This is a genomic window from Ruegeria sp. O4 (genome assembly GCF_056535125.1).
The window spans coordinates 1-57,671 of record NZ_JBQERO010000008.1 but is presented as its reverse complement, the minus strand read 5'-3'; the positions used below and the strand labels follow the sequence as shown (position 1 = coordinate 57,671).

Annotated in this window: 52 protein-coding genes (1 of these 52 running past the window's edge); 20 read left to right on the top strand and 32 right to left on the bottom strand. The window is 56.3% G+C overall.

What is annotated here, in order from left to right:
* A protein-coding gene (locus tag ACR0J7_RS11210; protein ID WP_480914320.1) for an ABC transporter ATP-binding protein crosses the window boundary here: on the bottom strand, positions 1–659 show its 5' portion. The gene continues 400 nt to the left of window position 1, outside the view; the window shows 659 of its 1,059 coding nt (coding positions 1–659); the start codon lies at positions 657–659; its stop codon lies off the left edge, out of view.
* Positions 656–1,462, bottom strand: coding sequence for an IclR family transcriptional regulator (locus ACR0J7_RS11205; protein WP_480914318.1), 807 nt, complete (start codon positions 1,460–1,462; stop codon positions 656–658). Before ACR0J7_RS11205 ends, ACR0J7_RS11210 begins: the two co-directional genes overlap by 4 nt.
* A gap of 140 nt (positions 1,463–1,602) precedes the next feature.
* Here ACR0J7_RS11205 and ACR0J7_RS11200 point away from each other — a divergent pair, with 140 nt between their 5' ends.
* From ACR0J7_RS11200 to ACR0J7_RS11155, 10 genes are all read left to right on the top strand, one after another.
* Entirely contained in the window at positions 1,603–2,862 is a 1,260-nt protein-coding gene (locus tag ACR0J7_RS11200; RefSeq protein ID WP_480914316.1) for an ABC transporter substrate-binding protein, read from the top strand.
* Positions 2,863–2,953: 91 nt separating this feature from the next.
* Positions 2,954–3,880, top strand: a complete 927-nt coding sequence (locus ACR0J7_RS11195) for a carbohydrate ABC transporter permease (protein WP_480914314.1) — start codon at positions 2,954–2,956, stop codon at positions 3,878–3,880.
* 1 nt (position 3,881) lies between these two features.
* Complete coding sequence (locus ACR0J7_RS11190) at positions 3,882–4,730, top strand: carbohydrate ABC transporter permease (protein WP_480494216.1); 849 nt, start codon at positions 3,882–3,884, stop codon at positions 4,728–4,730.
* The gene (melA, locus tag ACR0J7_RS11185) at positions 4,727–6,067 is read left to right on the top strand and encodes an alpha-galactosidase (RefSeq protein WP_480914312.1); all 1,341 of its coding nucleotides are present in this window, start codon (positions 4,727–4,729) and stop codon (positions 6,065–6,067) included. Before ACR0J7_RS11190 ends, melA begins: the two co-directional genes overlap by 4 nt.
* A gap of 58 nt (positions 6,068–6,125) precedes the next feature.
* Positions 6,126–7,832, top strand: coding sequence for an IlvD/Edd family dehydratase (locus ACR0J7_RS11180; RefSeq protein ID WP_480773645.1), 1,707 nt, complete (start codon positions 6,126–6,128; stop codon positions 7,830–7,832).
* Positions 7,832–8,596 (top strand): SDR family NAD(P)-dependent oxidoreductase, encoded by a 765-nt coding sequence (locus ACR0J7_RS11175; RefSeq protein ID WP_267364972.1) that lies wholly within the window; start codon positions 7,832–7,834, stop codon positions 8,594–8,596. Before ACR0J7_RS11180 ends, ACR0J7_RS11175 begins: the two co-directional genes overlap by 1 nt.
* A gap of 4 nt (positions 8,597–8,600) precedes the next feature.
* Positions 8,601–9,494 (top strand): 2-dehydro-3-deoxygalactonokinase, encoded by an 894-nt coding sequence (locus tag ACR0J7_RS11170; RefSeq protein ID WP_480773644.1) that lies wholly within the window; start codon positions 8,601–8,603, stop codon positions 9,492–9,494.
* A complete protein-coding gene (locus ACR0J7_RS11165) occupies positions 9,491–10,096 on the top strand; it encodes a 2-dehydro-3-deoxy-6-phosphogalactonate aldolase (protein ID WP_480914310.1) in 606 nt (201 codons plus the stop codon). The genes ACR0J7_RS11170 and ACR0J7_RS11165 overlap by 4 nt, the downstream gene beginning before the upstream one ends.
* Complete coding sequence (locus ACR0J7_RS11160; RefSeq protein ID WP_480914308.1) at positions 10,093–10,953, top strand: SMP-30/gluconolactonase/LRE family protein; 861 nt, start codon at positions 10,093–10,095, stop codon at positions 10,951–10,953. The genes ACR0J7_RS11165 and ACR0J7_RS11160 overlap by 4 nt, the downstream gene beginning before the upstream one ends.
* Positions 10,950–12,866, top strand: a complete 1,917-nt coding sequence (locus ACR0J7_RS11155; protein WP_480914306.1) for a beta-galactosidase — start codon at positions 10,950–10,952, stop codon at positions 12,864–12,866. Before ACR0J7_RS11160 ends, ACR0J7_RS11155 begins: the two co-directional genes overlap by 4 nt.
* Before the next feature lie 43 nt (positions 12,867–12,909).
* Here ACR0J7_RS11155 and ACR0J7_RS11150 read toward each other — a convergent pair whose 3' ends face one another.
* The 9 genes from ACR0J7_RS11150 to ACR0J7_RS11110 form a co-directional block, all read right to left on the bottom strand.
* On the bottom strand, positions 12,910–14,178 hold the full coding sequence (locus ACR0J7_RS11150) for an ABC transporter permease (protein WP_480588610.1): 1,269 nt from the start codon (positions 14,176–14,178) through the stop codon (positions 12,910–12,912).
* Entirely contained in the window at positions 14,175–15,095 is a 921-nt protein-coding gene (locus ACR0J7_RS11145) for an ABC transporter permease (RefSeq protein WP_209597330.1), read from the bottom strand. Before ACR0J7_RS11145 ends, ACR0J7_RS11150 begins: the two co-directional genes overlap by 4 nt.
* 12 nt (positions 15,096–15,107) lie before the next feature.
* On the bottom strand, positions 15,108–16,220 hold the full coding sequence (locus tag ACR0J7_RS11140) for an ABC transporter ATP-binding protein (protein ID WP_480487392.1): 1,113 nt from the start codon (positions 16,218–16,220) through the stop codon (positions 15,108–15,110).
* Between the two features lie 116 nt (positions 16,221–16,336).
* On the bottom strand, positions 16,337–17,461 hold the full coding sequence (locus tag ACR0J7_RS11135; protein ID WP_209507630.1) for an extracellular solute-binding protein: 1,125 nt from the start codon (positions 17,459–17,461) through the stop codon (positions 16,337–16,339).
* Between the two features lie 122 nt (positions 17,462–17,583).
* Positions 17,584–19,569 (bottom strand): beta-galactosidase, encoded by a 1,986-nt coding sequence (locus ACR0J7_RS11130; protein ID WP_480914303.1) that lies wholly within the window; start codon positions 19,567–19,569, stop codon positions 17,584–17,586.
* Positions 19,566–21,212, bottom strand: coding sequence for an amino acid ABC transporter permease (locus ACR0J7_RS11125; RefSeq protein WP_480914301.1), 1,647 nt, complete (start codon positions 21,210–21,212; stop codon positions 19,566–19,568). Before ACR0J7_RS11125 ends, ACR0J7_RS11130 begins: the two co-directional genes overlap by 4 nt.
* 66 nt (positions 21,213–21,278) lie before the next feature.
* Positions 21,279–22,028, bottom strand: a complete 750-nt coding sequence (locus ACR0J7_RS11120) for a basic amino acid ABC transporter substrate-binding protein (RefSeq protein WP_480588615.1) — start codon at positions 22,026–22,028, stop codon at positions 21,279–21,281.
* A gap of 22 nt (positions 22,029–22,050) precedes the next feature.
* Complete coding sequence (locus ACR0J7_RS11115; RefSeq protein WP_480914299.1) at positions 22,051–23,097, bottom strand: LacI family DNA-binding transcriptional regulator; 1,047 nt, start codon at positions 23,095–23,097, stop codon at positions 22,051–22,053.
* Entirely contained in the window at positions 23,097–23,846 is a 750-nt protein-coding gene (locus tag ACR0J7_RS11110; protein ID WP_480507016.1) for a sugar phosphate isomerase/epimerase family protein, read from the bottom strand. Before ACR0J7_RS11110 ends, ACR0J7_RS11115 begins: the two co-directional genes overlap by 1 nt.
* Positions 23,847–24,102: 256 nt before the next feature.
* On the opposite strand from ACR0J7_RS11110, the gene ACR0J7_RS11105 reads away from it, so the two are divergent.
* From ACR0J7_RS11105 to ACR0J7_RS11095, 3 genes are all read left to right on the top strand, one after another.
* Complete coding sequence (locus ACR0J7_RS11105) at positions 24,103–24,195, top strand: hypothetical protein (RefSeq protein WP_480899914.1); 93 nt, start codon at positions 24,103–24,105, stop codon at positions 24,193–24,195.
* A 91-nt stretch (positions 24,196–24,286) separates the two neighbouring features.
* Positions 24,287–25,336, top strand: coding sequence for a glucokinase (locus ACR0J7_RS11100; RefSeq protein WP_480899913.1), 1,050 nt, complete (start codon positions 24,287–24,289; stop codon positions 25,334–25,336).
* A 39-nt stretch (positions 25,337–25,375) separates the two neighbouring features.
* Positions 25,376–26,302 carry a carbohydrate kinase family protein gene (locus ACR0J7_RS11095; protein WP_480914296.1) on the top strand — a complete coding sequence of 309 codons (927 nt, stop codon included), beginning with the start codon at positions 25,376–25,378 and terminating at the stop codon, positions 26,300–26,302.
* Between the two features lie 123 nt (positions 26,303–26,425).
* On the opposite strand, the gene ACR0J7_RS11090 is transcribed toward ACR0J7_RS11095, so the two are convergent.
* The 13 genes from ACR0J7_RS11090 to hutI all read right to left on the bottom strand — a co-directional run bounded on the left by ACR0J7_RS11090 (position 26,426) and on the right by hutI (position 40,745).
* Positions 26,426–27,181, bottom strand: a complete 756-nt coding sequence (locus tag ACR0J7_RS11090; RefSeq protein ID WP_480914294.1) for a methyltransferase domain-containing protein — start codon at positions 27,179–27,181, stop codon at positions 26,426–26,428.
* Positions 27,178–27,798: a pimeloyl-ACP methyl esterase BioG family protein gene (locus tag ACR0J7_RS11085; RefSeq protein WP_480914292.1), complete on the bottom strand. Its 621-nt coding sequence runs from the start codon at positions 27,796–27,798 to the stop codon at positions 27,178–27,180. The genes ACR0J7_RS11090 and ACR0J7_RS11085 overlap by 4 nt, the downstream gene beginning before the upstream one ends.
* Positions 27,795–29,081: an adenosylmethionine--8-amino-7-oxononanoate transaminase gene (gene bioA, locus ACR0J7_RS11080; protein WP_480914290.1), complete on the bottom strand. Its 1,287-nt coding sequence runs from the start codon at positions 29,079–29,081 to the stop codon at positions 27,795–27,797. The genes ACR0J7_RS11085 and bioA overlap by 4 nt, the downstream gene beginning before the upstream one ends.
* Positions 29,078–29,698, bottom strand: coding sequence for a dethiobiotin synthase (gene bioD / locus ACR0J7_RS11075; protein ID WP_480899908.1), 621 nt, complete (start codon positions 29,696–29,698; stop codon positions 29,078–29,080). The genes bioA and bioD overlap by 4 nt, the downstream gene beginning before the upstream one ends.
* A complete protein-coding gene (locus ACR0J7_RS11070; RefSeq protein ID WP_480899906.1) occupies positions 29,695–30,828 on the bottom strand; it encodes an 8-amino-7-oxononanoate synthase in 1,134 nt (377 codons plus the stop codon). Before ACR0J7_RS11070 ends, bioD begins: the two co-directional genes overlap by 4 nt.
* Positions 30,825–31,805, bottom strand: a complete 981-nt coding sequence (bioB, locus tag ACR0J7_RS11065; RefSeq protein ID WP_480899904.1) for a biotin synthase BioB — start codon at positions 31,803–31,805, stop codon at positions 30,825–30,827. Before bioB ends, ACR0J7_RS11070 begins: the two co-directional genes overlap by 4 nt.
* 114 nt (positions 31,806–31,919) lie before the next feature.
* The gene (gene nadC, locus ACR0J7_RS11060) at positions 31,920–32,768 is read right to left on the bottom strand and encodes a carboxylating nicotinate-nucleotide diphosphorylase (protein ID WP_480870433.1); all 849 of its coding nucleotides are present in this window, start codon (positions 32,766–32,768) and stop codon (positions 31,920–31,922) included.
* Positions 32,765–34,333, bottom strand: coding sequence for an L-aspartate oxidase (locus ACR0J7_RS11055; RefSeq protein WP_480899902.1), 1,569 nt, complete (start codon positions 34,331–34,333; stop codon positions 32,765–32,767). Before ACR0J7_RS11055 ends, nadC begins: the two co-directional genes overlap by 4 nt.
* A gap of 6 nt (positions 34,334–34,339) precedes the next feature.
* The gene (nadA, locus tag ACR0J7_RS11050; RefSeq protein WP_267366643.1) at positions 34,340–35,389 is read right to left on the bottom strand and encodes a quinolinate synthase NadA; all 1,050 of its coding nucleotides are present in this window, start codon (positions 35,387–35,389) and stop codon (positions 34,340–34,342) included.
* 142 nt (positions 35,390–35,531) lie between these two features.
* Positions 35,532–37,214 (bottom strand): urocanate hydratase, encoded by a 1,683-nt coding sequence (gene hutU, locus ACR0J7_RS11045; protein WP_480899900.1) that lies wholly within the window; start codon positions 37,212–37,214, stop codon positions 35,532–35,534.
* Positions 37,211–38,005, bottom strand: coding sequence for an N-formylglutamate deformylase (gene hutG, locus ACR0J7_RS11040; RefSeq protein WP_480899898.1), 795 nt, complete (start codon positions 38,003–38,005; stop codon positions 37,211–37,213). Before hutG ends, hutU begins: the two co-directional genes overlap by 4 nt.
* Positions 38,002–39,540: a histidine ammonia-lyase gene (hutH, locus tag ACR0J7_RS11035; RefSeq protein WP_480914286.1), complete on the bottom strand. Its 1,539-nt coding sequence runs from the start codon at positions 39,538–39,540 to the stop codon at positions 38,002–38,004. Before hutH ends, hutG begins: the two co-directional genes overlap by 4 nt.
* Positions 39,537–40,745: an imidazolonepropionase gene (gene hutI, locus ACR0J7_RS11030; RefSeq protein ID WP_480914284.1), complete on the bottom strand. Its 1,209-nt coding sequence runs from the start codon at positions 40,743–40,745 to the stop codon at positions 39,537–39,539. Before hutI ends, hutH begins: the two co-directional genes overlap by 4 nt.
* A gap of 82 nt (positions 40,746–40,827) precedes the next feature.
* Here hutI and ACR0J7_RS11025 point away from each other — a divergent pair, with 82 nt between their 5' ends.
* On the top strand, positions 40,828–42,192 hold the full coding sequence (locus ACR0J7_RS11025) for a formimidoylglutamate deiminase (RefSeq protein ID WP_480914282.1): 1,365 nt from the start codon (positions 40,828–40,830) through the stop codon (positions 42,190–42,192).
* On the opposite strand, the gene ACR0J7_RS11020 is transcribed toward ACR0J7_RS11025, so the two are convergent.
* Positions 42,189–42,737 carry a HutD/Ves family protein gene (locus ACR0J7_RS11020; protein WP_480899893.1) on the bottom strand — a complete coding sequence of 183 codons (549 nt, stop codon included), beginning with the start codon at positions 42,735–42,737 and terminating at the stop codon, positions 42,189–42,191. The two genes, ACR0J7_RS11025 and ACR0J7_RS11020, sit on opposite strands and share 4 nt — an antisense overlap.
* Positions 42,738–42,804: 67 nt before the next feature.
* On the opposite strand from ACR0J7_RS11020, the gene ACR0J7_RS11015 reads away from it, so the two are divergent.
* A complete protein-coding gene (locus tag ACR0J7_RS11015; protein ID WP_480914280.1) occupies positions 42,805–43,506 on the top strand; it encodes a GntR family transcriptional regulator in 702 nt (233 codons plus the stop codon).
* 73 nt (positions 43,507–43,579) lie between these two features.
* Here the strand turns inward: ACR0J7_RS11015 and ACR0J7_RS11010 are convergent, their stop codons facing one another.
* From ACR0J7_RS11010 to ACR0J7_RS10995, 4 genes are read right to left on the bottom strand one after another with little or no spacing between them, the layout of a single operon-like run.
* Positions 43,580–43,906, bottom strand: coding sequence for a cytochrome o ubiquinol oxidase subunit IV (locus ACR0J7_RS11010; RefSeq protein WP_480483630.1), 327 nt, complete (start codon positions 43,904–43,906; stop codon positions 43,580–43,582).
* Positions 43,899–44,531, bottom strand: coding sequence for a cytochrome c oxidase subunit 3 (locus ACR0J7_RS11005; RefSeq protein WP_480914278.1), 633 nt, complete (start codon positions 44,529–44,531; stop codon positions 43,899–43,901). The genes ACR0J7_RS11010 and ACR0J7_RS11005 overlap by 8 nt, the downstream gene beginning before the upstream one ends.
* Positions 44,528–46,618, bottom strand: coding sequence for a cbb3-type cytochrome c oxidase subunit I (locus tag ACR0J7_RS11000; RefSeq protein WP_480914275.1), 2,091 nt, complete (start codon positions 46,616–46,618; stop codon positions 44,528–44,530). Before ACR0J7_RS11000 ends, ACR0J7_RS11005 begins: the two co-directional genes overlap by 4 nt.
* On the bottom strand, positions 46,615–47,574 hold the full coding sequence (locus ACR0J7_RS10995; RefSeq protein ID WP_480507035.1) for a cytochrome ubiquinol oxidase subunit II: 960 nt from the start codon (positions 47,572–47,574) through the stop codon (positions 46,615–46,617). The genes ACR0J7_RS11000 and ACR0J7_RS10995 overlap by 4 nt, the downstream gene beginning before the upstream one ends.
* 186 nt (positions 47,575–47,760) lie before the next feature.
* Here ACR0J7_RS10995 and ACR0J7_RS10990 point away from each other — a divergent pair, with 186 nt between their 5' ends.
* From ACR0J7_RS10990 to ACR0J7_RS10970, 5 genes are all read left to right on the top strand, one after another.
* A complete protein-coding gene (locus tag ACR0J7_RS10990; RefSeq protein ID WP_480914272.1) occupies positions 47,761–48,996 on the top strand; it encodes a lytic murein transglycosylase in 1,236 nt (411 codons plus the stop codon).
* 644 nt (positions 48,997–49,640) lie between these two features.
* A complete protein-coding gene (locus ACR0J7_RS10985) occupies positions 49,641–50,534 on the top strand; it encodes a UTP--glucose-1-phosphate uridylyltransferase (protein WP_480773620.1) in 894 nt (297 codons plus the stop codon).
* Positions 50,535–50,607: 73 nt separating this feature from the next.
* The gene (locus tag ACR0J7_RS10980; RefSeq protein WP_480870405.1) at positions 50,608–52,047 is read left to right on the top strand and encodes a mannose-1-phosphate guanylyltransferase/mannose-6-phosphate isomerase; all 1,440 of its coding nucleotides are present in this window, start codon (positions 50,608–50,610) and stop codon (positions 52,045–52,047) included.
* Between the two features lie 174 nt (positions 52,048–52,221).
* Positions 52,222–53,286 (top strand): DUF2793 domain-containing protein, encoded by a 1,065-nt coding sequence (locus ACR0J7_RS10975; RefSeq protein WP_480870534.1) that lies wholly within the window; start codon positions 52,222–52,224, stop codon positions 53,284–53,286.
* A 381-nt stretch (positions 53,287–53,667) separates the two neighbouring features.
* Entirely contained in the window at positions 53,668–54,972 is a 1,305-nt protein-coding gene (locus ACR0J7_RS10970) for a UDP-glucose dehydrogenase family protein (protein WP_480507040.1), read from the top strand.
* Between the two features lie 30 nt (positions 54,973–55,002).
* Here the strand turns inward: ACR0J7_RS10970 and ACR0J7_RS10965 are convergent, their stop codons facing one another.
* The 3 genes from ACR0J7_RS10965 to ACR0J7_RS10955 are packed head-to-tail and all read right to left on the bottom strand — an operon-like array spanning position 55,003 to position 57,384.
* Positions 55,003–56,079: a helix-turn-helix domain-containing protein gene (locus tag ACR0J7_RS10965; RefSeq protein ID WP_480914270.1), complete on the bottom strand. Its 1,077-nt coding sequence runs from the start codon at positions 56,077–56,079 to the stop codon at positions 55,003–55,005.
* 46 nt (positions 56,080–56,125) lie between these two features.
* The gene (locus ACR0J7_RS10960; protein ID WP_480914267.1) at positions 56,126–56,863 is read right to left on the bottom strand and encodes an anti-sigma factor; all 738 of its coding nucleotides are present in this window, start codon (positions 56,861–56,863) and stop codon (positions 56,126–56,128) included.
* Positions 56,860–57,384 carry an RNA polymerase sigma factor gene (locus ACR0J7_RS10955; RefSeq protein WP_480914264.1) on the bottom strand — a complete coding sequence of 175 codons (525 nt, stop codon included), beginning with the start codon at positions 57,382–57,384 and terminating at the stop codon, positions 56,860–56,862. The genes ACR0J7_RS10960 and ACR0J7_RS10955 overlap by 4 nt, the downstream gene beginning before the upstream one ends.
* Between the last annotated feature and the right edge of the window lie 287 nt (positions 57,385–57,671).

The following is a 57,671-nucleotide window of genomic DNA, read 5'->3' as shown; positions in this document are numbered from 1 at the left end:
TCCATCGGAGCCCCAACTTGTTCAATGCGACCATCCCGCAGCACGACGATCTTGTCGGCCATGGTCATGGCTTCGACCTGATCATGGGTCACGTAAATCATTGTCGCGCCGATTTCCTGATGAAGGCGCGCGATCTCAACACGCATTTCCACGCGCAACTCGGCGTCCAGATTGGACAAGGGTTCGTCAAACAGGAAAACGTCGGGGCCGCGAACGATGGCACGGCCAATCGCAACCCGCTGCCGTTGACCACCCGACAGAGCCTTGGGTTTGCGTTTGAGATACTGGTCAAGCTTCAGAATGTTCGAGGCTTCCTGCACTTTTCTGGTGATCTCGGCCTTTGGGACACCGTTCATGCGAAGCCCAAAGCCCATATTCTCCGCCACGGTCATATGCGGATAAAGCGCATAGGTCTGGAACACCATCGCCACACCACGTTTGGCCGGATCCATATGGGTTACGTCCCGCGCCCCAATGTGAATCTCGCCTTCCGACGTTTCTTCCAAACCCGCGATCATCCGAAGCAATGTGGATTTGCCACATCCCGAAGGGCCAACGAAAACACAGAACTCACCATCTTCGATCTGCAAGTCGATGCCGTGAATGACTTGCGTCTGGCCGTACCGCTTGATTGCCTGATTCAGGGTTACACCTGTCATGTCGCTTGCTTCCTGTCATTGCCGAGGTCTGGTCGCGTTTCAGGGAAACGCCATGCCTGTGCCTCGGTGCTGATTTGTTCAGCCACCCGCCGCACACGAGGCACCCATGCCTCGAGTTGTTCAAAATCCATTCGTTGAGTCGAGCCGGTTACCGAGATTGCGCCTAGGACCCGACCGCTTGTTGTCAGAATGGGGCAGGCAACGCAGATAATTCCGGGTTCATGTTCTTCGTCATCAACGGCAAAACCCTTGCTGCGAATTCGATCAAGATCGGTGCGCAGATCATTGTCCGACGTCAGGGTCTTGTCGGTAAAGCGGTGAAAACTCTGCTGCGAAATTGCCCGGTTAAGGTCACTTTCATTCAGAAATGCAAGCATCGCCTTGCCGACGCCCGTGCAGTAGGCCGGGCCCACCTTACCCGCCTGAGAATACATCTCGATCGGTTGCGCTGCGTTGCGTTTATCAACGTATAGAACCTGACCTGCATCGAGCTGCGCCAAATGCACGGTCTCGCCGGTTTCCTGGCTTAGAATATCGAGAAACGGACGTGCGATAGGGGCCAGTGAGCTTTGGGTCCAAGCTGCATGCGCAAGCCTTACCAAACGCATACCCGGAGCGTAGGTTTGGCGCTCGGGGTCGTAACATAGCATTCCCTGATTGGTTAATGATTGCAAAAACCGATACAGTGTTGCTTTCGGGAAATCGCTGTCGTCCAGCAATTCCGAAAATCGCACAGGGCGCTGAAATGCGGCGACCTGATCCAGCACGTCACATGCTTTGCCAATAGTTCCGTCACCTGACACGAGCGTCCGTTCTCCTCCGCTTGCCCATCGCAGTTCGCACGAGGGTCTTGACAAGACTAACCGAGTCGATGTGTAGTTTTCAATATATAAAACTAGGTTTCATTATTTGAAACTTGCGTGGAGACAACAGGGAGGAAACCATGTATTCCACTTTCAAGCGCACAACCGCTGCGCTGGCACTTGGCGTTGCTATGGCGGCACCGGCGGCTGCTGACCTGACCGGAGAGCTTCGGATATTCCTGGACACGTCTAACCCGGCCCCGCGCGCAACGATGGAAGCGATGATCGAACGGTTTGCAGCGCAGCACCCCGGCCTAGAGATCGAAACCACGGTTATCGACCGCGAAGCGTATAAGACCCAGATCCGCAACTTTCTGACGGCTGACACACCTGACGTGGCCACTTGGTACGCCGCCAACCGTATGAAGCCGTATGTCGAGGCTGGCCTGTTTGAAGACGTATCAGACCTGTGGGCCGAGCCCGAAATTGCCGAGAACCTGGCATCAACCAAAGGCGCGATGACCATCGATGGCAAACAATGGGGCGTCCCCTACACTTACTACCAGTGGGGCGTTTACTATCGTAAAGATATCTTTGACGAATTAGGCCTCAGCGAACCGACCACTTGGGAAGAAGAGCTGGCAAATTGCCAGAAGATCGTCGATTCAGGCCGTGCTTGCTATACCATTGGCACCAAATTTCTTTGGACCGCTGGCGGTTGGTTTGACTACCTGAACATGCGCACCAACGGGTTCGACTTCCACAATCAACTGGCCAACGGCGAAATCAGCTGGGAAGATGACCGGGTCAAGCAGACCTTTGCAAACTGGAAGCAGTTGATCGACATGGGGGCTTTCATTGACAACCATCAGACCTACAGCTGGCAGGAGGCTTTGCCGTTCATGGTCAATGGAGAAGCCGCAGCGTATCTGATGGGAAATTTTGCAGTCGCACCTTTGCGTGAAGCAGGGCTGACAGATGATCAGCTGGATTTCTACCAATTCGTGTCAATCAACCCTGATGTCGAATTGGCTGAAGACGCGCCGACCGATACGTTCCACATCCCGGCGAACGCCTCGAACAAAGAAGCCGCACGAGAGTTCCTGCGCTTTGTTGTCTCGTCGGATGAACAGACCGAGATCAACAACGGATCGAACCTCGGTCAGTTGCCGGTGAACGCGCAATCCTCAGTAGACGATGACAAATTCCTGCAGCAGGGCTTTTCGATGCTCTCGACCAACAGCCCCGGCGGAGTGGCTCAGTTCTGGGACCGCGACGCACCGGCTGAAATGGCCAAAGTGTCAATGGAAGGTTTCCAGGAATTCATGGTTAAACCAGACAATGCTGACCGTATTCTGGCCAAGCTGGAACGCGCGCGAGAGCGTATCTACGACAACTAATCAGGCTTGGGCCGGGCTCGGGCCCGGCCTACCTCGCCACAGAATGTAAGGTGGTTTCAACCCGCCTTACCCAAACAAACCCAGGACACCCATGACCACTGCCGCTAACGCCCCTGATCAGGAGAACTGGTTCCACAGAAACCAACAACGCATTGCCCCGTGGCTATTCATTGCTCCGGGCCTGCTGTTCTTCATGGTCTATGTGATCATTCCGGTCTTCCAGTCCTTCAACCTGTCACTGTACGAGTGGGATGGGTTGGGTGCCGCCGAATATGTCGGCATGCGTAACTATGAAGATTTGTATTGGGAATGGGTTGACCGGGACGCATTCTATATCTCGCTCAAGAACAACCTGATCTGGCTGATCCTGTATCTTCTGGCCATTCCGGCGGGCCTTTTCATCGCTTTGTTTCTGAACCAGACGGTCTGGGGTATCCGCCTTTACAAATCGCTGTTTTTCTTTCCATTTGTCATCTCTCAGGTTGTTGTTGGCCTTGTATTCACGTGGTTTTATGACCCGACATTTGGTCTTCTGAATGAGTTTCTCGGCTTATTTGGAATAGGCCCCTTGAATGTGTTGGGCGACGAACGTTTGGTCACCTACGGCATCATCGTCGCGGGCCTTTGGCCGCAAACCGCCTATTGCATGATCCTCTACCTCACCGGTCTGAATGCCGTCGACCCCGAACAGATCGAAGCCGGACGCCTGGACGGTGCCAAAGGCTTGAGAATGCTGTGGCACATCATTCTGCCACAGTTGCGCCCGGCCACTTTCATAGCATTCGTCGTGACAATCATCGGGGCGCTCCGCAGTTTCGACCTGATTTCGATCATGACACAGGGCGGGCCATTCGGATCATCCCGAGTGCTGGCCTATTACATGTTCGAGGTCGCACTGTCTGAGTACGGTTTCCGCATGGGGTATGGCGCGGCTATCGCTGTGGTACTGTTCCTGATCATGCTCGGCTTCATCGCTTATTTCCTCTGGTCGATGTATCGCGAAGAACGGGGGCACTGAGATGTTTCCCAAACCCATCGAAAAACAATCTCGCGCCGCGCAGATCACCTATCAGGCGATGCTGCCACTTGCCTTGTTGCTGTGGCTGGGCCCCCTACTCGCGGTGGCTCTGTTTTCGGTCAAACCAGCGGCGGATTTCACCAACGCCAACTATTGGGGCCTGCCTTCCAGTTTCGAGGGCGCCGTCAACTACGGGCTGGTATTCTTCAACTCTGACATGCCGCGATATTTGCTGAACTCTTTCATGATCACCATTCCTACGGTAATCGGTGCCGTTGCTCTCAGTTCCATGACCGGCTTTGCACTAGGCATCTACAAATTCAAATCGAACCTATGGATTTTCTTTATGTTCGTAGCCGGCAATTTCGTGCCATTCCAGATCCTGATGGTGCCTGTGCGCGACCTGACACTGGATTTAGGCCTCTACAACACAAAAACCGGCCTCGTCTTGTTCCACATCGCCTTCCAGACCGGCTTTTGCACATTGTTCATGCGCAACTTTATCCGGGCCCTGCCCTTTGAATTAATCGAGGCCGCGCGAGTCGAGGGTATCAGCGAATGGCGCATCTTCTGGTACGTGGTGCTGCCGTTGATGAAACCCGCAATAGCCGCACTCAGCGTGCTGATCTTTACCTTCATCTGGAACGATTACTTTTGGGCGGTCGTCCTGACACAGGGCGCGGAAAGCCAACCTGTCACGGCAGGCATCACCAGTTTCAACGCCCAGTTCCGCGCCGCCTACCAATTAATGAGCGCGGGCTCGATCGTAGCAGCGCTGCCGCCGGTTGCCATGTTCTTCCTGATGCAAAAGCACTTTATCGCGGGCCTGACCCTCGGAGCTGTAAAATGACAAAGATAACTTTTATCGGAGCAGGTTCCACGATCTTTATGCAGAACATCGTGGGGGATGTTCTGTTAACGCCTGCTCTGGCGGACAGTCATTTTGCGCTGATGGATATCGACCCCGTACGCTTGACGGAAAGCGAATCTGTAGCCCGCGCCATGGTCCGTTCGGTCCGGTCAAACGCGACAGTATCCACACATGCGGATCGACGCGCGGCACTTGATGGTGCCGATTTCGTTATCACTGCCTTTCAGATTGGCGGGTACCAGCCTTGTACCGTCACTGATTTTGAGATCCCCAAACAATACGGGCTGCGCCAGACCATCGCCGATACGCTGGGCGTGGGTGGCATCATGCGGGGGCTGCGCACTGTGCCGGTCTTGTGGGACGTAGCGCATGACATGATGCAGCTATGCCCTGATGCGACACTACTACAATACGTCAATCCGATGGCCATCAACACCTGGGCACTGGCCGAGAGATACCCGTCATTGAAGCAGGTCGGCCTGTGCCACTCGGTTCAGAACACGGTGGCGGAACTGGCACATGATTTGGACCTGTCAAAAGACGACATTCGCTACAAGGTCGCGGGCGTCAATCACGTCGCCTTCTTCCTGCGGCTTGAGCATCAGGGCCATGATTTATACCCCGCCCTTCGGCAAGGTTATGTCAGCGGCAGGATCCCCAAGGCACCGCTGCTGATGCCGCGCTGCCCCAACAAGGTGCGCTACGAAGTGATGGATCACCTTGGCTTTTTCTGCACCGAAAGTTCTGAGCATTTGGCAGAATACGTGCCATGGTTCATCAAAGACGGGCGGGCGGACCTGATCGAGAAATTCTCAATCCCACTCGATGAATACCCGACCCGCTGTGTGGAACAGATGAGCAACTGGAAAGAGCAGGCCAAAACCCTGACTGACGGGCGCGACATAGCCGTCACTCGCAGCCATGAGTTTGCGGCAGACATAATGAACGCAATCATCTCTGACACCGCCTACGTGGCCTATGGCAATCTGCCAAACACCGGCCAGATACCTCAGCTGCCTATGGGGGCCGCTGTCGAAACACCGTGTCTGGTTGATGCAAATGGCATTCAGCCTTCTGTCATCACAGACGTCCCACCGCAGCTGATCGCCCTTATGCGTACCCAGATCAACGTTCAGGAACTCACAGTCAGGGCATTGGTCGACCAGAACCCCGAGCATATCTATCATGCAGCCATGATGGACCCGCACACCGCCGCCGAACTGGACCTGCGCCAAATTCGAAATCTGGTGAACGACCTTCTGTCTGCCCATGCCGACTGGCTGCCAGATTGGTGCCACCCATCTCGCGCCGCTTGAATTTCACCTTTTTACAAATACTCAAATCCACCCAGACCTAAAAAAGCATCACAGAACAATGTCAAAACGCCGCTCACAGCATTGGTACGGGAAACTCGACAAGGATGGGTTCATCCATCGATCCTGGATGAAAAATCAGGGTTTTCCTGATCACGCCTTCGATGGGCGGCCAATCATCGGAATCTGCAACACATGGTCGGAGCTGACCCCTTGCAATTCCGGCCTGCGCGATCTGGCCGAAGGAGTAAAGCGCGGTGTGTGGGAGGCCGGGGGCTTTCCCGTCGAATTCCCGGTCATGTCGCTGGGCGAGACCCAGATGAAACCCACAGCCATGCTGTTTCGCAATCTGCTGGCCATGGATGTCGAAGAGTCGATCCGCGCATATGGCATTGACGGTGTGGTTCTGCTGGGCGGGTGCGACAAGACCACGCCGGGCCAATTGATGGGCGCAGCCTCGGTCGATCTGCCGTCGATCGTTGTCAGCTCCGGCCCTATGCTGAATGGAAAATATCGCGGTCAGGATATTGGCTCAGGAACCGATGTGTGGAAGTTCTCCGAGGCCGTGCGTGCCGGAGAGATGACCCTTCAGGATTTTATGAACGCGGAATCCGGGATGTCCCGCAGTGCCGGGGTTTGCATGACCATGGGGACAGCCAGCACCATGGCGTCTCTGGTCGAAGCGATGGGCATGAGCTTGCCCACCAATGCCGCCCTGCCCGCCGTTGACGCCCGCCGCATGGCCCTCGCCCATTTGACCGGCAAGCGGATTGTCGAAATGGTCGACGAAGACCTGAAACCATCGGACATTTTGACCAGGGAAGCCTTCGAGAATGCAATCCTCGCCAATGCGGCCGTTGGGGGATCGACCAATGCCGTTGTGCATCTACTGGCGCTCGCAGGTCGCGTAGGCGTTGACCTGACGCTCAAGGACTTTGAAATCGGATCAGAGATTCCCCTTCTGGTGAACTGCATGCCCTCGGGCACATACCTGATGGAAGATTTCTGTTACGCTGGCGGTGTTCCGGCTGTGTTGAGCGAACTCAAACCTTTCCTGCGACCGGCCAGAACGGTTCTGAACAAGGACATCTCGGCCCATTTCGAAGGCGCCGAATGTTTCAACCGCGATGTCATCCGCCCTTTCAACGATCCGGTGAAGCCCGCTGCTGGCCTTCGTGTTTTGCGCGGCAATCTTGCGCCCAACGGAGCCATCGTCAAACCTTCTGCCGCAACAGATGCCCTTCTTGAAACCGAGGGTGAGGCGTTCGTTTTCGAAAACATCGAAGACCTGAAAGCCAATATCGACCGGGATGATCTGCCGGTCACACCCAAAAGCATTCTGGTGCTCAAGGGATGTGGACCCAAGGGTTATCCCGGGATGCCCGAGGTAGGAAACATGCCGATTCCGGCCAGATTGGTGAAGGAAGGCGTTCGCGACATGATCCGTATCTCGGATGCCCGCATGTCCGGCACCGCCTATGGCACCGTCATCCTGCATGTCAGCCCTGAGGCACAGGCGGGTGGCACGCTGGCGTTGGTGAAAACCGGCGACCGCATCCGCGTATCTGCCAGCGCCGGCAAGCTTGAACTGTTGGTGGACGAAAAAGAATTGGACGCGCGCCGAGCCCAATGGAACCCAGACAAGCCGCATTATTCCCGCGGGTATGCCAAACTTTACGTCGATCACGTGCTGCAGGCCGATCAAGGGGCCGATCTGGATTTCCTCGTCGGCAAAGACACCCGCCTTGTGACCAGAGAGAGCCACTGATGACCCAAGCAGCGACATTTCATGACTTGAACGGGTCATCCGTCTATATCACCGGCGGAGGCTCGGGCGTGGGCGCAGCATTGACGGATGGGTTTCTGGCTCAGGGGGCCAATGTAGCTTTTATCGGCAGATCGGACGCCAGCGGTTTTGTCGAAGAGATGCGCGACAAACACGGCCGCGCACCTCTGTTCATGCAGGGTGACATGACCGACACCCAGCTTCTTCACACGACAATGGCCAAAGCCGCCAAAGCCCACGGCCCCCTGAACGTTTTGGTTAACAACGCGGCCAATGACCAACGCCATACACTTGAGGAAACCACGACCGAGTTCTGGGACTGGATGATCGAGGTAAACCTGAAAGCCTATTATTTCGCCTGTCAGGAAGCGGCCCGGCAAATGAAAGAAGGCGGCGTTATCATCAACTTCAGTTCGATCAGCTACATGATGGGCAATGCAGGCTATCCGATCTATACGACGTCAAATGCGGGCATTACAGGGATGACTCGGTCTTTGGCCCGCGAACTGGGACCAAAGAACATACGTGTGAATGCGCTGGCTCCCGGTTGGGTCTTGACGCAAAAACAACTGGATATGTGGGCGACGCCCGAAGATTTGGCCGCGCATTTGGATCGACAATGCCTGAAAGAACATTTGACGCCCGAAGACATGGTTGCACCGACATTGTTTCTTGCATCCAACGCCAGCCGGGCGATGACCGGTCAGTGTATGGCGGTTGATGGCGGCGTCGTGGTTTCAGGGTGACACAATGAATACTGACTGGATCGCCGTTGATTGGGGCACATCTCACCTGCGGGTCTGGGCCATGCAGGGGGCAACGGTTCTGGACTGCGCGCAGTCCGACAAAGGTATGGCACGTATCGGAACAGGCAGTTTCCAGACCGCCCTGTTGGACCTTGTTGAAAACTGGCTGAAGGATGGCCCCATCGATGTGATCGCCTGCGGTATGGTCGGTGCACGCCAAGGCTGGGTCGAAGCACCTTATTCTACCGTTCCGTCGCAGCCCTTGCCGCAAGTACCGGTCCGTGTTCCCAGCACAGACCCGCGCATCCGGGCCTTCGTCATACCCGGATTAAAGCAATTGACCCCGCCGGATGTGATGCGGGGCGAAGAAACACAAATCGCGGGATTTTTGGGAACTCGCCAGAACTGGGATGGTGTCCTCTGCCTTCCAGGAACCCATACGAAATGGGTTCAGGTCAGCGCAGGTGAAATCGTGAGCTTTCGGACGCTCATGACCGGAGAGCTTTTTGATTTGTTAAGTGCGCAATCTGTTCTGCGGCATTCTATAGGTGGAGGATGGGATGAAGATGCCTTTGCAGATGCTGTGGCGGATACATTGTCCAAACCCGAACAGTTGGCTGCGCGCCTGTTCGGCTTGCGGGCTGCAGACCTGCTGCACGATCAGGACAAAGACATCGCGCGCGCACGGCTGTCCGGACTGCTTATCGGTGCTGAATTGGCCGCCACTCGTCCATATTGGCTGGGCCAACAACTGGCTATCATCGGCGCAGAAGCCGTATCGCGGGTCTATGCGGCAGCGCTGAGACAACAGGGCGCTTTTGTTGAGACTGCAAACGCCACCGAAACAACCCTGGCCGGGCTGGCGCTGGCGCGCAACATGACAAGGCAAATCGCATGAGCCGCCCCATCATCGCCATTCTGCGTGGTCTGCAACCACAGGAAGCCGAGGCGGTTGGCAGAGTTATCATCGATGCAGGGATCGACCGGATCGAAGTTCCACTCAATTCGCCTGATCCGCTCGACAGCATTTCCATTCTGGCCGAAGCTTTCGAAGATCGCGCCCTGATTGGCGCTGGTACTGTATTGACGATTGATCAGGTGGACGCAGTTCGGAATGCCGGCGGCAAGCTGATCGTGTCACCCAATTATGATGCTGATGTGATCAAACAGTCTGTGGCGTTGGGGATGCAAAGCTGGCCGGGCGTTTACACGCCGACCGAAGCGTTTGCCGCTCTCAAAGCAGGGGCCACAGGATTAAAGCTGTTTCCTGGTGTCATGGCTGGCCCTTTAGGGCTCACAGCACTCCGACCCGTATTACCCAAGGAAACACGCGTCTTTGCCGTCGGCGGTGCCGGGCCTGAAAATTTCGACCAATGGATCAAAGCCGGAGCGGATGGATTCGGGATTGGATCAGCGCTGTACAAACCTGGCATGGATACAGTCGAAGTCGCAGAACGCGCGGGGCAAATCGTGGCAGCCTTTGACAAGGCGGCAGGATGAGTACGGTCTTTGACGACCGCCCATGCGCGTTGGGCGAAGGTCCGCTATGGCACCCCGCTCGGCAACAGCTTTTCTGGTTCGACATTCTCAACAAACGCATGATGACGCGCGAAGGCGAACATCAGATAAGCTGGGATTTCGATGAACATGTGTCTGCCGCAGGCTGGGTGGATCGTGACACATTGCTTTTGGCGTCAGAAACGGGTCTTTGGCAGTTTGACTTGAAGTCCGGGCATCGAGCGCTGGTCACGCCGCTTGAGGCAGACAACCTAATCACCCGCTCGAATGACGGTCGCGCTGATCCTTGGGGCGGTTTCTGGATCGGCACGATGGGCAAACAGGCTGAATCCGGGGCCGGATCAATCTATCGGTTCTGGAAAGGTACACTCAGATGTCTCGTGCCGGGTGTGACGATTTCTAATGCAATCTGTTTTGCACCGGATCGATCCGTGGCCTATTTCTGTGACACGACGGTCAGGCAGGTCAGGCGCTGGAGCTTGAATGCAGAAAGCGGATGGCCCGAAGGGGAAAGCACGGTATTTCTGGACCTACGCAAAGAAGGCCTGAACCCGGATGGTGCGGTGGTTGATGCCGACGGCAACATCTGGGTCGCGCAATGGGGGATTGGACGTGTCGCGGCCTACACGCCCGAAGGTCAATTCCTGAAGGCCATTTCCTTCGACGCGTCACATACGTCCTGCCCGGCCTTTGGTGGCGACGGCTTGGGCACGCTGTTCTGCACCTCGGCACGGCAGGGGTTGAGCAACGCAGATATTGAATCCCAACCCACCAACGGCATGACCTTTGCAATGCCAAACGCGGGGCGAGGGCAGGCAGAACACAGGATCATATTATGAAGCCGGAACTTGGTGTGTGTTACTACCCTGAACACTGGCCCGAGGCGATGTGGGCGGAAGATGCCGCGCGCATGGTGGACACTGGCATCTCGTGGGTGCGCATAGGAGAGTTCGCCTGGAGCCGGCTGGAGCCCCACCCCGGAACCCTGCAATTCGAATGGCTGGACCTTGCGGTTGAAACACTTGGCGAGGCGGGATTGAAAGTCGTGCTTGGCACACCAACAGCAACGCCACCGCGTTGGATGCTGGACAAACATCCGGACATGCTGGCTGTGGATGCACATGGAAACACACGCAAATTCGGGTCACGGCGACATTATTGCTTTAGCCACCAGGGTTATGTCGATGAATGTGTCCGTATCGCAAGGGTCCTGGGGAAGCGCTATGGTCACAACCCGTATGTGGCGGCATGGCAGATCGATAATGAGTATGGGTGCCACGACACAACCGTCAGCTATAGTACCCCGGCTCTGAACGCATTCAGGCGCTGGCTGGCTGTTCAATACAGTTCCATAGAACAGCTGAACAAGGCCTGGGGAAACGTGTTCTGGTCGATGGAGTACAGTAGCTTCGATGAGGTTGATTTACCCAATCAAACTGTAACCGAGCCTAACCCCGCTCATGTACTGGCATTCCGTCGGTTCAGTTCAGATCAGGTTGTGGCATTCAACAAAGCTCAGGTCGATGTATTGCGACCTTTGACCGGTGCGCCGCTGTTGCATAACTACATGGGCCGTATTCTGGATTTCGACCATTTCGAGGTTGGTGCGGATCTGGATATTGCGACTTGGGACAGTTATCCGATCGGATTTCTATCGGACCGATTGGAAGATGACGAAGCCCACAAAACCGCCTTTCTTCAGCAAGGCGATCCGGACATGCAGGCGTTTCACCATGATCTTTACCGGGCAGTGGGCCGTGGCCGATGGTGGGTGATGGAACAACAACCCGGTCCGGTGAATTGGGCGCCCTATAACCCGGCACCCCTGCCCGGAATGGTACGGTTGTGGTCGCTTGAGGCTGTCGCCCACGGTGCTGAGGTTGTGAGCTACTTTCGATGGCGCCAAACCCCCTTTGCACAGGAACAGATGCACGCGGGTTTGCTGACACCGGACAATCGCCCTGCCCCTGCCTTGCACGAGGCCCGTCAGACAGCGGATGAGCTATATACATTGGGCGAGGTGCATCAGGCACCATCCAAGGTTGCCATACTGTTTGATTACCCCTCGGACTGGGCCTGGACATCGCTACCGCAAGGAGCAGGCTTTGATTATTTCCGGTTGGTCTTCTCAGCTTATCGTGCATTGCGCCGTGCGGGGTTGTCGATTGATTTCGTTTCGTCCAATGACCTGTCCGCGCATTATGCACTGATCCTTGCCCCCGGACTGGCAACGATTGACCCGGATTTGGAGCGTAGGTTAACGGACAACTCGGATCTGGCCATCCTAGGCCCGCGCAGCGGCGCAATTACCCGTGATTTCCAGATCCCCGCCGCTGGTCGACCTAGCCTGAAAGGGTTGGACTGCAACGTGGATTTGGTCGAAACACTGCCCCCCGCTGTCAACCGGACGGTCCGAGGCGGCGGCGCGGCACAGCATTGGATTGATCGCCTTTCAGGGTCAGCCGAAGAAATTCTGAGGTTTGAAGACGGAGCGCCTGCGCTTATGGCAGGGGACGGGCTTTGGTATCTTGCAGGCTTCCCAAACGAAACATTATGGGATCGAGTCGTCGGCTTGGCTGCGGAAGAAACGGGATTGAGCCTGAAGCCAATGCCGCGAGGACTGCGACTACGTGAGACAGCCGACCACATGTTCCTGATCAACTATAACGCTGAACCGGTGGTCTGGAACGGGTCTACCATCGGCGGTTGTGATGTGAAAATCCTGAAGCGCAATCTGCCCGGACAGAATTGAATCCTGTCCGGGCAGATGCGTTGGTTGCCGCTTGGCACAGCGATTAGTCGCTTTTCAGGCTGTTGGGGTCAAACACCCCTCCGAAACCGCTGTTGTTGGATGGCTCACTCTCGGATTCGGAAGCACCTTCGTTGCTTTCATTCTCGCTGCCATCCAGCGAGTTCGGAGCGAAGACATTACCAAAACCGCTGTTATTCGACGGCTTTGGCGCGGTTTGGGCATCACCCTGCCCGGCTTTTTCCGCCTCCTGCTGTTTGCGGCGTTCCTCACGCTGCTTGCGCAGCTCCTGAATGCGTTGTTCCGCTTCCAGCTGCTTTTGCTCGCGAACATCGGCAATGCATTGCGCCGGACTGTAGGTCGCCGCTGTGCCAATAACGGTGATCGTTACAACCGCAAATGCGACCAACAACACGGCGGCCATGTTACCGGCAAAGAAACTTGGCAGCTTGATCTTGCCAGCCAGTTCCTCGACCGTTGCGTTCTTACGCGCCGCTGCCACCAGTTCCTGACGTTTAAGCTTGGCTTCGTTCAACAGAGCGAAGAAAACCGTCAGCGCAACGATAATGAATGCCAGCGCCGAGATCGCGGGTGTGATGCCGTAGCGGACCTTCTGAGCCAGCTCAATCGTCAGCGTCGGGTATTCACCAAAGGTGAAAGTGGTGGTGTTGTAGTTCTCGAACGAGGCCAAGAATGCCAGCACCGCTGCCGAGGCGATTGCAGGGCGCATGAAGGGCAGCAGGATCTTGCGGAAAGCCTGTGCATGGCTGGCCCCAAGGTCCAGTGCCGCCTCGGTCAAGGCAACATCGTACCGTTGCAACCGCGCCACTAGCACCAGCATGCAGTAACTGGCGATGAAGGTGGATTGGCCGATCACCGTCAGGAAGATGCCGTTTGACAGAAAGCTGTCTGCACCCAGCCCCAGCATCCGGTTGATCCGGTCCCAGAAGACCAGCGTCGAGATACCAAGTACCACACCGGGGATCAGGATCGGTGCGATGATGACAGTATAGTAGGTCGCGCGAAGCTTCGGCCAGATCTGGGTCAGCATCAGCGCGCCTGCCAAACCCATCGCCACGGACAGGATCACTGTGCCAATTCCGATGATCAGCGAGTTCTTGATACCGTTTAGGATGCGCTGATCCTGAAACAGTTCGCCAAACCACTGGAATGTCAGACATTCCCATGGGCTCATACGGGGGAAGCCGGACGAGTTGAACGCGGTGATCGACATGATCACAAGCGGGCCCAGCAGATACAGGAAGAAGATCGCCAGATAGACCCAGATGCTTATACGGAGGAAGGAATTGTTCATTTCCCGATATCCCCCATGTTCACTTTGAAAAGGCGCATCATGGCCAGCACGAACAGAATACAAGTGACCAGCAGAACGATTGCGTAGGCGGCGCCCTGTGGCCAGTCGTTGTTGTCATTGAACTGCTGATAGATCAGTTGGGTGAACCACAAACTGGACGGCCCGCCCAGAATTTGCGGCGCAGCCAACGCACCGGCGGACAACATGAAGACCATGGTACAGCCCGAGCTGATCCCCGGCTTGGCATAAGGAATGACCACACGCCAATGTATCCGCCACCAAGGCGCCCCAAGGTCGCGTGCTGCTTCGATCTGGTTTTTGTCCAGACTTTCAATCACGTTATACATCGGGAAAATCATCAGCAGAATGTACGCGTATCCCAGACCCGCATAGAGCGCGATGTCATTGCGAATGAAGTCGAACGGCGTATCCCAGATGCCCAACCCCGTGAACAACGTGTTCAACACACCTGTTTCCCCAAAGATGATGCGTAGCGCAAAGGCGCGCAGGATTTCGTTGATCCAGTAAGGGATGATCAGCATGATCGCAAAGATACGAATATGGCTACCTTCGGCCTGACCCAGGTAATAGGCAATCGGATAGCAGATGATCAGGTTGAAAACCGTCACAAAAACCGCAGCCACAAGAGTTCGGAAAAACACCCTCAGATCAACGGTGTTGTAGTCCTGACTGCCGCCTTCGGGGCCATAAATCAGATATTTGTAGTTCTCTAGCGTATATACGTCTTTGGGTCCGCCGATCTCTGGCGGCGGCAGGTTCGGACGGAACGAGAAGTCCAACATCGACAGCTGCGGAAGGATGATCAGGCCGATGGTCCAGAACAGAACCAGACCCAGGATCGCCACTCCCATGCCGGTGCCGTTGCGATTGAAGAAGTCTTTCAGAAACTGGGGCATGAGTTTTTCCCCTTATTCTGCAGCCAGTTCACCCGCAGGAACGATGACGGCATTATGCGTCTTGTATTCCAACGTGATGTTCTGTCCGGTGTGGTCCTCGAAGGATTGTCCATGGTTCGGGATCGACACCTTGATCTCTTTTCCACCTTCACCTTCGGTAAAGATGTTGAAGACGTTGCCTTCGAATTCTTCGTGGTTGACCCGCGCGGTAACAAAATGGTCACCCGAAGCCCCCTCGGGCGCAATGGCGAAGGCTTCGGGACGAATGAACATCATCGCACTATCGCCTTCTTTCATCTTGCCTTGGTTGGCGGTCGATATCCGTGCAACCAGGTCGCCCGAGCGGTTGGTCGAGATCAGCGCCTCGTTGCCCATGACCTGTTTGATCTTGCCACGGAAAACGTTGTTTTCGCCGACAAATGAGGCCGCGAAAGCCGTGTTGGGATCGTTGTAGATGGTTTTACCGTCGGCAATCTGGTCAATCACACCTGCACGCATGACGGCGATATTGTCTGACATGGTCAGTGCCTCGCCCTGGTCGTGTGTGATGTAGATAAAGGTAATGCCCACCCGCTGCTGTATCTCACGCAGTTCCGTTCGCATGTGCTGGCGCAGTTTGAGGTCAAGTGCCGACAAAGGTTCATCAAGAAGCAGAACATCCGGCTCGGCGCAAAGGGCGCGAGCGATGGCCACTCGCTGACGCTGACCCCCAGACAATTCGCTGGGAAGTTTGTCGCCTTGCCCCGGCAGCGCGATCATGTCCAAAAGCTCATCAGCGCGCTTGCGCCGTTCGGCGCTGCTGGCACCTTTGATTTCCATCGAGAACGTGATGTTCTCCCAGACCTTCATCAAGGGAAACAACGCCAGGTTCTGAAAGATCAGAGCAGTGGGGCGTTTGTTAGGTCCGATGCCCCGCATGTTCTTGCCGCCGATCAGGACATTGCCTTCGCTAGGCTCGAGAAAGCCGGAAACAGCCCTTAAGATCGTTGTTTTTCCGCAACCCGAGGGCCCGAGGAACGAAAAGAAATCGCCCCCGTTTATATTGACGTTTGCATCGCGCACGGCGACGAAGTCACCGAAGCGGATCCACAGGTTTTCCAGATCGACTCCGACCCCTGCACTCATTTTTGGTATCTCCCTGAGGTGCGTGCTGTCACCACACCACATAGCTTTCCGTTACGCCGGAGCGGCGCACAGATTGTTGCCCCCCGCAGAACGCGAGGGGCATGGTTTCAGATCGCTTATGCGCTCTTGAACTTGTTGACGAACTCGGTCCGCGTTTCAGCATACCACGGTGCTTCGGCCGGCCACGGGTTGAGGTTGGCCAGCGAGTCGCCCGGATAGGCCTCGGCAAAGTTCTTCTTGTAGGTGTCGCCAGAATACTGGTCAGCCCCCAGAACAGGAGAGTTGTACCCGTGGCTGTCGATGGCAACACCGGCAGGTTTGGCCTGATAGGCGAAGTCGATGAAGGCATAGATCTGGTCGATATTCGCCGCACCAGATGGAATCGACATCCCGTCAACCCATGCCATCGCCCCTTCGATAGGCGCCTGATAGTGCACCGGTTCACCAGCCGATTTCAGTGCCAGTGGCGGACCGTCCCAGGTCTGACCGACAACAACACCTTCGTTCAGAAGGCCGTTCTTCTGCGTGTCGGCGTCGTTCCAGATCAGCTTGATGCGATCCTTACGTGCAATGCACCAGTCGGTGATCTGTCCCCAGACCTTGCGCATGGTTTCTTCATCGCCATATGCGGCCCAGACCGAACCCGGCTCCATCTCGCCGGAACGCTCCATGTAAAGACCAGCGCCAAGCATCATAGAATGCGCGCGGCCCATGGTCTTGCCTGCGTTTTCTTCCGACCAGACGTCGCCATAGGATGGTGCATCCCCAGCCGGCAGCCACAAGTCGGTGCGGTATGCAATGCCTTCGGTGCCCCAGATATGCGGCAACCAGTGAACCCCGGCGCCGCCAAAGTTCCAAGCATCCGTACCGATTTTGGCCATGGCAGGGTTCACCAGGTCGACCGGAACCTTGTTCATGTCAAAGGGCTGCAACAACTCCAGCGGCTCCCACTGCAACGAGCGGTTGTTGGTTGGCGAGACGATGTCAAAGCCCTGACCTTTGGTCGCCTTCATCTTGTTGATGATTTCTTCGTTTGAGCCGATCCCGGTGTAGTTCACCTTGATGCCAGTAAGGGTCTCAAACTCTTCGATAAAGCTGGGCGGCAGATAATCCGACCACATCAGTATGTTGATTTCACCCGACGAAGCCAGTGCGCTCTTGCTGTAAAGAGGCGCGGCAAGTGCTGCGGCACCCGCTCCTTTCAAAACAGTGCGTCTGGAAAGTGATGACTTGGTAACCATAGTGTTCTCCCGTTGTTGGACTCGTTTTTTGTTTTCTATTCATAGGACTTTCTGCGCCCATCCGTCAGTCCAAAAGTGACAGTTTGCGAAAATCTTATGTCCAGTTTCGCGATTTGACACGTCTAAGCTGATTTATGAGGCGCCGCATTCTCCTGCCAAACGGTAATGTCCTTTGGATTGACCGGATCTGAACCAAGCAGAATTTGACGTGCACGACCAGCAGGCAAAGGCTTTGAAACGTCACTGAAGTTGAACGCGTAGTAGGTCGAGCCGCGTTGGGTTATGCGCATATCGGGGTCGCAAGGCGTTGCATTTATCCCAGCCCAGTTCAGTACCTCCCCGACAATCGCCTGCAAAAGCTCATTTCGCGGAACCATTGCCAGATAGGTCGTGCGGTCAGAACGGATGACCGCCGGACTGGCATCGCAATAAGCGCTCTTGAAGCGGGCTAAAACGCGCTCTTTGGTCTCGACAATTTCACGCCAACCCGTGAATTCAAATTGCTGCCCATCGGGAAGAACCACAGCCTCATGCGCAAGTGAAGGAAGTGATTCGACGCGCGTGACACGGATACCTGTTAACTTTGCCAGTTCGCCTGGAGCCAGATTGGACGGGGTGTTCATCCCGGATGTCTTGCTGCCGGAACGAGCACCTATCAGAATCTTGGCCCCCGAAGCGTCAAGCTTGTCTGCAAGGTCAGCGGTCACGATCATGCTTTGAGGTAATATGATGAGGGCGTAGCCGCTCAGTTCATCTTCAGGGCCAACAAAATCAAGATCGACCCCAAAACCACGAATTGCAGTGTACCACTCGCGAAAAATCTGGGCATTGGGGAAATCGTTGTCATGTGGCAGGATGTCCGCCGCCCAGATAGAGGTATAATCCAGTAGCATTGCAACCCGTGATTTTGCCCGTCTCTCGGGCGGCAAAATGGCGCGATCCTTCACGATCTCAGCCAATTCAACAGCGGCCTGATCCGGGCTGCCATCTGACCGCAAAATCGCAGTATGGTATTGCTCTTGCGCAGATTTTGCCTGTCGCCAGCGAAAAAACATCACGGCTTGCGCGCCATGTGCATAGGCCGCCCAGGTCCAAAGCCGAACCATCCCCTCTGCCGGCGACGGATTCTTGTCAGCCCAATCCACCGGGCCCGGCTGCTGTTCCAGCACCCACATCCGACCGCGCCCCTGACTGCGATACAAATCACAATGAAAGCCCTGATAATCCGGTGCGCCGGTGCGCAGATAGCGGCGCTTTTCCTCATCTGAAAGGGTAGAGCCCAATAAGTTCCCTAGCGGGTAGCTGTCGAACCCGACAATATCCAGATCAGCCGCTACGGCGTGGTGATCGAATTCGAAACTACCTGCCATGAAGTTATGGGTAATATCCCGGCCCGGCGCATATTTGCGCAGAACATCCACCTGCGTTTTGTTGAACAGACGAACTCGATCGGAAGAATAGCGCGCGAATTCCAGAGCATGGGCTGGATTGGGCGTGGCGACCAGCCCGTTGGGCAGTTCGATCTGACCAAACTGAGAGTAGAGCGACCCCCAGAAAACGGTTCCCCACGCGTCATTCAACGCATCGATTGCCCCGTATCGTTCCTCCAACCAGTTCTGAAAACCTGTTCGCGCGGCATCGGAATAGCTGAGAACTGTATCGTGGTCGTTGTACTCATTGTCGATCTGCCACGCTTGGACATACGAATTCTGACCATATCTGCGGGCATATTCAGTTGCGATCCTTTGCGCCTCGGCCAGATAAACCTCACTGGAAAAACAATAATGCCTGCGCGAACCGTACCCTCTGACCCGACCATCCGGCCCAACGGGCAGGATTTCGGGATACTCATCGATCAACCATTTGGGGGGGGCGGCTGTTGGGGTGGACATCATGACCCGCAGACCAGCCTGACCCAGTATCTCGATCACTTCATCCAGCCAGTCCCAGTGGAACTGACCGCGCGCGGGTTCGATCAGACCCCAGGTGAATTCAGCAATCCGCACCCAATCCAACCCCATGTCTGCCATTTGGGCGGCATCGTCTCGCCATTGCGAAGGGTCCCACTGTTCGGGGTAGTAACAAACCCCAAGTTCCAGCGCGCTCATCGTGTGTCCTTTGCTGTGCGTCGTTCGATCCACTTCAGGAAACTGGCACAGCCGAGTGTGAGAACGACATACAGGATTGCCGCCGTATTGAAGGGTGCAAAGGGCAGAAAGCTAGCCGCCTGAAATTCGCGCATCCTCTGGGTCATGTCGCGGACGGACAGGATAGACAGCAATGACGTGTCCTTGATCATCGCGATAAACTCATTGCCAAGCGGTGGAGTGACAATCCGCAGGGCCTGCGGCAGAACGATAAGCCGCGCCGTATGCCAGCGCGACAAACCCAGAGAGCTGCCCGCCTCCAATTGGCCTTTCGGTATCGCCTCGATCCCGGATCGGAAAATTTCGGCCATATAGGCGGAATAACCAACTGAGATCGCGATGATCCCGCGGGTCATATTGGTCATGTCGATACCGCCGCCGGTGGCGTCTTTGACTGCGCCCGCCAGTGGCAGTCCGATATAAAGAATGATCACCAGCATCGGAATGCCGCGTATCGTATCCACGAAAAACTCGGCCCCGACCGCCAGAGGATGCAGCTTATGCTGAGCCCCGCCAATGGTCAGTGTCAGCAACAAAAACCCGAACACGGCAAATGCCAGGGCCGGATTGCGGTATTTGTCGGGTAGAAATCTTGTTTGCCACAGGACCGGATAACCTTGTGTATGGGCATCGGCCGGGACAAAAGCGCCCGAGACACTGTCGACCGTTTCGATCTGTTCAAGCGCGGCAGTGGCATCGGTTGCGCTGCGAATGCGATATTGCTGACCGTCGGCCCCTTCGAACTCACCAAACCGGATAACGTCAGCCTGCGCCTGCGGCGTGCCGCGCACAACCGCGATACGCCCCTCGGTGCTGCCCACCAGAACAAAGCTGACCTGCGGCTGCATGAAGAAAAAGGCCGAGGCTGCCAGCAATGCCAAACTGATCGAACCATAGACGACCGTAGTACGCGCCTTTGGCTTAAACGATTGCAACCCGACCCAGACCAAACCAAGAATGGCCGCGAAGACATAGGCAAAGATGGCCGCGCGGAAAGTAATGGCCACCCCGGTCGCGAACTGCCAATGAGCCATGAACATGAGATAAAACAGTACTGCGCCTGTGAGACTCTCCAACCCCAACAAGACGCGCCCGCGCCAGGGTGGCTGCAAACGTGCCGACAATAGGCAAAGCGCGACTACAGCTGCGTAAACCGCCAGGATAACCTGTAATCCCGTCTGAACCCTGGCGATCACGTCCGGAAACAGTACCCAGGTCTGATTGGACCGATCGATGAGGGGCGAGGTGTTTTCGCTGAGCGCATGAAAGAAGACCGACTCGGCAAATGGCATCAGAAGTTGCGGAGAAACAAAGCTGATGACCAAAAGCGTCGCAGCCGCCGGTAACGCGGCAAGCGCGCAGAGCCGCAACCAGCCGGGGGAGTTCTGTGAAAACCGCACGTAGCGTGCGCAAAGATATCCAAGGATCGCAACGGTTGCAATCAGCAGAAATCCAACAAAGATGGCCACCGCATCTGTGCCGATCCCCAGAATTGCGACCAGAGACCGCAAGTATTTTGAGGATGTGGCGAACAGGTAGATAATAAAGGGCGCTGCTGCGAGCAACACCAGGTTACTCGGGCGGATCGTGCTGAGGCGCGACATGGAACTTCTCCGCTATGACAAGGCCCGGCGGCACTGGCCGCCGGACCAAAAAAGGGCGCTAATGGATCAGTTGGTGCCCCAGTATTTGGCTGTCAGCTCGTCCAGCGTTCCATCCTCCTGAATGGCTTTAAGACCGGCGTTAATAGCGTCCACCGTCGGATCGCCTTCCTGAAACACGATACCCAATGGATCGGATTGCAGGCCTGTGATGCCAACAGTCAACTCGCCCGCAAATTCCTGCTCATAGGCCGCCGCCGATGTGCCATCGATGATCACGCCCTGAACGTCTGCGTTTTGAAGCGCCAGAATGGCGGCCGAGAAGTTGTCGTAAAGGCTGACATTCTCGCGCCCGACAAGCTCTTCCGCCAATTGGGCGTTGGTCGTCGCAGTTTGCGCGGCCAGTTTCTGACCACCGGCTTTGAAATCCTCAAGTGTCATGTCAGCATTATCGACCTGCAACAGAATGGCCTGGCTGACAACGATGTAAGGCTCGGAAAAGTCCATGGTTTCTTCGCGTTCCGGTGTGATCGACACGCCCGAGATAACCAGATCGAACTCGCCCTGCTGAAGGGCCGCAAAGATACCGTCCCAGGCGGTGTTTACGAAGTTGGGAACGCAATTGACCTTTGCACAGATCGCATTCATCACATCGACGTCAAAGCCCACGATCTCTCCGGTTGTTTCATCCACGGTTTCCATCGGTGGATATGTCGCATCGGTTCCGATTTTCAGAACACGACCTTCCAGGTCAGCAGCAAAAGCCGCTGGAGCCATCAGTGTCGTGAGAGTGGCAGCGGCAAGTAGGTTTTTAATCATGTTCAGTTACTCCTTTGTTGGATCAGGTGGTCTGCGCCGCATCCGGCGCCGGGGTGTCAGGTTGTCGCTCGATCAATGTGGCCCTGATCTTTTTCTGAATCTCGGACGGATCGACCCCGTCCAAAGCTTTCAACATGAACTCACCCAGCAGACGGCTTGTTTCAGCAATCGGCAAGTAATAAGTGCTGGGTGGCGGTACAAAATACTGGCTGAGCTTCAAGTCATCGTTCGAGATGACCACAACGTCCCTGCCAACCTGCACTCCGGCTTTGTCGGCAGCTGACAGCGCCCCAAGGGTTATGGCCTCATTGGCGCAGATGATGGCGCTCGGCGGTTTCGGCAACTGCATAAGCGTCGCAAATTTCTGCTGACCGGATTCCGCGGTGGTCGGGCCGGTGGAAACCAGTGCCGGATCGAACTCCACACCGCATTCTGACAGCGCATCAGCATAACCCCGGCGGCGTTGTTGCGCATAGATCAGGTCATCCGGCGGGTTTATCAAAGCGATGCGACGATGCCCCAGCGCAAGCAGCCGGGTCGTGGCATCATAGGCCGCTGCCTGACTGTCGAGGTCCACATAAGGATGCGGTTGAGGGCTGTCGCTCATGCCGTATGTGACAAAAGGAAAGCCCTGCCCCTGCAGATACGCGACGCGTTCATCATGAACCCGCGTGCCGGAAAAGATCACGCCATCAGCCTGCCCTTCCTGCACGATGGACTTCAACGTTTGCAGCGCGGCCTCGCCATCACATGCGCTGAATACACTCAGCTGATAGCGTGATCCCATTAGTGCATTGGATATTCCGGCCAGAATTCGCGTAAACTCTACACCTTCCCACTCTTCCGCCGCATCACTTGAAACACTGACCATGACCGCAATTCTATAGGATTTATTAGTGCGCAGCTTTAGGCCATCCAGATTCACCCGGTATCCCAGCTCCGATGCAACTTTCTGAATCTCTTCCCGGGTTTCCCGCTTCACCGATACGGAATCCCGCAAGGCATTCGAGACTGTGCCAACGGAATACCCGGTACTTCTGGCAATCGATTTGATCGTCGCCCGCGCCATCACTCAAACCCTGCCAATTGTTCCGTCAAAAACGACCGACCCGTTTGCAGCGTGCGTACGTGATCTGCGGTTTCGTCATGTTCGACAAACAGGTCCGTGCAGTTGGTCGAGGAAAGCGCGCGCAAGGTTGCGTTCCAGTTAACCACGCCTTCGCCCATATCGCGCCAGCGCGCGTCACCTGTTCCGCCTGCTGGGTCGATATCCTTTGCATGCACGGACAGGATTCGATTGGCGTTGCGGCGGATCGCGTCCGCCGGATCCAGGCCAGCCGCAACCAGCCAACCGATATCTGGCTGCCAAAAGACATCTCCGCCGGAAAGGATCAGGTCAAGAGGTGTGTCGCCAGCCTCACCGATAAGATCAAAATCATGATTGTGATACGCAAGGCTGATACCATGATCTGTCAGTTGGTTTGCCCATTTGGACAACTGGCCCGACACCGCCCTCCATCCCTCGGCAGCGTCGGGCCGCACCTGGGGCGCCAGCCAAGGCATGACAGCCACCCGGCATTCCATTAGGTTTAATACTTCGACGATATCCGTAAATCGCCCTTCAAACTCTTCCCAATCAAAATGTGCTGACCGAACAGTAAGGCCTGACCCGATAATAATGCCAGCCATCTGAGCGGGGGTCAGGCCATGCAAGCCGGTGGTTTCGACATCTGAATACCCGCAGGCCGCAACCAATTGCAGTTGATCTGCAAGATCACCGCATTGTCGCACTGTGTAGAGTTGGGCAGAAACTCGCATCCCTCACCATTGAAACGTTTCAATTAAGGTGGATTATGAATTATAACCATGTCAAGCGCCGTATAGATGCGATCCGTACGGCCAACCCTGAATAAAGCGCCGAACCTTTGCCCAAAACCCAGATGGGGTGGGCAATCGAGCCTTTTTTTTCAACCGATTTCAGATCCAAACAATGAAGGGCTATACGAGCGGGCTACCAATCTGTATCACCGAAAACGGTATGGCGAGCGCGGAACGTCTTTAGAATGATGATCGCATGGATTATCTCAACCGACACCTGGCTGCCGTAAGCGACGCTTTGGCACAAGGTGTTCCGGTAAAGGGCTGTTTTGTCTGGTCACTACTGTGACAAATGCGAATGGGCCTTCGGATGTGGAAAAAGGTTTGGACTGGTGGACGTGAAATTTGAAACGCTTGAGAGAACACCCAAAGCGTCTTTCATGGCGCTCAAGTCTGCCCTTTCCGGGGGTCAGAACGTCTCTCAGACGTTAGCGCAACCATCCAGTGCAGTGCATGAGCATTGGAATCTGGTTGCTGACATAGGGGGCACCAACACGCGGCTGGGCGTGGTGACGAACGGAGAGCTGACAGACCTTCGCAAGCGCCCGACGGGGACACTGGAAGATCTGCTTGAAGCGTTTCACGCGCTTCGGGATGAAATCGGAACAAATCCACAGGCGGTCGTGGCGGCGGGGGCGGGCCCCGTCCGGAACGGCACGATTCGGCTGACAAATGCCAATCTGGACCTGTCCGAGGCCGAATTGGCAAAGGCCACTGGTGCCAGTCATACGTTTGTAATTAATGATTTCACCGCTGCAGCGTGGTCGGTGGCTGAAGTAACCCAGAAAGATGTTGCCGTCTTGCAAGGTCACGCGACACCGCCCGCAGGCACGCGATTGGTGGTGGGCCCCGGCACAGGGCTTGGCGTGGGGGCGTTGCTGTTTTCCGAGGGCCACTATCACACAGTCTCTGGCGAAGGTGGGCATGTGGGCCTGTATCCGCGTCACCGCGACGAAGTTGACATCTTTGAAGCAGCCCGCAGCATTGCGCCTGAGTGTTTTTTTGGTGACAGCCTCGCGCTGGAAGCTGAAATGTTCCTGAGCGGTACGGGCTTGCCTATCCTCTATCAGGCGATCGGGCTGGCGGCAGGCCAAATACAGACACCAACGCGCTCGGCGAAAGACATTCTGCTTGATGCCCGCGACCGTTCTGACCCCATCGCGGTACAGGCCGCTCGGATGTTCAACACCCATCTGGGGGCTTTGATGGGCGACATGGCCGTCACACTGATGCCTGCGGGCGGAGTATTTCTTGTTGGCGGTGTCGCAGAAAAGAACCGCTGGTTATTCGGTGATGAGTTCAGAGAGGCGTTCAACGGCGGTGGCCGTTTCAGCGAACTGCGCCGCTCATTGAACCTGTATGTGTCCGAGCAAGCAGAATTCGGCATCATCGGGGCGAACAATTTCTGCAAGAACGCTTTGATGCGATAGCAAGTCTTCCTGACAAAATATTTTGAAAAGGACTACGAAATGATCCTGTGCTGTGGTGAAGCCCTGATCGACATGATTTCCGAGCCGACAGTGTCGGGCGCACAAGGATTTGTACCGCACACAGGTGGGGCGATATTGAACACGGCGGTCGCAGTCGGTCGTCTGGGTGTTTCCGTCGGAATGCTGACCGGTGTGTCGTCTGACATGTTTGGCCAACAAATTACAAAGGCGCTGATTTCAAGCCACGTTGACACGTCACATGTGATCGTCTCTGACCGCCCCACGACCCTTGCGTTCGTACAGCTAAAAGACGGTCACGCCACTTACAGCTTTGTTGATGAAAACACCGCCGGACGAATGCTGCAACCCGAGGACATGCCAGACCAGCTTACAGCCGTGTCCGCCTTATATCTTGGGGGTATCAGTCTGGCATGTGAACCCTGCGCGGATGCCTATGCCTCACTTCTGAATCGCCACGGAGCGGATCGCGCAGTGATGTTGGATCCGAATATCCGACCGGGCTTCATCAAGGATCAGACCCGGTATCGAACCCGTCTGAACCGCATGATTGCGCAATCCGATATTGTGAAGGTTTCAGACGAAGATCTTGACTGGATCATCCCGGGAGCCGAACCCGAGGCCGCCAAAGCGTCTCTTTTGTTGCAGACCGGTCCGTCAGCCCTCATCGTGACCAGGGGTGGCGACGGGGCGAATGGGTACCTGGCCGACGGATCCAAGGTTTTGGTTCCTGTGAGACCTGTTCAGGTTGTCGACACAATCGGCGCGGGCGACACGTTTAACGCTGGTGTTCTGACTGAACTCAGCCGCGCAGGGCATTTGACAAAGCAGGGGCTGCGCAATCTGACCTCTGAAAGCTTGCGGGCGGCCATGGCGTTGGGCGCAACTGTTGCCGCCGTAACAGTATCACGCGCCGGGGCAGAACCGCCCTGGGCACATGAGATTTGATTGCCTGCAAAACCCGAAAAAACGAACTGGTGACAATCGCTTCAAGGCCGAGGGCCGTGGCTGCGGAGATTGCGACCGTCTGGCAGGCTCACAAATTACGTTAGGCCACGGCAGAATAAGCACCTATCGCTTCCGGGCAATGATCCACACGGGATGATATGTCAGTGAGACCCCGCGATCCGTGCCGAACTCCTTAGCGTATTCGTTTTCGAACCGAGCCAGCGTGGACTTGGTCCATGTCCCTTGCGCCCTGCCGTTTACACCTGTTCTTCGCAAATACCTAAGTACCTCGCGAGGCGTATCGAAATAGGTTTGCCTCAGGCTTTCACCAACGGCCAATACCTGCATCGGGCCGTCGGCAGCAGCGGCAAGAGCAGTCGGCGTAGTAAGACCCGGTGCACGCGCAGCTGATCCGATCGCGCTAAGCTCTTGATATTGCTGAGGGCCAAAACCCGAAACCGCCAACCACCCGCCGGGCTCCAGCGCGTCCATCGCTTTGTGAAGCAATTGCAACGGGCTTTCCATCCATTGGATCATCGAAGCCGAGGCGATCAGATCAATCCGGGAAGGCCAGTGAACTTCACGCGCATCACCGGCAATGAACGTGGCCTGTTCCGCATCCGCCGTTGCCTGAGCCTGCGGCGCGATGTCGTTCAATATGAGGTTTGGCAGGTGAAATTTTTGTCGCATCAGACGGGTCAGATGCCCTGTGCCACATCCCAGCTCGAAGACAGTTTCAAAGCGGTCCGGGGCTCCGGCACGACGCAGTTCGGACACCAGCTTGCCTGCAACCCAGGCTTGTTGACTTGCCGTATCGTGGTAGGTTTGAAAACTTCTGCTAAAGCTCCGCTGCACCCTGTCTGCCAGTTGCGCTGTCATGATACCCAACTCGCCCAACTTTGCTCCGGTAGGAATGGTACGTGCGGCCCCGCAACATGCGCGACTCGGGCCGAGGTTGAGGCCCATGCGGCATCTTGGGCCGATGTCGGAATGATCCGGTCGTTTGTGGGTATCCACACCCTGTCAAAACCTGGATCAGGGGCGGACCCGCGCTGTATCACCGCAATTAGCTCTTGCTGCGCCGCGACTATATCGAGTTCCGGGGGCTCACCTGGCAAACCTGCACGGCGGCAGAACTTGGCGAAGCTGCGCTCGGAAAGCTGAGCCGCTGTTGCCTTGATCATGTTAGGCGCAATGCCACGCTCCGGGCACGCCGGGTGCAAAGTGCCGCTGATGGCGATCAATCGGTCGGGACGAAAGCCCGAGCACGCCAGCCAATGCGCAGCCGATGCGACACCAAAGGAAAAGGCCAGCATATCTATGTGATCGAAACGGCCGAGATCAGGCAGGGGATCATCGAGGCTGGTGTAACCTTCCACCAACAGAATATTCCCGCCCCCCGTAAGACCCCGGAACGGAGCATCGCCCAATGCCCAACCACCGAACACAAGGGTCAAAGTACTGTCACCTGATTGCGCCAGCCAACGGCTTTTCATTTCTGCCCCCCAGCCAGAGCAAGCATCGCAGACGTTACCCTGCTCAGTTCGTCAGGTGAAATGACATAGGGGGGCATGCAATAAATATTGCGAGCGAACGGGCGCAGCCAAACACCGGTTTCCGCGGCCAATCCATGTGCGATGGAGGGGTCGACTCGCTCTTCCATCTCGATAACGCCGATTGCGCCAAGCACGCGCACATCTGCAACACCGGGCAGATTGCGCGCGGGGGCGAGTTCGGCCTTCATCTGCTGCGAGAGTGATGCAACTTCCTGCTTCCAGTTTCGCTGTTGCAACTGGTCAAGGCTCGCCACCCCTGCCGAACAAGCCAAAGGGTTGGCCATGTAGGTGGGACCGTGCATCAAAACTCCGGCCTCACTTTCCCCGATCCCGCGCGCGACAGCCTCGGTCGCGATAGTGGCGGCCAAGGTGATATGCCCACCGGTCAGCGCCTTACCAAGACACAGGATATCCGGAACCACCCCCGCGTGATCCATTGCAAACATTTCGCCGCTGCGTCCGAATCCAGTCGCGATTTCATCAAAGATCAGCAAAACGTCATGCGCATCACACAAAGCACGCGCCCCGCGCAACCATGCGGGGTGATAGAAATACATCCCACCTGCGCCCTGCACCACCGGTTCAAGGATCAGTGCGGCAATCCTGTTGCCTTTGTCGTTCAGCAACGCCTCTAGCGCCTCCAACCCGTTCTCGGAAGGGTCGTCGAACCACTCATCACCGAACTGGATGTGGGGGCGTGGCAGAAAGTGCTGGATCGACAACGCACCGCGAAACAGACCATGCATCCCGTTGACGGGATCACAAACGCTCATCGCTTTCCATGTGTCGCCATGATAGCCACCCCGGATCGTGGCAAATTCAGACCGTTCGCCCCGGCCTTTGGCAATCTGGTACTGGACTGCCATCTTCAACGCGACTTCAATCGCGACCGAGCCGCTGTCGCTGTAGAAAATGCGATCCAGGCCATCTGGCAGAAGGTCGACCAACCTGCGCCCGAGTTCCACGGCGGGTTCGTGGGTCAGACCGCCAAACATCACATGCGGCAGTGTATTCAGCTGCTTTTGCATCGCATCGATGATGGCCGGGTGCCTGTGCCCATGCACCGTACACCACCAGGACGACATTGCGTCGATCATTCTGATGCCATCAGCACGCGTCAGCCAGACACCTTCTGCCCCGGTAATCAGGTGCATCGGGCCGGGTTCAAGCACATGTGTATAAGGGTGCCACAGATGGCGCGCATCAAATTCCAACGGGGTCACAGGAACCTCCGAATGGTCGCCACATCGATTGCCGAAAATGCGCTGTTCAGGCGCTGCGGTGTCAGGTCGCTCAGAAATGGCAGGCGTCCCAGATGATGCACTTTACACATCTCGACGATGGTTTGCTCTACGTCCGGCACGGGGTCACCCACGAATGCGACGCCGACAACCTCGCAGCCAGCAGCCCGAAGCGCCATTAGGGACAATGTGGTGTGGTTGATCGTTCCCAAGGCGGTGCGCGCTACAAGAACAACCGGAGCCTGCCATCCGGCAATCACGTCCAGAAAGAAGGACTGGCGGTTCAGTGGCACCATAAGGCCCCCTGCCCCTTCGACAACCAGAGGCCCGTCCACTTTCGGAATTTCAAGACGCGAGAGGTCAATCTCAACGCCCATGTCTTCGGCAGACAGATGCGGTGAGGCGGGCATGTTCAGCCGGTACGCTTCGGGCAGGACCTCGGCACCGCTCAGCGCGCTGACGGTTTCAGTGTCTGTAACATCCTCAAGACCAGACTGAACAGGTTTCCAGTACTGGGCCTGCAACGCTGCCGCCAGACCTGCTGAAAACACGGTTTTTCCAACACCTGTGTCGGTTCCGGTAACGATCAGCGCGCTCATGCGGCCTCCGACTGACAGATTGAGATAGTTGTGAACAAGGCCGAGATATCCTGAAGGGTGACATTTCCGGTAATCGAGATGCGCAACCGGGATGTGCCTTTTGGGACAGTGGGCGGGCGGATGCCCCGAACGTCAAAACCCTGCTGCTGCAAAGTAGCCGCCATCGCCATTGTGCGCTCGTCATCTCCCAGTACAACCGGGATGATCTGGCTGTTCAACGCGGCTGCGGGCAACCCCAGTTCCCGTGCGGCGTCATGGGCATGACGCATACGTTTGTGCGCGCCTTCAACCAGGCTGACATCCTCGGCCAGTTCCCGTAGCGCAGCACGAACCAGAGAAGCGTTCAAAGGCGACGGAGCGGTCGCAAAGATGAAGGGACGAGCGCGGTTGATTAGGGTATCTATCATTACGCGCGGACCGCAGATCAGCCCACCTGAGACACCAAGCCCTTTACCACAGGTATGCAATGTCAGCAGATCAGCGTTCAGGTCATGCGCAAGCCCCCTGCCTCGTTGTCCAAAAACACCGGTGGCGTGGGCCTCATCAACAACCAAAACCGCGTCAGTTTCGCGCGCAAGTACGGACAAGTCTTCCAGCGGCGCCAGATCACCTTCCATCGAATACACGCTTTCGACGGCAATCCAGACCTGACCCGAACCGCCTGCAGATTGCCAGTCGCGCAATACGTTGCGTGCATCCGCAACATCATTGTGACGGAAGGCACGCAGGTCTGCCCGGCTGGACCGCATACCTTCATGGGCGCTCGCGTGAACCAGGGCGTCATAAAGGACCAAATCCTCAGCCGCTGGCAACGTGGAGAAGATTGCCTGATTGGCCTGGAACCCGCCTCCCATGAACAGCGCGGCCTCAGCCTCAAAGAATGCGGCCGCTTCCCGCTCCAGCGCTTCATGTTCAGGGTGGTTGCCCCGCAACAGACGTGAACCTCCCGAACCTACAGGCACACCCCGCGACAGCGCATCATGTGCCGCACGTTGTAACACTTGAGATCCGGCAAGACCCAGATAGTCATTCGACGCGAAATCCAGCCCTTGCGTCGGGATCAAGGCCCGGCGGCGGTGCCGGGCTTGAAGCGCATCAAGCATCGATTCCAGTCGGTTGACTGCTTTCATTCGGCAGCTTCCGTGCAGTTTCGCGTTTCGGCTTTTTCAGCTTGCAGGCCAAGTTTGGCAAACAGGACCGCGTCGGTGTCTTCTTCGGGGTTTTCTGCTGTCAGTAGCGTTTCGCCAACAAAGATCGAGTTGGCACCGGCGAAAAAGCACATCGCCTGCATCTCGTCACTCATGTCGCTGCGTCCGGCCGAAAGCCGCACATAGGACTTGGGCATCAGAATGCGGGCCGTTGCAATGATCCGCACAAAGTCGATCGGATCGATCGGCTCGGCGTCGGCAAGCGGGGTATCGGCCTGCGGCATCAACATATTGATCGGCACCGAGTCCGGCGGAGGCGTCATGTTGGCCAATGTCAGCAACATGTCGATACGGTCGCCAGTATGTTCACCCATCCCCAGAATGCCGCCCGAGCAAACCTTGATCCCGGCTTCCTGCACCCGGTTCATCGTGTCAATCCGATCCGCAAAAGTACGGGTGGTGATGACTTCGGAGTAATAGCGTTCCGAGGTGTCGATGTTGTGATTGTAATAGTCCAAACCGGCATCGCGCAGCTGCACCACCTGGGTGTCGTCGAGCATACCCAGCGTCATGCAGGTTTCCATACCCAGTTCCTTGACGCCCTGGACCATCGCGACCAGCGCATCCATGTCACGCGCCTTTGGCTCGCGCCACGCCGCCCCCATGCAAAACCGGGTCGCGCCGCCATCGCGAGCTTTCTTGGCCTCGGTAAGAACGCGCTGAACCTCGATCAGCTTCGACGCGGGCAAGGTTGATCCATTGCGGGCTGATTGCGAGCAATAGGCGCAATCCTCGGCGCAGCCACCAGTCTTGATCGACAATAGCTTCGAGGTCTGGATCTGGTTCGGATCAAAGTTTTCGCGATGCACGGTCTGCGCACGAAACAAAAGATCCATCAACGGAAGATCGTGAATAGCTTGCGCAGTTTTACGGGTCCAGCCGGAGTGTGGGATGATCATTTTATCTATAAAACTTCCTGCAGCTTGCGTTGCTGTGGATTTATTATCGATAAAACTTGAATACGCAACTGTGTTGGCGCAAACGATCATAAATCAAGCGGAAATGCCGCGCCTTCAGAAATCGAGCCCCAGATCGACGGTGCGGGCGGAATGCGTCAAGGCACCGGACGAGATGTAATCCACCCCTGTCGCCGCAATTGATGCGACCCGTTCCAACGTTACATTGCCGCTGGCTTCGGTCTTCAACCGCCCGCCCACCATGGCAACCGCTTCGCGCAGCATGTCATTGTCCATGTTGTCCAGCAGAACCACTGAAGCACCGCCAACGTCCAGCACTTCGGCAAGCTGGTCCAGTCGATCAACTTCAATCTCGACCGCCATCATGTGACTGGCCTGTGCCTTGGCGGCTTCAAGGACCTGCCGAATGCCACCTGCCGCAGCAATGTGGTTGTCCTTGATCAGGATCGCATCTGATAAGGAATAGCGGTGGTTGAAACCGCCACCGTGCAGCACGGCCTGTTTTTCCACGATGCGCAGGCCTGGCGTGGTTTTGCGCGTGCAGGTCATGCGGGCCGTAGTGCCGTTGGTCTGCTCCACAAATGCGGCTGTCATTGTGGCAATACCCGTCAGGCGTCCGGCAAAGTTCAGAGCGACGCGTTCGCCGGACAGGATCGATGCGGCAGAGCCCTTGATGGTCATCAGTGTATCACCGCGTACGCAACGCGAACCATCCTTGATCCGCACGTCAACCTCAAGCGACGGGTCCACAAGCCGGAACGCGATTGCGGCGACCTGCATCCCCGACACGACGGCGTTTTCGCGCGCGTTCAGTCTGGCAGTATAGGTTGTTTCCTGTGGGATCACGGCGCGGGTTGTCACATCACCGTAGCTTCCCAGATCCTCCATCAGCGCAGCGCGAACCATGGGTTCCAGGATCAGATCTGGCAGAATCGCATTTGTCATGACAGTTCCTCGCAGGCTTTGGCCCGAATGCTCATTGCTTCGGACAAATACATCCGGGACCGCTCTCCGGGCCCATCATTGGCTTTTGGAAAATCGGATCGCTTGTGTGCACCGCGGCTTTCTTCACGGTGCAAAGCAGCAGCAGCGATCAGGGTCGCGGTGGCACACATGTTGCAAAATGACGGGCAGGCATCGTGCTGCGCCTCCAACTGCGCAATAGTTTGCAGAGCACGGATTAGGCCCGTCCGGTCCCGGACAACACCAACGTCGCGCGTCATGGTTTCGCGCAACTCCTGGATAGCCCTTGTCGTGTCTGGAGTCACCACATGGACAAACTGCAATGTAACGGGGTCGGCATTTGACACCACCGGAACGGAAGCCCCGATGCTTTCGGCGCAGATGCGCGCAAAGACAAGCGCCTCAAGCAGCCCGTTCGAGGCCAGCCGGTTGGCGCCGTGAAGGCCGGTCGAAGATGCCTCGCCGCAGACCCAAAGCCCGTCAAGTGTCGCGCGACCGTCAGTGTCGGTGGCAATACCACCCATGTGATAATGCGCTGCCGGTGCGACCGGGATCGGTTCGTTGACCGGGTCGATACCGTTGCGCGCGCAGTATTCAGCAACTGCCGGGAACAAGTCCGTTATCTTCGAGCCCAATGCGGTGCGGGTGTCCAGCATGGGTCGGTTGCCTGCCTGCACTTCGGCAAAAATCGCACGCGCAACAATGTCTCGCGGGGCGAGTTCCGCGTCCGGGTGAACGGATAACATGAACCGCTCACCCTTATTGTTGATCAGGGTTGCCCCTTCGCCGCGCAACGCTTCGGTTGCCAGCGGTGCCGGATCTTCACCAACATCCATTGCCGTCGGATGAAACTGAACGAATTCGGCGTCAGCAATAAGCGCACCAGCACGTGCGGCCATCCCGATGACCTGCCCGCGAATGCGTGCCGGATTGGTCGTCAAGGCATACAACCCGCCAGAGCCACCCCCGGCAAGCAACACAGCAGGCCCGCAGATCGTAACGGGCTCGGACCCTGTTTCTGATGCGTCCTGAACCGTGACACCTGTCACCCGACCGTTTGATACGTCCAGCGCCGTGGCAAAGACACCTTCCAACACCTGAACCGAGGGCGTTTCATGCACCCGTTCGATCAGGGCAGCCATGATTTCACTACCTGCCTGATCCCCCTTCACCCGTACGACACGGGCGAAGCTATGCGCCGCTTCGCGTGACAACACGTAACTGCCATCCTTGGTGCGATCGAATGGTGTGCCCAATGTCGTCAGGTCAAGGATATATTGCCGAGCCTCGCGCGTGACCAGATCGGCAACGGCCGGAACGACTATTCCTGCGCCAGCCTTGACGGTGTCCAGGCTGTGGCTTTCCGGGCTATCCGACAAATCCATTGCCGCGGCCACACCGCCTTGCGCCCATGAGGAACTTGCACCTTCGCCCAAAACATCGGGTGAGATTACAACCACTGGCCGCGGCGCGAGCTTCAATGCTGCATAAAGCGCGCCGATGCCAGCACCCACAATAATGACGCGATCCGTGGTGACTTTGGTCATTTCAGATCAAATGCCGAGCTTGCGGGACAGATCAATCATCGCCTGAACGGATTTTCGCGCCTTTTCAGCCACATCTTCGGCGACCTCGACCTGCCCTTCCATCGTGTGCAGGGCGAAGAGGATCTTTTCAAGCGTGATTTTCTTCATATACGGGCACATGTTGCATGGCCCTACAAATTCGACCTCGGGCAATTCATCGGCAATGTTGGATGCCATCGAACACTCGGTGATCAGCATCGCCTTTTTCGGCTTTTCATCATGCACGTATTTGATGATGCCGCTGGTCGAGCCGGAATAGTCTGCCTCGGCCACCACATCCGGCGGGCATTCAGGATGCGCGATAAGCCGTGTTCCCGGGTTCCATTCGCGGAAGTCGCGCAGGTCCTGTGCCGTGTATTGTTCATGCACAATGCAAGAGCCGGGCCAATACACCACATTCTTGTGGCTTTGATTGGCAACATTTTGCGCCAGGTACTGATCCGGCGTCATGATGACCGTATCACTTTCCATGGCGTTGACGATCTGAAGCGCGTTCGAAGAGGTGCAGCAGATATCCGAAGCTGCTTTGACCTCGGCAGTGGTGTTTACATAGGACACAACCGGCGCGCCGGGGTATTTGGCACGCATTTCATCGATTCCCTCAGCGGTGATCGATTCTGCCAACGAACAACCAGCATCCATGTCGGGCATCAGAACAGTCTTCTGAGGGCTGAGGATCTTTGATGTCTCGGCCATGAAATGAACACCGGCCTGAACAATCACATCTTCTTCGACTTCACTGGCCTTGATCGCAAGCTGCAAACTGTCCCCAACGAAATCGGACACACCGTGAAAAATCTCGGGCGTCATGTAATTGTGCCCAAGGATCACGGCATTACGCTCTTTCTTGAGCGTATTGATGGCTCGCACGTAAGGCGCGTAGATTGCCCAATCTGGTGGGCTGACCACGCGATCCATGCGGGCAAACGTGTCTTTCATCTCATTGGCCAGTGCGGCCGATGGGGCAAGGTCATAAACGTCCGAAATCACCGAGCGGACATGTGCAATATCGAGCAACGGGTAGCCACCTTTGTCAGTTGCCTTCAACCCCACGGGGTTGTTGAACGGCTTAGCCCTAGCCGAAACAGCACCGGTTCGAAACTGGAAAATGTGACGTTAGCGCTAAGGCAAACCGACAAAACAAAGGTTGGCGTGGTAATCAGCCCAAAATGCCCGGCAATCGCAGCCCATGTTCGCGAGCGCAGGCTTTCGCGTCCTCGTACCCGGCGTCCGCATGACGCCAAACGCCTGACGCGGGATCATTCCAGAGCACCCTCTCCAATCGCTTGGCGGCGGCATCGGTTCCGTCTGCGCAGATGACGACGCCTGCATGCTGACTGAACCCCATGCCAACGCCACCGCCGTGATGCAGCGAAACCCAGGTCGCACCCGAGGCCGTATTGACAAGCGCATTCAGCAGCGGCCAGTCCGAAACAGCGTCCGAACCGTCCTTCATCGCCTCGGTTTCGCGGTTGGGTGAGGCAACAGAACCACTGTCAAGATGGTCTCGGCCGATGACGACCGGAGCTTTCAATTCGCCGTTTCTAACCATCTCGTTGAACGCCAGCCCGGCCTTGTGGCGATCTCCTAGCCCGATCCAACAGATCCGCGCCGGCAGGCCCTGAAACGCAATACGCTCCTGCGCCATGTCCAACCAGTTGTGCAGATGGGTATTGTCGGGGAACAGTTCCTTCATCTTGGCGTCGGTCTTGTAGATATCTTCAGGGTCGCCGGACAACGCGCACCAGCGGAAGGGACCGATACCCCGACAAAAGAGCGGGCGAATGTAGGCGGGCACGAAGCCTGGGAAAACAAAAGCGTTCTCCAACCCCTCATCCTGAGCCACCTGTCGGATGTTGTTGCCGTAATCCAACGTCGGCACGCCCGCGCTCCAAAAGTCCACCATTGCAGCGACGTGTTGCTTCATCGAAGCACGTGCAGCCTTTTCGACCGCCTTCGGGTCACTTTCGCGCTTGTCTTTCCATTGCGCCATGGTCCAACCAAGCGGCAGGTAGCCATTTACCGGATCGTGGGCACTGGTCTGATCCGTGACAATATCGGGGCGCATCCCGCCAGCTTGCATCCGAGCGTAAATTTCCGGGAAGATTTCAGCGGCATTTCCCAACAGACCAACGGATTTCGCTTCGCCTGCCTTGGTCCAGCGATCAATCATTGCCAGCGCTTCGTCCAGCGTCTCGGCTTTTTCGTCCAGGTATTTTGTACGCAAGCGAAAGTCGATGCTGTCCGGGTTGCATTCCACGGCCAGACAACAAGCCCCTGCAAAGACAGCGGCCAGAGGCTGCGCGCCGCCCATTCCACCCAGTCCCCCGGTCAGGATCCACTTACCTGTCAGGTCACCGCCATAGTGCTGACGCCCGGCCTCGGCAAAGGTTTCATAAGTGCCCTGCACGATGCCCTGTGTACCGATATAGATCCACGAGCCAGCGGTCATCTGGCCGTACATCATCAGACCTTTCTTATCGAGCTCGTTGAAGTGGTCCCAATTGGCCCAGTGCGGCACAAGGTTCGAGTTAGCGATCAATACGCGGGGTGCATCGCTATGGGTGCGAACAATGGCAACCGGCTTGCCGGACTGGACGATCAGCGTTTCATCCTCTTCCAGATCCTTCAGGCTGGCAACGATGGTGTCAAAATCCTTCCACGTCCGCGCCGCGCGGCCAATCCCGCCATAGACCACCAGCTCATGCGGGTTTTCGGCCACGTCCGGATGCAGGTTGTTCATCATCATCCGCAATGGCGCCTCGGTCATCCAGCTTTTGGCGTTCAGTTCTGGTCCGGTGGGCGGAAAGATGTCACGGGTGTTTTTGCGAGGATCGGTCATCGGGCAAGCTCCAATGCTGTGTCATTGAGGACGTCTAGAATGTCTTTCAACCAACGGCGGAGACGGTTGGCTTTGGCGGTGTCAAAAGTCCAGGGCGGCATTTCTGAGGTCAGGTAGGTCGACTGCGCCAGCTCCATCTGGATCGCGTGAATACAGTTATCCGGATGTCCGTAGTGGCGTGTCGTCCACCCGCCTTTGAAGCGCCCGTTCAAAACGGTGCTGTAAGGGGATGAAGAGGCGAACTCATGTGCAATTGTTTCGATTTCCAATGCACAGGTCATCCCGTTATTTGTGCCAATGTTCATGTTGGGCAATACGCCGTCGAACAGAAAAGGAATGCGGCTGCGGATTGAGTGGCAATCATACAGCACAGCGATGCCATGGATCGCCTTCACCCTCTCCAGTTCGGCCAGCAAAGCGGCGTGATATGGCGCATGAAATGCGTCACGCCGTTCAATGATATCTTTTTCAGTTGGAGGGATGTCCCAGATGTCCTGCCCGTCGAAATCCGTCAGCGGCACTAGGGTCGTCGTGTTCTGTCCAGGGTAAAGGGAAGTACCGCTCGGGTCACGGTTGGCGTCGATCACATAGCGATGAAAGGTGGCCCGGACCGTGGTAGCACCGGGCAAAAGCCCGTCGTAAAGCATGTGGATGTGCCAATCCGTATCTGCCAGCGCCCGACCCTGTGCATTCAGTTTGGCATCAATCGCCGCAGGCACATAGGTGCCCGTGTGAGGCAGCCCCAAAACAATTGGACTATCGCCCTGAACTACTTCGACTGGATCAGTCATGCGCCAAGCTCCGGCATGGCGACACCAGCGCCATCGGAAATCTCACCGCTTGCAATAAGGGCCGAGGCTGCTTCGATGTCATTTGCCATGTACCTGTCATCTTCCAACGCCGGTACAACAGAACGCAGACGCGCCATGACACCTTGAAGGCTTTCACTGGTTGGCAGCGGCGCGCGATATTCAACCCCTTGCGTTGCGCACAGCAACTCGACCCCCAGGATACGTTCCAGATTGGTCACCATTTGCCCCAGCCGCCGTGCGCCATGGGCGGCCATTGACACGTGATCTTCCTGATTGGCCGAAGTCGGTGTTGAATCCGTGACGCAAGGATTGGCCAGATGCTTGTTTTCGCTCATCAGTGCGGCTGTCGTGACTTCGGCAATCATCAGGCCAGAGTTCAAACCGGGGTTGGGTGTCAAAAACGGAGGCAAATCAAAGCTGAGCACCGGATCGACGATCAGCGCGATGCGTCGCTGCGCAATCGCCCCGATCTCGGCCACTGCCAGAGCAATCATGTCGGCGGCAAACCCGACCGGTTCTGCATGAAAGTTTCCGCCTGATACGATCAACCCGGCCTCGGCCAGAACCAGAGGGTTATCGGTGGCGGCGTTGGCTTCGGTTTCCAGTGTCACCGAAGCCTGACGCAGCACATCCATCGCGGCACCAACAACCTGCGGCTGGCAGCGGATGCAGTACGGGTCCTGAACCCGCGTATCACCGTCCCGATGGCTTTCGCGAATGACCGACCCAGCCAGTAGCGCGCGCATGGTTGCGCCCGCTTCGATCTGGCCCCGGTGACCACGCAAGGCGTGAATTTCGGGCTGCAAAGGCGCGGTAGACCCCATAATCGCATCAGTTGTCAGGGCTGAAGTGACCAAAGCGCTTTGCGCCGCCCGCCAAGCGCCGAAAAGCCCCGCCAGCGCAAACGCCGTCGAAAACTGAGTGCCGTTGATCAGCGCCAGACCTTCTTTGGGACCAAGTTCGACCGGGGTCAAACCTGCCGCTGTCAGTGCATCGCCGCCAGACATAACGGTACCGCCAAACTCAGCCTCGCCCTCGCCCATCATGACGGCTGCCATGTGCGAAAGCGGTGCCAAATCACCCGAAGCGCCAACAGACCCTTGTGCCGGGATCACCGGTGTCACGCCTGCGGCCAGCATCGCTTCCAGCAGGTCAATCAGTTCCAACCGCACACCCGACGCGCCACGTCCGAGGCTGAGCAGTTTAAGCACCATCATCAGCCGCGCAACTGCACGCGGGATCGCTGGTCCGACGCCACAGCAATGGGACAGGATCAGGTTGCGTTGCAGCGTCGCGGTATCCTCGGCCGCGATCTTGACGCTTGCCAGTTTTCCAAAACCCGTGTTGACCCCGTAAACGGCGGCTTCGCCAGTCGCCGCCTCAATGATGCGAGCGTGCGCCGCAGCTATGGCAGGCCTGCAATCCGGGTTCAGTCGAACGGCGCATTCCTGGCGAAAAACCTGTTCCAGATGCGCCAGAGACACAGCGCCGGGAGTTAACGTCAGAGTGGTCAAAATGCGCCTCCGAATATGCGGGCGTGAAGGGGATTAAAACCGATGCGGTAGGCAAGCTCGGCCGGGTGAGTGACATTCCAGACAGCCAGATCCGCCCGCAGGCCTTGGACGATCCTGCCGCAGTCTCTCAGGCCCAGTGCACGCGCGGCATTTACGGTGACACCTTTCAATGCTTCCTCGGGTGTCATTCGAAACAAGGTGCACCCCATGTTCATCGCAAGCAAAAGCGACGTCATCGGAGCCGAGCCCGGATTGCAGTCGGTCGCAAGGGCCATTGGCACGTCGTACTTGCGCAACAGATCAATTGGCGGTTGTTGCGTCTCGCGCAGGGTGTAGAAAGCCCCGGGCAGGATCACGGCCACCGTGCCTGCCGCTTCCATGGCTTTGACACCGCTTTCGTCCAGATACTCAATGTGGTCGGCAGAAAGCGCACCATAGCTTGCAGCAAGTTTCGTACCGCCCAGGTTGGACAGTTGTTCAGCATGCAGTTTGACCGGCAGTCCTAGTTCCTTGGCAACGTCAAACAGTGGCACCAGTTGGCCGGGCAGGAAGGCAATCCCTTCGCAAAAGGCGTCCACTGCGTCTACCAATCCCTCGGTATGAGCCGCGCGGAGCGTCGGAATGCAGACTTCGTCGATATAAGCCTCGGGCCGGTCTTCATACTCGGCGGGCAATGCATGAGCGCCCAGAAAGCTGGTTACAATGCGCACCGGGCGGCTTTCCTGCAAGGCCCGCGCGGCGCACAGCATGGTCAGCTCAGTTTCACGATCAAGCCCATAGCCCGATTTGACCTCGATCACCGAGACCCCTTCGGCGATCATCGCGTCCACGCGCGGCAGGGCCTGCGCAATCAAATCCTCTTTATTGGCCGCACGCGTGGCTTTCACGGTCGAAATAATACCACCGCCCGCGCGGGCCACCTCTTCATAGCTGGCACCGTTAAGGCGCATCTCGAACTCAGCCGCGCGGTGGCCGCCATGCACTACATGGGTATGGCAATCGATAAGAGCCGGCGTCACCAACCGCCCGTCCAGCGAGGTTTGAGAGAACGTCGCGCATTCTTCCGGCAACTGCGTCTTCGGACCGACCCACGCGATCCGGTCCCCACGCACGACAATCGCCGCGTCTTCGATCAATCCGTATGCATCCGCACCAACCATGGTCGCGGCGTGCAGATCTGTGAACAGATGATCGTGGGTTTGCATTCGAATCCCTCTTCGGTGCAATTCTCTCTTTTCTGGTACAGGTCTTTATGGCATATGTCTATTCATAAAACCGGAGGTAGGGATGACGGTCATTTTCGCAAAACGGGCCTTTCTGGCAGCCGGTTGGGCAGAGAATCTGCGACTCGAGATCAAGAATGGTCGCATTGCCCGACTGACACCCAATGCTGTCGCGCAAATCGGCGACACCCTTGTCGACACTCTACTGCCCGCTTTGGCCAACCTTCACAGCCATGCCTTTCAGCGCGCCATGGCGGGAATGACCGAATATCGGCTGGCTGGCCGTGACAGTTTCTGGACTTGGCGCGAACTGATGTATCGCTTCACAGCCCACCTGAACCCTGACCATATTCAGGCCATCGCCGCGCAAGTTTATGTCGAGATGCAGGAGGCCGGATACGCCTCGGTCGGTGAATTCCATTATCTGCACCACCAACCGAACGGGCAACCCTATGACAGAATTTGCGAACTCAGCGACCGGATCATGGCCGCCGCCGCCGAGACCGGAATTGGCCTGACCCATCTGCCCGTGCTCTACAGCTATGCAGGAGTTGGGGAAAAACCGCTGGAGGCGGGGCAGAGACGCTTTGGAAATGATGTGGACCGTTTTTGCGAACTTGTCGCGCAGGCGCGGGATGCGCTCGGTAGTCTTCCCGACGACTGTCGCGTCGGCATCGCGCCACACTCCTTGCGCGCCACCTGTCCGCGCGATCTGGCGCAAGTTGTGGCATCACAAAGTTCCGGTCCAATTCATATTCACATTGCCGAACAACCCAGAGAAGTTGAGGAAGTTCAGGCTGGCCTTGGCGCGCGTCCGGTCGAATGGCTGCTGGATAATGCCCCGGTTGATTCCAACTGGTGCCTGATCCATGCCACCCACATGACTGACGAAGAGACTCGCGCCATGGCCCATAGCAATGCCGTTGCCGGTCTGTGCCCGGTGACAGAAGCCAACCTGGGCGACGGGCCTTTCAACGGCCCTGTCTATCTGAGCGCAGGCGGCGCTTTTGGCGTGGGATCGGACTCCAACGTGTTGATTTCCATGACCGAAGAACTCCGCACACTCGAATACTCGCAACGACTGCGCGACCTGTCACGTAACGTGATGGTGGTCGGCGAAGGCTCGACCGGACAAACCCTTTATCGCGGCGCAGCTATGGGCGGCGCGCAGGCGCTTGGTCGCAATGCGGGGCAAATTACCGAAGGAATGCTGGCTGATCTCGTCGCCATCGACAGTCAGGCCCCTGCCCTTTGTGCACTACAGCCCCACCAGTTGCTGGATGGTTTAGTCTTTGCCGCCAAAGATAATGTCGTTACTGATCTTTGGTCCGCAGGCCGACACCAGGTTCAAATCGGGCGTCACATCCTGCGCGACAAAGTCGCGAACAACTACAAACAGGCAATAGGTGGGCTTCTTGCTGAGCTTTAGGTCCGGGTCTTATTGAAAATCACGCGAAGGATCTTAGAGCCCGCAGCCGGGCTGACCGTAACAGCGGCGTTCAGCGTCATTGCGTCTCCGGCAACCAGCTGCGTTTTGTCTGACATGTGGCCCATTCCCGAGACGACAAAGACGAACTCGCCCGCAGCCCCTTCGAATTCCTGATCATTTGCAAAAACGTTCACTACCACAACGACGATCTTTGGATCGTAGATCACATTGAGCGCACGACACGGCCCGCCCAACAGACGCGCATTCAGCGCGAGCGCTCCGTCGAACGAAACCGGCAGGAATGGTCGCACTGGTAAAACGCCACTATCGCCGAGCAAATCAAGCCCGGCGCCTTCGAAGATCGTGTGTACACGCGCCATGCCTGGAAATCGGGAAAATGGCCCATCCCGATCGATCCGGGCCACACTGATACGCCAGACGACGTGCTCGCCGACCCGCTTCGCGGCAAGTTCGGTTGTTACACCGCCACCATTGGCCCAAGGCGTAACCGCGCAATCCTGCAATCTTATAAGGTTCTGGGTCAAATTCTTTGCATCTCACCCTTAACATAGACATAATACTAATAAGTTCGAAAAAAATAGTGAGCACAATGTGAACGGGCAGAAAAACACCGGCTTCCAGGATGTCCGCGACGAAGTTTTAAATCGCATCCAGACCAGAATCTGGCCGCAAGGCAGCCTGCTGCCTACCGAACTGGAGCTTGCCGCCGAATTCGGTTGTGCTCGCGCAACTGTCAATCGCGCTCTGCGTGAACTCGCTGATCAGGGTATTGTTACACGGAAACGCAAAGGTGGCACACGTGTGGTTACAACACCGGTCAAACAGGCCAGGCTGCCCATTGCAGTAGTCCGTCAAACCATTGAAGATATGAATGCAGAATACCGGTATGCGTTGGTCAGCCGTACGCTGATAGATTGTCCGGCATGGCTACAAGCCAAACTCGGACTGCCCGAGGGCACGCAAATTCTGCATTTGCGCTGTATGCACCATGCCGACAATCGCCCCTTCCAGTTCGAGGAGCGATGGATCAATACAGCCGCAGTACCGCACGTCATGAATGAGGACTTTCTGACCACCGGTCCAAACGAATGGTTGCTGGCCGAAGTTCCGTTTTCGAACGCGGAAATTGCCTTCTCGGCTGTTCCGGCGACCGGCCCGCTTAAGGATTTTCTTTCTGTTCCGCCCGGAACACCTTTGTTCCAGTTGGAGCGGACAACGTGGTTTCGAAAAACCCCGGTCACCTTTGTACGCATGACCTATCATCAGGGGTATCAAATGCGGACAACCTACTGAGGCTTTTTCCGCTATTGGTGGTCCTGCCGAAAGCCAAATCTCGACCCGCCACCCCGCTTGTTTCAAATACGCACTACATCAAGTGCATGTGCATTCGGGTGGCCAAATTGCCCAGAACCCAGACGGTGCCAAGGATCATGATCATCAGAACCAGTGTCGAAAACAGCACCAGGTGCAAATCTTCGCGGCTGCTGCGCCGACGGTCGATATGCAGGAAGTAGACAAGCTGCAACACAAGCTGCGCCAATCCAAGCAACCCGATGGTCAGGTAAACACCAACCGTTTCAATCCCATAAACCTGCGCTACGCCAAACATCGCTAAGGTCAGCAAAAGCGAGCCACCATACCCGATCACATAGCGCCGACGCTCGCGACGATGCATTTCAGAGCGCTTATCCATAGGTCAGACCTCCGAAATACACGATGGTAATGATCCCAATCCAGATCAGATCGAGAAAATGCCAGAACAACGCCAGCCGCACCACGCGCGAGATAACCACATCCGTCATGCCCTTGACGCGTAGCTGGATACCCAAAACGATCAGCCAAAGGCATCCAGTCGCAACGTGCAGACCATGAAGCGGGACCAACCCAAAAAAGGCTGACAGAAAACCGCTGCGCTGCGGAATGCCGCCTTTTTCCGCCATGGCCATGAAGTCACGCACTTCCAGCACCAGAAAACCAAGCCCCAGCACAAGAGTGACGCCAAACCACAAGACAATGCGACCGCGCGGCAGATTGTACTTCAGCGCCAGCATGGCAAGACCCACTGTCAGGCTGCTGGTCAGCAGTATCAGGGTTTGCGCAAAAACACTTTTCAGATCAAACAACTCGTGCGGGCCGGGTCCACCTGCCTGTGCATCGATCATTGTTATGTAAATAGCGAACATTAGGCCGAAATAAACCAGGTCGCTCATCAAGAAGACCCAGAACCCAAAGGTGACAACCTCGGTCGCCTTGTGGGCACTGGCGTGATGTTCTCCCAGATTGATACCGGGATAGCTGTGTGTCGGCGCGCGCTTCATGTCACCACCTCCAGATCCGGGCGGGCAAGGCCGCGGTTTTCCGAAGAAGTTTCTGAGTCGCGATCAACCGCCGCTTCGCTGTGGACCAACGCCAACCAGGCTTCGTGATCCCTTCGCACCTCTTCCGCGGGGATGGTGAGTTCTGTACTGTCATCAAATGTCCAGATGATCACCGCAAGGATCATCAAAACCGTCATTATCGCGGCAAGCCACCAGATCCACCAGACCAGCGCAAACATCCATATGCCGCTGAGAACGCAAAGGACAAAGCCAATTCCCGTGTTTCGGGGCAGTTCGATATCTTCATAAGCGTCTGGTGTTGGATAGGCTGTTCCTTTTGCCTTCTGTGCCGTGAATTCATCCCGATCCGTAACCTTGGGGATGATCGCAAAGTTGTACGCGGGAGGTGGTGAAGGGATAGTCCATTCCAATGTGCGACCATCCCAGGGATCCCCAACAGGAACGCGGGTTTGGTCGCGGTCACGAATGCTGACCCATAGCTGGATCAGGACCGAGAACAATCCACAGGTAATAACTATCGCTCCGATGATGGCCACGATCATGAAAGGGTGGAAAGACGGATCGCTATAGCTGAAAGAGCGGCGTGGCATGCCCAACAGCCCGACGAAATAGAGCGGCATGAATGTCAGCAAAAACCCCCCGGTCCAGCAAAAGACAGAAACCCGGCCCCAGAATTCGTTCAGTCGGAATCCAAAGGCCTTGGGGAACCAGTAATTGTATGCCGCCAACAATCCGAACAACACTCCAGGCAATAACGCGTTGTGGAAGTGAGCCACCAAAAACAGCGTATTGTGAACCTGGTAGTCTACGGTTGGGTTTGCCAGGATCACGCCGCTCAGCCCACCGATGGCAAACAGCATCAAAAATGACAGCCCATAGAGCATCGGCACCGAAAACCGAATGCGCCCCCGCCACAACGTCGCCATCCAGTCATAGACTTTCACGCCGGTTGGGATGGCAATCAGCATGGTCGCAATGCCAAACACCGCGTTGATCAGCGCGCTTTGCCCCATGGTAAAAAAGTGGTGCAGCCAGACTGTGAACGACAACACTGCGATCGACATGGTCGCGATGACAAGCGAGTTGTAGCCATAAAGCCGTTTGGCCGAGAAGGTCGCAAACACCTCGGAATAGATGCCATAAGCAGGCAAAACCAGCAGGTAAACCTCGGGGTGGCCGAACAGCCAAAACAGATTGGCATAGTTCATCATGTTGCCACCGAGGTCGTTTGTGAAAAAGTGGAAATCAAGATAGCGATCAGCGGCAAGCATCAGCGCGGCGACACCCAAAGGTGGCATGGCAAAGACGATCAGGATCGAACTGCAAATGATCGTCCAGCAATACATCGGCAGCCGCATGAACGTCATGCCCGGCGCGCGCAACTTGTAGATCGTAACGGCAAAATTGATACCGGTCAGCGAGGTGCCAATGCCCGAAACTACGATGGCCCAGATCCAGTAATCCGGCCCAACGCCGGGATTGAACGCCGCGCCGGTATACGGTGGATAGGCTGTCCAGCCGCCGGTCGAAAACTCTCCAACCACCAGCGACACCATCAGCATCATGCCTGACGAAACCGTAAGACCCAGACTGATCTGGTTTAGTCGCGGGAACGCCACATCACGCGCGCCGATCATCAGCGGGACAATGTAATTCGCAACACCAAAGACAAAGGGAACGGCAACAAAGAAGACCATGATTGTGCCGTGGGTGCTGAAAAGTTCGGCAAAATGTTCCGCTTCGAGGAAGCCGTCGCCGGGCCCGGAAGCCTGCTGCGCGCGCATGACAACGCCTTCAAGGACTCCGCGTGCCAGCATCACGATGGCAAAGACGATATACATGATACCGATCTTTTTGTGATCGACGCTGGTCAGCCAATCGCGCCACAGGGGTGTCCACAGACGAAACCAGCTCAGCAATCCTACGACAACCACAGCGCCAATAATCACAACAGCTGCGGCTGTATTGGCCACAATCTCATTAGTATTTGGGTTCTGGATCAACCCGGCAATCGGAAAAGCGTCCCAACTCAGACGCCCGAAGAAACCTGTCTCGGTCGGCGTCATTTTTGCGCCTCCTGCCCAAATGATGCAGTTCCAGGCTGTAGATCGATGGGCAGCGGCTGACCGCTGTGGTAGCGGCTCAGGATATTCCGGAACAGATCGTCTTTTATTGTGAAGTAGAGCGCATCATCCGGCATCCGAGATGTTCCCAAAGCGGCCTGAACTTCATCCCTGTCGGTCCGCATGGCCAGTTTCCGATACGTTGCCACATCTAGTTGGATGCTGTTGTTACGCACTTTTTCGACCCAAGCGTCGAAATCCTCATCACTCATTGCGATGGTGCGGAACTTCTGCTTGGTAAAGCCCCGTCCGTTGTACTGAGTGTTTTCACCCTGCATCACTTCCGGCGCATCCGCGACAAGATGTAACTGGGTGGTCATGCCCGGCATCGCATAAATCTGTCCGGCCAGCGCGGGTATCATAAACGACTGCATCACGGTATCGGTTGTCAGCGTCAATGCAACTTGCCGCTTTGTCGGAATTCCGAACTCTCCTACAGTGGCGACCCCAAGATCGGGGTACAGAAACAGCCACTTCCAATCCAGACCGACAACCTGAACCCGCAGCGCCGGATCTTCACCAAACGGTGCCGAATACGGGTCAAGCCGATGCGTCGCCTTCCAAAGGTAAAAAGACAGCAAGGCCACGATTATGACAGGCACACCCCACATTACAAATTCCAGCTTTGCCGAGAAATCCCAATCCGGCGCGTAGGGCGCAATGCGGTTGCTCCGGCGGCGATACCGAAACGCTATTATCGGGACCAGCACCAATACCGGGATAACGGCCAGCAGGATCAATACGGTCGCCCGAAGCAAATGCGTTTTCTGAACTGCCGCTATTGGGCCTTGCGGGTCCATAAAGCTGTCGCTGGCCAAAGCTGGTTGCGCCGAAACGATCAACAGGAGCACAACGACAAGCCTGAGCAAGGATGGATTGGACGAAATGACTTGTGCCACAGCTGACTGTCCTCTCCTCATCTCAATCCCATGCAACTATCGGCAAGCGGGTGAATTTTCTCAAGAGTTTTTCCGAACCGGGGATTGCCATCCTCAATTTTCTTTCAACTTTGGGTGTAAACGGCGACGGGTCGCGCGGCATCTTCCCGTTGACTTGCAAGGCCAGTCGGGACAGATAAATCGTCAATGCGTATTTTGCTGTTCACTCTAGGATTGATCATTCTGTCCCAGACCGCACTGGCACAGGATCGTGCAGCAATTGAACGCCAGTTTCAGTCGTGGTTGTTGGAGACGATCTGGCCGCAGGCGCAGGCCAAAGGTGTTTCGCGCAACACACTGCAACAGGCGTTTTCTGGTGTTACTCTGAACTGGGACCTGCCTGATCTGGTTCCCCCCGGACATAAACGCAAAACGCCCAAGGCGCAAAAACAAGCCGAGTTTGGATCGCCCAGCCGGTATTTCAATCCGGGGTCAATTCAGGGCGCAACGTCTATCGGGCGCAGGATGGCGAGGCAACACTCTGCGATTCTTGCGAAAGTCGAAAGCAATACAGGCGTTCCTGCTCGCATCATTCTGGCAATCTGGGGCAGAGAGAGTGGCTATGGGCAGGTGCCGATCCGCCATGATGCGTTCAGGGTTTTGTCGACCAAGGCATTCATGAGCACGCGCGCGGACTACTTCACGGCCGAGCTTATCGCGGCTCTGCAAATCGCGGAAGCAGGACCCCTGCCAGCCCGGCAAATGAAAAGCAGTTGGGCAGGCGCGTTAGGACAACCCCAATTCATGCCATCAAGCTATTTGACTTACGCCGCAGATGGCAACGGCGATGGACAGGTCGATATCTGGGGGTCATCCGATGATACAATCACATCGATTGGCAACTACCTGAAACAGCACGGCTGGCTCCCCGGGCGTGACTGGGGTTTCGAAGTGTCTGTGCCGGCAACCGTTTCATGTGCATTGGAAGGACCTGATCAGGGGCAGTCAATCCAGCAATGGGAAGCGATGGGCATAAACCGGGTCTCGGGCAAACCTTTTCCAGCCCACGAGTTGAAGGGGGCAGGTTACCTGATGATGCCGGCAGGACGATTTGGTCCTGCTTTTCTGGTCACTCCGAATTTTTACGTTTTGAAGGAATACAACAAAAGCGATCTGTATGCTTTGTTCGTCGGCCACGTCGGTGACAGAATCCAATTTGGAAGCGGCGATTTTAAAGGGCAATGGGGCAAGGTCGGCGGCTTGTACCGTTCTGATATAGCAAAAATGCAGGGCGCGCTGGAAAGCTTGGGGTACGATGTTGGAGGCGTTGACGGCTTGCCAGGTTTCAAAACCCGTCGATCCATAGGCAGATGGCAGGAAACGAAGGGTGTTGCACCCACCTGTTTTCCCGAAACCTCGATGACAACGAAACTGGTCCGATAAGGCGCCAAGCATGCGTTGAACGGTCCCTCGCGACTTGCTTGAGCATCTTATCGCCAGTCGCAACAGACCGCCGTTATCACCAATCTTTGCGGTTCTGGCCATATTGTTGCCCATTCGAAAACGGACTTGATGCGTCAGATCATGTATTTCCAAGAAGCTCGGATGTTTGCCGACGGGTTACTTGTGCACATAAGACACGTTACTTGACGCAGTTTGCGACTAAGCGAGCCGTGTTAATTTCAGTTGCACAGTCCCTGCCATCTAAATTCTTTTCGGCCGCGCAGTCCTAAACTACTCGTCATAACAAGGCGCTATGCCCATCCAAAGAAAAGTATGCAGGACTCCGTCCGGGAGTTTTTCAAGGCGACCGACGCCGCTCCAAACATATCAACTTTCCGTGAACGACAAATCGTCGTCAGATTTTTAGCACAGAGTTTTAGCGGAAGGGTCTCTGGGAACTGTGGTTCAGGCCTTGTATACAGGAAACACCGGAGTCGGCTTTTGACTCATCTGGACCGAGGTGGCACGATTTGGTCAATAACGGCCGGCACACCGGGCATGATTGATTGACGCGGTTTTGAAGACTAAGAGGACATTCCGGATGTTTTCTGCTTTTCCGGCCAAGTTTTGTTTTGAGAGGCACCATGACACGCAAAGTCACCAAAGCAGTTTTTCCAGTGGCGGGAATGGGAACCCGGTTTTTGCCGGCAACCAAATCTGTTCCGAAAGAGATCATGACGTTGGTGGATCGCCCGCTGGTGCAATATGCAATCGATGAAGCGCGCGCCGCTGGTATCAAAGAGTTCATCTTTGTGACTTCTCGCGGGAAATCCGCGCTTGAAGATTACTTTGACCACAACCTTGTCCTCGAACAGGAACTAATGGCCAAGGGCAAAAACAAGCTTCTCGATATCTTGAACAAGACGAATATGGAAAGCGGCGCGATTGCCTATATCCGCCAACACAAAGCCCTGGGGTTGGGGCATGCTGTATGGTGTGCACGCCGTTTGATAGGCGATGAACCTTTCGCCGTAATGCTGCCTGACGATGTGATTGCTGCAGATAAACCATGTCTGCAACAAATGGTTGAAGCCTATGAGGAAACGGGCGGCAACATGGTGGCAACGATGGAAGTTTCACCAGAAAAGACCAGTTCGTACGGCGTGCTTGATGTCGTCGACAGTATCGGCCCGGTCATTCCGGCCAGGAGCATGGTCGAAAAGCCTGAACCATCGAAAGCGCCATCCAATCTGGCGGTTATCGGGCGCTATATTCTTCGACCTTCTGTGTTGAACAACCTGAACGCAATGAAAACCGGAAGCGGCGGTGAAATCCAACTGACTGATGCAATCGCCGAGGATATCGCATCCGGCGTGCCCGTTTTTGGCTACAAGTTCGACGGGCAGCGTTTCGATTGCGGTTCAAAATCCGGTTTTCTGCAAGCGACAGTTTCCTTTGCCCTTGCCCGTGACGACCTGCGTGATGATCTGAGCCAATATCTGAATGACATTGTGGCAACTGGAAAAGCAGCCCAGTAGCTACGGGATCTTCCATTCCACAAAAAAAGAATTGAGCAATATCGTTGGTCATCAGCAATTCAGGGGCACGTGTATGAACAGAACGGTCTATCCAGTCATCCTGTGTGGTGGTTCCGGAACGCGTTTGTGGCCCCTGTCGCGCAAAAGCTATCCCAAGCAATTCGTTCCACTTGTCGGAAAAACCAGTCTGTTACAGGATTGTGCCGACCGGATGCTTGGACCCTCGCATACGCCCTATGCCAAACCACTGGTTCTCACCAACGAAGCCTTTCGGTTTATTGTACCTGAACAGCTGACCGCTATTGGGATCGACCCCGGTCCGATTCTGATTGAGCCTGAAGGGCGAAACACGGCCCCTGCCGTACTGGCGGCTGCGTTGTACCTTGCCTCACGTGATCCGGATGCCATCATGCTGGTCGCGCCTTCAGATCATGTGCTTCCAAACAAGGCCGCTTTTCATCAGGCCGTCGCCACAGGCGTGCGAGCAATTGCCGAACGAAGCGATCTGGTGACATTTGGCATCACGCCCACTCGACCCGAAACCGGGTATGGCTACTTAAAGCTGAACGACGCCCCAGACGCGTCCGGGGGTGCAGTTCGCTTGGATCGGTTCGTGGAGAAACCGGATTTGGAAGCCGCGCAGGCGATGGTGAAAGATGGCAGTTACCTGTGGAATTCCGGCATCTTCCTGTTTGCGGTACGTGACATCGTTGCAGCATATGAAAAATACGCAAGCACCCTTGTTGCACCTGTCCAACAGGCCGTCGACAACGCAAAGACAGATTTGGGGTTCCTAAGATTGGACCCTTCGGCTTGGGCTGACGTCGATGACATCTCGATCGACTATGCGGTCATGGAAAAAGCCCCCAACCTTAGCGTGGTTCCGTATTCCGCAGGTTGGTCGGATGTTGGAAGTTGGACGGCTGTTCAAGAATTGTCAAACCCTGATGAAAACGGCATCGCGACATATGGGGAAGTAACCACAATCGACTGCCGCAACGTTCTGATACGATCAGAATCACCTGCGCAGGAAGTGGTGGCAATGGGGCTTGAGAACATTATCGCAATTGCGATGCCAGATGCTGTGCTGGTTGCTAGCATGGATAAAGCTCAGGACGTCAAGCAGGCTGTCGCTGCCTTAAAGGCTAAAGAGGCCAAACAGGCTGATACGCTTCCGGTCGATCACCGCCCCTGGGGCTGGTTTGAGAGCCTCGTGATCGGTGACAGATTTCAGGTCAAGCGAATCCATGTGCATCCTGGCGCAGCGCTCAGCCTGCAGTCCCATCACCATCGGTCCGAGCATTGGATTGTGGTTGAGGGCACCGCCAAGGTCACAATCGATGATCAGGAACGGTTGGTTAGCGAAAATCAGTCTGTCTATATCCCGCTGGGTGCCGTGCACCGGATGGAGAACCCTGGCAAAGTGCCCATGGTTTTGATCGAAGTGCAGACCGGCACCTATTTAGGCGAAGATGACATCATTCGATATGAAGACATTTATGCCCGGGACTAAGCGGCGACATAGTTCTCCATAGGCCATACTCGGGTCGGCTTGTCCCCGGGGATACTCAAGTTAACAGATTATTTCCTGTGCGGTCGGCCGGGTCAGACGGGATTGACGCGTCTTACGGCAGAGTGGCGCGCAACCGACTTTCGGACCGACAGCCACAGGAGGACCCTCGTGTCAATGACCTCACCCAGATTGCGCCTGCCTTTTCTACAACCTTCGCAGGCTCAAAAGCACGTCACCCACAACGAGGCACTGCGACAGCTTGATCTGGTCGTTCAGCTAACAGTTCAGACGACCAATGCCAGCACCCCGCCCGTTGTCCCCGAGCAGGGTGATATCCATGCTCTGGGCGTCACCCCCACCGGGGACTGGGCCGGACATGCAGGAGAGCTTGCCGCATGGCTGGACAACGCCTGGCATTTCTTGACCCCGTATGCGGGCTGGCGCGCCTGGGACGAGGCCACTGGTGAACTGAAGATCTGGAATGGGTCTGACTGGCTGCCCTTGCCCGTCAATACTCAGAACCTGAATGGTATTGGGGTGGCAACAAGTTCGGACGCTACGAATCGCTTGTCTGTCCGAAGCCCGGCAACGCTTCTGAGCCATGAGGGCGGCGGGCATCAGCTGAAGATCAACAAGGCGGGTGCCAGCGATACAGCATCGCTGGTGTTTCAGTCGAACTGGACCGGTCACGCTGAAATGGGGTTATCCGGAAGTACGGGGTTTTCAATCAAAGTGTCCCCTGACGGAGGTACCTGGACGGAAGCTCTGACTTTTGACCCCGCGACCGGAACAGCGGCTGGTGCGGCTGTTCAGGGCGATGCGACGGATACCACTTCGGGTCGCTTGATGCGTGCCGACTACGGTTATGGGCCGGGTAACCTTCTGGGGTCGGTATCAGAAGTTGGCGGTATACCAACCGGTGCGGTCATAGAGCGCGGAAGTAACACCAATGGCGAATTTACACGTTTTGCCGATGGAACCCTGATCTGCACCGCCGCGTTGCTTCCTGTCGCATGCACGGCCGCGGAAGGCGTATTGTTCGCAAGCGCTGCAATGACGTGGAACTACCCAGCGCCATTTTCCTCTGCGCCAAGCGTTAGTGGCAGCGCTGGAGCCAATAATCGTTTCATCGGGTTTGATGTGCCCGGAAACACTCAAGCCACGTGCAAAGCCCTCTCTGTAACTTCGGATACAGCGGCTTTTTCACCAAGTGTCATCGCCATAGGGCGCTGGTTCTGAGCACAGCTGCCGCCTGAACTGTGGTTCGGGCGGTTTTTTTGCGTCGTCGGTCCATTTCTATAGCAATCGCCAATTCCATTGGACCCGCCACAGCCGCCTTGCTCCGGGCGGAAAGTGGGCGGCGCAACACCGCCCGCTTAGTGGCTGTTTATTACTGGTCCATGCCCAGAATTGTATCATTTCAGCTGACAATGGACGTGATTCAACAAGTTCTGCGCAGCACGACGGATTGTAAAAACTCTGTTCCCGCGCATATTGCCTCAAAAACAACAAGAAAACATGGGAACTCAGCAACCATACCTGTAAATCATTGAAACCGGCGCCGGATTCTTCGATTGTGCCCGCGCCGTTGATAGTAATTGGTACAAAAGGATTTGGCAGATGCGCATTGCAATGATCGGCACCGGGTATGTGGGCCTTGTTTCCGGTGTGTGTTTCTCGGACTTCGGTCATGATGTGATTTGTGTTGATAAGGCTGAGCAGAAGATCGATATGCTCAAAGCCGGACAGGTGCCTATTTATGAACCGGGTCTGGACGTGCTGATGGCGCGAAACGTCGCGGCTGGCCGCCTGAGCTTCACAACCGACCTTGCAGCCGCAGTGGACGGCGCGGACGCTGTCTTTATTGCTGTCGGAACGCCAACCCGGCGTGGAGACGGCCATGCGGATCTGACTTATGTGATGGCAGCGGCGGAAGAAATCGCTCAGGCTGTCACCGGGTATACCGTTATCGTCACAAAATCGACTGTGCCCGTCGGAACAAACAGGAATGTGTGGGAAACAGTCAAGGCCGCCAACCCCCAGGCCGAATTTGACGTGGCTTCGAACCCTGAATTCCTTCGCGAAGGCGCGGCAATCGACGATTTCATGCGCCCGGATCGCGTCGTGGTCGGCGTTGAAAATGACCGCGCGGCCGAAGTGATGGCAGAAATATACCGCCCTCTGTATCTGCGCGACTTCCCGATCCTGACCACCGATCTGGAAAGCGCGGAGATGATAAAATACGCCGCCAACGCGTTTTTGGCGACCAAGATCACCTTCATCAATGAAATCGCCGGGCTATGCGAAAAAGTTGGTGCGGATGTTAAAGAAGTCTCGCGTGGCATTGGCCTTGACGGGCGGATTGGCAACAAATTCCTGCATGCAGGGCCTGGCTACGGTGGTTCATGTTTTCCAAAAGACACGGCCGCGTTGGCCCGGATCGGGCAGGACCACGCGCATCCGATGCAGATCACCGAGACCGTCATCCGCGTGAATGACGAAATCAAGAAACGGATGATCGAGAAAATTCGTGACGCATGTGACGATCATTTCAACGGCAAGACCGTGGCGGTTCTGGGTGTCACGTTCAAACCCAATACGGACGATATGCGTGACGCGCCATCACTGTCCATCGTACCCGCCCTGATAGGCGGAGGCGCAAAGGTGCGCGTTGTTGACCCACAGGGAAAATCTGAAGGAGAGGCGCTTTTGCCTGGCGTCGAATGGTGCGACGATCCGTATGTCGCTGCGCGGGGCGCGGATGTTGTTGTGCTGCTGACGGAATGGAATGAATTCCGCGCGCTGAACCTTTCCGAAATTGCGGCGTCAATGAAATCAGCCAGGATGGTCGACCTGCGCAACATCTACTCGAAAACTACAGCGCTGAAATCGGGGTTTGAAACCTACGTCGGCGTTGGACGCTGAAAGCACCCGTCCTCGCAAGTAGTTGACGGATCATAGTGCGGCTGTCCAAACCCGGTAGCGGCCTTGTCCGGTGACCTCGCGCACCAGGCCTCTCCGGGTGAACAGGTCAAAGTTCCGCTGAACCGCTGCGCGGGAAGAATTGGTAAGTTCTTCTGCAAGTGGGGCCGAGACCATCGGCCACGCCGCCAGAGCATCAATCAGACGCGGGGGGGTGCGACCGCTCAGATCCTGCGTCGCGTCGCGGGCCTTATCCTCCCAGACACTGATCCTGTCGAGGTGCAGCAAAGCCGCAAGAACAGCTTGCCCGGCGCCCTGTATCCAAGACCCTAACTTTTCCGTCGGCCCACCTGTTCCGCGCAACGCACCCGGACCAGACAACGCCAGAGGCATGAACATTGCGCCACCCCGCCCCATCGAAGCCGCGTGCCGCGCTGCGATGATTGCCGCCTCGGTGTCTTGTCCGACCCCCTGCGAAACCGCTCGCCATGCATGAAACGCGATGGCCGATTGTGTCACCGGGTGCAGCCTTTCAGCATTCCGCATGACTTCGGCCAGATCAACGATCGCTTCGGGCGTCGCTTCAGCCCCCTGAGCCAGACGGTCAAGAAACGCGGTCAACCCGCTTTCCCACCCGCCACTAGCAGGGCCTGCGCCTGAGCTCAGACGGCGTACGGCCCAACCTGCCCGAAACAGCGCCTGCACGTCATCGTGGGTCGCGCCTATCCTCAGACCCGTCCACAAAGCCAGGCGGTCCACGCTGACCCGATCCCCTGTCCACCACCCCAGATCGGACGTTTCCATAAGTGCCAAACGGTGCGTCCACCCCTCAGGCCCCGAACGCAGCCGCTCGTCCAGAGCACCAAAGGTCAGGGCAAGATCAGCAAGCTCTGCCGACAGTTCTGATTGTGCCGAATGCCAATCGCGCGGATCGAATAACGGGCGCTGATCTGATCGGGGACCGGGCAGAAAGAAATCTTCCTCCACGTCCTGGTCCGGGGGCAAAAACCAGGGATCATCCTCTTCTGCCGAATCGCCGTCATAGATGCTGGCTGGGCCAAGGTCATCGACCTCGTCTTCTGGAAGGGGCATGGTTTTTTTCGACGTCATACCCGGCATTCTTCGGGCATTTGCAACAGTTCACAAGGGTTTTCCATCAGCCCGAGAATGTGCGGGTCAACACTTCCAGTTCGTTGCTTAAATCCGTGTGTGGGGAATTGCCCAACAGCATATATCCATAACCGCCCTGCTCCCACTTTGCAGTTGCCAAACCGCTCAACACCGTTTGTTGGACTTCGGTATTTGGGGCATTCGGTCCCTGGCGAATGACACAGAAGGCAAGTGGTCGACCCTGATCATCGGCAAAAACCACTTGGATCAAGGGCTTGCCTTTGAAGGAAAGAACCTGCGCCCGCTTCAGCTCCAGCCCTGGCAACGCTTCCAGTGTTTCCTGATTCAGCGTTCGTCCCAGTTCGGCTTCGGCCATTGCAAATTGCTTGGCCAGCGACGCGTCCGAACTGTCCAGCGATGCAATCGTTTCCGGCACGTAAAGTGATTGATAGATCGCGGCCTGCTGGGCCCAGCTTAAATCTGCTGGCCGGGTGGCCCAGAATGTTACGGCGACGGCTGCAAATGCCGCGCTGGCCGCCACCGCAACAAGACGCAGAAACCCGTTATTGGCGGGCCGCGTCGTTATTTCCGGCAGGTCCACCTTCGGCGCTTCAGCGGGCAGGTTCTCAAAAACATCCCGAACAACAGGCGCAAATGGATCCAGCGCCATCAGACGATGTTCCAGCGCAGCGTCATCTTCAACCGCAGCCTCAATGGCGCGGGTCTGAGCCTCATCCAGGCTGCCTTCCAGATACGCTAGAAGCGTCTCGTCGGAAAACGTCATTTGCCACTCCGTCGCGCGGTGTCCGCTGCATCAATCTGCATCACGGTTTTAAGTTTCTGCCGGGCATTCGAAAGCCGGCTCATGATCGTGCCAATTGGAACCTCCAACAAGGCAGCGGCTTCGCGGTAACTGTACCCCTCAACGAAGACGAGCATTACCGCTTCGCGCTGTGCCTCAGGCAACTGCATCACTTGAGTAAACACTTCAGCCGCGAAAATATTCGTTTCTGTATCCGGTCCCGTTGCAACCAGATCCGCTTCGGGGGTCACCGACAGCGCCTGCGCGCGCCGAACCGACCGTGAACGCAGCTCATTCAGCCAGATTGACCGGCAGATTGTCATCAACCAGCTGTCTAGTCGGTTGTGCGACGTCACCTGATGATGTCGTTCAAGCGCGCGCAAACATGTGGCCTGCAACAAATCGTCAGCTACATCCGAGGCACCCGATAATGCCATCGCAAACCGCCAGACACGCTTCGAATGCGTCTGAACCGCATCGCGGACGGCTTGTTCAGAAGTCATCTCGGCTCTCATCGAATGATCGCGACCTGCTTGTGTTTCTCAATCACGGACCGGACCCGCAAGGGCAGAATTGTCATATTTAGCGGTGAAATGAAACGAAACTCCTGCTCCATGCAGTCACGTTTGCGTCTGTAATTGTTGCAGCGCCTGTTTCTGCAACCAACTTGGCGTTGGATATTGGCCATTTGCGACGGTTGTTTTGGTTGTGGGTTTGGTGGTGAGGTCTTATTTAGCGTGTTTGGATGTTGGGATGGGTTGGTCTGCCGCAGGGTAGCATCAGCCCTTTA

What these genes read in the sequence shown, in the direction of transcription:
- ACR0J7_RS11130 (WP_480914303.1), bottom strand. Translation starts at nt 19,569, where the DNA reads ATGAGCGCGCTGGAACTTGGGGTTTGTTACTACCCCGAACAGTGGGAC.
- ACR0J7_RS11190 (WP_480494216.1), top strand. Translation starts at nt 3,882, where the DNA reads ATGTTTCCCAAACCCATCGAAAAACAATCTCGCGCCGCGCAGATCACC.
- ACR0J7_RS11105 (WP_480899914.1), top strand. Translation starts at nt 24,103, where the DNA reads ATGGATTATCTCAACCGACACCTGGCTGCCGTAAGCGACGCTTTGGCA.
- ACR0J7_RS11165 (WP_480914310.1), top strand. Translation starts at nt 9,491, where the DNA reads ATGAGCCGCCCCATCATCGCCATTCTGCGTGGTCTGCAACCACAGGAA.
- ACR0J7_RS11100 (WP_480899913.1), top strand. Translation starts at nt 24,287, where the DNA reads ATGGCGCTCAAGTCTGCCCTTTCCGGGGGTCAGAACGTCTCTCAGACG.
- ACR0J7_RS11150 (WP_480588610.1), bottom strand. Translation starts at nt 14,178, where the DNA reads ATGAACAATTCCTTCCTCCGTATAAGCATCTGGGTCTATCTGGCGATC.
- ACR0J7_RS10955 (WP_480914264.1), bottom strand. Translation starts at nt 57,384, where the DNA reads ATGACTTCTGAACAAGCCGTCCGCGATGCGGTTCAGACGCATTCGAAG.
- ACR0J7_RS11195 (WP_480914314.1), top strand. Translation starts at nt 2,954, where the DNA reads ATGACCACTGCCGCTAACGCCCCTGATCAGGAGAACTGGTTCCACAGA.
- ACR0J7_RS11175 (WP_267364972.1), top strand. Translation starts at nt 7,832, where the DNA reads ATGACCCAAGCAGCGACATTTCATGACTTGAACGGGTCATCCGTCTAT.
- ACR0J7_RS11115 (WP_480914299.1), bottom strand. Translation starts at nt 23,097, where the DNA reads ATGGCGCGGGCGACGATCAAATCGATTGCCAGAAGTACCGGGTATTCC.
- ACR0J7_RS11120 (WP_480588615.1), bottom strand. Translation starts at nt 22,028, where the DNA reads ATGATTAAAAACCTACTTGCCGCTGCCACTCTCACGACACTGATGGCT.
- ACR0J7_RS10965 (WP_480914270.1), bottom strand. Translation starts at nt 56,079, where the DNA reads ATGACGTCGAAAAAAACCATGCCCCTTCCAGAAGACGAGGTCGATGAC.
- ACR0J7_RS11055 (WP_480899902.1), bottom strand. Translation starts at nt 34,333, where the DNA reads ATGACCAAAGTCACCACGGATCGCGTCATTATTGTGGGTGCTGGCATC.
- ACR0J7_RS11110 (WP_480507016.1), bottom strand. Translation starts at nt 23,846, where the DNA reads ATGCGAGTTTCTGCCCAACTCTACACAGTGCGACAATGCGGTGATCTT.
- hutU (WP_480899900.1), bottom strand. Translation starts at nt 37,214, where the DNA reads ATGACCGATCCTCGCAAAAACACCCGTGACATCTTTCCGCCCACCGGA.
- ACR0J7_RS10960 (WP_480914267.1), bottom strand. Translation starts at nt 56,863, where the DNA reads ATGACGTTTTCCGACGAGACGCTTCTAGCGTATCTGGAAGGCAGCCTG.
- ACR0J7_RS11000 (WP_480914275.1), bottom strand. Translation starts at nt 46,618, where the DNA reads ATGACGCCGACCGAGACAGGTTTCTTCGGGCGTCTGAGTTGGGACGCT.
- ACR0J7_RS11200 (WP_480914316.1), top strand. Translation starts at nt 1,603, where the DNA reads ATGTATTCCACTTTCAAGCGCACAACCGCTGCGCTGGCACTTGGCGTT.
- ACR0J7_RS11140 (WP_480487392.1), bottom strand. Translation starts at nt 16,220, where the DNA reads ATGAGTGCAGGGGTCGGAGTCGATCTGGAAAACCTGTGGATCCGCTTC.
- ACR0J7_RS11025 (WP_480914282.1), top strand. Translation starts at nt 40,828, where the DNA reads ATGACGGTCATTTTCGCAAAACGGGCCTTTCTGGCAGCCGGTTGGGCA.
- ACR0J7_RS11125 (WP_480914301.1), bottom strand. Translation starts at nt 21,212, where the DNA reads ATGTCGCGCCTCAGCACGATCCGCCCGAGTAACCTGGTGTTGCTCGCA.
- ACR0J7_RS11095 (WP_480914296.1), top strand. Translation starts at nt 25,376, where the DNA reads ATGATCCTGTGCTGTGGTGAAGCCCTGATCGACATGATTTCCGAGCCG.
- ACR0J7_RS10970 (WP_480507040.1), top strand. Translation starts at nt 53,668, where the DNA reads ATGCGCATTGCAATGATCGGCACCGGGTATGTGGGCCTTGTTTCCGGT.
- ACR0J7_RS11180 (WP_480773645.1), top strand. Translation starts at nt 6,126, where the DNA reads ATGTCAAAACGCCGCTCACAGCATTGGTACGGGAAACTCGACAAGGAT.
- ACR0J7_RS11090 (WP_480914294.1), bottom strand. Translation starts at nt 27,181, where the DNA reads ATGACAGCGCAACTGGCAGACAGGGTGCAGCGGAGCTTTAGCAGAAGT.
- ACR0J7_RS11170 (WP_480773644.1), top strand. Translation starts at nt 8,601, where the DNA reads ATGAATACTGACTGGATCGCCGTTGATTGGGGCACATCTCACCTGCGG.
- ACR0J7_RS11070 (WP_480899906.1), bottom strand. Translation starts at nt 30,828, where the DNA reads ATGAAAGCAGTCAACCGACTGGAATCGATGCTTGATGCGCTTCAAGCC.
- ACR0J7_RS10980 (WP_480870405.1), top strand. Translation starts at nt 50,608, where the DNA reads ATGAACAGAACGGTCTATCCAGTCATCCTGTGTGGTGGTTCCGGAACG.
- ACR0J7_RS11145 (WP_209597330.1), bottom strand. Translation starts at nt 15,095, where the DNA reads ATGCCCCAGTTTCTGAAAGACTTCTTCAATCGCAACGGCACCGGCATG.
- ACR0J7_RS11005 (WP_480914278.1), bottom strand. Translation starts at nt 44,531, where the DNA reads ATGAAGCGCGCGCCGACACACAGCTATCCCGGTATCAATCTGGGAGAA.
- ACR0J7_RS11160 (WP_480914308.1), top strand. Translation starts at nt 10,093, where the DNA reads ATGAGTACGGTCTTTGACGACCGCCCATGCGCGTTGGGCGAAGGTCCG.
- ACR0J7_RS11155 (WP_480914306.1), top strand. Translation starts at nt 10,950, where the DNA reads ATGAAGCCGGAACTTGGTGTGTGTTACTACCCTGAACACTGGCCCGAG.
- ACR0J7_RS10975 (WP_480870534.1), top strand. Translation starts at nt 52,222, where the DNA reads ATGACCTCACCCAGATTGCGCCTGCCTTTTCTACAACCTTCGCAGGCT.
- ACR0J7_RS11135 (WP_209507630.1), bottom strand. Translation starts at nt 17,461, where the DNA reads ATGGTTACCAAGTCATCACTTTCCAGACGCACTGTTTTGAAAGGAGCG.
- hutG (WP_480899898.1), bottom strand. Translation starts at nt 38,005, where the DNA reads ATGACTGATCCAGTCGAAGTAGTTCAGGGCGATAGTCCAATTGTTTTG.
- nadC (WP_480870433.1), bottom strand. Translation starts at nt 32,768, where the DNA reads ATGACAAATGCGATTCTGCCAGATCTGATCCTGGAACCCATGGTTCGC.
- ACR0J7_RS11085 (WP_480914292.1), bottom strand. Translation starts at nt 27,798, where the DNA reads ATGAAAAGCCGTTGGCTGGCGCAATCAGGTGACAGTACTTTGACCCTT.
- bioB (WP_480899904.1), bottom strand. Translation starts at nt 31,805, where the DNA reads ATGATCATCCCACACTCCGGCTGGACCCGTAAAACTGCGCAAGCTATT.
- ACR0J7_RS10985 (WP_480773620.1), top strand. Translation starts at nt 49,641, where the DNA reads ATGACACGCAAAGTCACCAAAGCAGTTTTTCCAGTGGCGGGAATGGGA.
- bioD (WP_480899908.1), bottom strand. Translation starts at nt 29,698, where the DNA reads ATGAGCGCGCTGATCGTTACCGGAACCGACACAGGTGTTGGAAAAACC.
- ACR0J7_RS10990 (WP_480914272.1), top strand. Translation starts at nt 47,761, where the DNA reads ATGCGTATTTTGCTGTTCACTCTAGGATTGATCATTCTGTCCCAGACC.
- hutI (WP_480914284.1), bottom strand. Translation starts at nt 40,745, where the DNA reads ATGCAAACCCACGATCATCTGTTCACAGATCTGCACGCCGCGACCATG.
- melA (WP_480914312.1), top strand. Translation starts at nt 4,727, where the DNA reads ATGACAAAGATAACTTTTATCGGAGCAGGTTCCACGATCTTTATGCAG.
- ACR0J7_RS11010 (WP_480483630.1), bottom strand. Translation starts at nt 43,906, where the DNA reads ATGGATAAGCGCTCTGAAATGCATCGTCGCGAGCGTCGGCGCTATGTG.